Annotated in this window: 69 protein-coding genes, 1 riboswitch and 1 other annotated feature (2 of these 71 only partly in view); of the genes, 12 read left to right on the top strand and 57 right to left on the bottom strand. The window is 36.4% G+C overall.

What is annotated here, in order from left to right; all coding sequences use genetic code 11:
- On the bottom strand, positions 1–140 hold the start of the coding sequence (locus tag RT445_RS00685) for a helix-turn-helix domain-containing protein (RefSeq protein ID WP_313469330.1). The gene continues 745 nt to the left of window position 1, outside the view; 140 of the gene's 885 nt are visible here — the first part of the coding sequence; its start codon is at positions 138–140; the stop codon falls past the left edge of the window.
- Between the two features lie 167 nt (positions 141–307).
- On the opposite strand from RT445_RS00685, the gene RT445_RS00680 reads away from it, so the two are divergent.
- The 3 genes from RT445_RS00680 (at position 308) to RT445_RS00670 (ending at position 2,526) form a co-directional block, all read left to right on the top strand.
- Entirely contained in the window at positions 308–517 is a 210-nt protein-coding gene (locus tag RT445_RS00680) for a helix-turn-helix transcriptional regulator (protein ID WP_112117178.1), read from the top strand.
- A 90-nt stretch (positions 518–607) separates the two neighbouring features.
- Positions 608–1,213 (top strand): DUF3862 domain-containing protein, encoded by a 606-nt coding sequence (locus tag RT445_RS00675; protein ID WP_112117177.1) that lies wholly within the window; start codon positions 608–610, stop codon positions 1,211–1,213.
- A gap of 149 nt (positions 1,214–1,362) precedes the next feature.
- Complete coding sequence (locus RT445_RS00670) at positions 1,363–2,526, top strand: Ger(x)C family spore germination protein (protein WP_313469327.1); 1,164 nt, start codon at positions 1,363–1,365, stop codon at positions 2,524–2,526.
- A gap of 57 nt (positions 2,527–2,583) precedes the next feature.
- On the opposite strand, the gene RT445_RS00665 is transcribed toward RT445_RS00670, so the two are convergent.
- The 31 genes from RT445_RS00665 to RT445_RS00515 form a co-directional block, all read right to left on the bottom strand.
- Positions 2,584–3,285, bottom strand: coding sequence for a peptidoglycan recognition protein family protein (locus RT445_RS00665; RefSeq protein WP_313469325.1), 702 nt, complete (start codon positions 3,283–3,285; stop codon positions 2,584–2,586).
- Entirely contained in the window at positions 3,282–3,686 is a 405-nt protein-coding gene (locus RT445_RS00660; protein ID WP_054549313.1) for a phage holin family protein, read from the bottom strand. The genes RT445_RS00665 and RT445_RS00660 overlap by 4 nt, the downstream gene beginning before the upstream one ends.
- An 88-nt stretch (positions 3,687–3,774) precedes the next feature.
- Complete coding sequence (locus RT445_RS00655) at positions 3,775–4,767, bottom strand: HEPN domain-containing protein (protein WP_313469322.1); 993 nt, start codon at positions 4,765–4,767, stop codon at positions 3,775–3,777.
- Between the two features lie 146 nt (positions 4,768–4,913).
- Positions 4,914–5,042 carry a hypothetical protein gene (locus RT445_RS00650; RefSeq protein WP_313469321.1) on the bottom strand — a complete coding sequence of 43 codons (129 nt, stop codon included), beginning with the start codon at positions 5,040–5,042 and terminating at the stop codon, positions 4,914–4,916.
- Between the two features lie 47 nt (positions 5,043–5,089).
- A complete protein-coding gene (locus tag RT445_RS00645; protein WP_313469320.1) occupies positions 5,090–5,293 on the bottom strand; it encodes a hypothetical protein in 204 nt (67 codons plus the stop codon).
- A complete protein-coding gene (locus tag RT445_RS00640; RefSeq protein ID WP_313469319.1) occupies positions 5,293–7,764 on the bottom strand; it encodes an Ig-like domain-containing protein in 2,472 nt (823 codons plus the stop codon). Before RT445_RS00640 ends, RT445_RS00645 begins: the two co-directional genes overlap by 1 nt.
- Positions 7,765–7,766: 2 nt before the next feature.
- A complete protein-coding gene (locus RT445_RS00635; RefSeq protein ID WP_313469317.1) occupies positions 7,767–8,411 on the bottom strand; it encodes an integrase in 645 nt (214 codons plus the stop codon).
- Entirely contained in the window at positions 8,408–8,710 is a 303-nt protein-coding gene (locus RT445_RS00630) for a hypothetical protein (RefSeq protein WP_313469315.1), read from the bottom strand. The genes RT445_RS00635 and RT445_RS00630 overlap by 4 nt, the downstream gene beginning before the upstream one ends.
- Positions 8,704–9,405 (bottom strand): phage tail protein, encoded by a 702-nt coding sequence (locus RT445_RS00625; protein ID WP_313469313.1) that lies wholly within the window; start codon positions 9,403–9,405, stop codon positions 8,704–8,706. Before RT445_RS00625 ends, RT445_RS00630 begins: the two co-directional genes overlap by 7 nt.
- Positions 9,398–10,522 carry a baseplate assembly protein gene (locus RT445_RS00620; protein WP_313469311.1) on the bottom strand — a complete coding sequence of 375 codons (1,125 nt, stop codon included), beginning with the start codon at positions 10,520–10,522 and terminating at the stop codon, positions 9,398–9,400. The genes RT445_RS00625 and RT445_RS00620 overlap by 8 nt, the downstream gene beginning before the upstream one ends.
- Positions 10,519–10,845, bottom strand: a complete 327-nt coding sequence (locus RT445_RS00615; protein WP_313469309.1) for a GPW/gp25 family protein — start codon at positions 10,843–10,845, stop codon at positions 10,519–10,521. The genes RT445_RS00620 and RT445_RS00615 overlap by 4 nt, the downstream gene beginning before the upstream one ends.
- Positions 10,842–11,231, bottom strand: coding sequence for a phage tail protein (locus RT445_RS00610; protein ID WP_066036970.1), 390 nt, complete (start codon positions 11,229–11,231; stop codon positions 10,842–10,844). The genes RT445_RS00615 and RT445_RS00610 overlap by 4 nt, the downstream gene beginning before the upstream one ends.
- Before the next feature lie 4 nt (positions 11,232–11,235).
- On the bottom strand, positions 11,236–11,778 hold the full coding sequence (locus tag RT445_RS00605) for a phage baseplate assembly protein V (RefSeq protein WP_083225302.1): 543 nt from the start codon (positions 11,776–11,778) through the stop codon (positions 11,236–11,238).
- Positions 11,778–12,788 (bottom strand): phage late control D family protein, encoded by a 1,011-nt coding sequence (locus tag RT445_RS00600; RefSeq protein ID WP_313469305.1) that lies wholly within the window; start codon positions 12,786–12,788, stop codon positions 11,778–11,780. Before RT445_RS00600 ends, RT445_RS00605 begins: the two co-directional genes overlap by 1 nt.
- A gap of 4 nt (positions 12,789–12,792) precedes the next feature.
- Positions 12,793–12,999 carry a tail protein X gene (locus RT445_RS00595; RefSeq protein WP_313469303.1) on the bottom strand — a complete coding sequence of 69 codons (207 nt, stop codon included), beginning with the start codon at positions 12,997–12,999 and terminating at the stop codon, positions 12,793–12,795.
- Positions 12,992–14,800 (bottom strand): phage tail protein, encoded by a 1,809-nt coding sequence (locus RT445_RS00590; RefSeq protein WP_313469300.1) that lies wholly within the window; start codon positions 14,798–14,800, stop codon positions 12,992–12,994. Before RT445_RS00590 ends, RT445_RS00595 begins: the two co-directional genes overlap by 8 nt.
- Before the next feature lie 171 nt (positions 14,801–14,971).
- Complete coding sequence (locus RT445_RS00585) at positions 14,972–16,042, bottom strand: GIY-YIG nuclease family protein (protein ID WP_313469298.1); 1,071 nt, start codon at positions 16,040–16,042, stop codon at positions 14,972–14,974.
- A gap of 135 nt (positions 16,043–16,177) precedes the next feature.
- A complete protein-coding gene (locus RT445_RS00580) occupies positions 16,178–16,816 on the bottom strand; it encodes a phage tail tape measure protein (protein WP_313469296.1) in 639 nt (212 codons plus the stop codon).
- Between the two features lie 166 nt (positions 16,817–16,982).
- Entirely contained in the window at positions 16,983–17,321 is a 339-nt protein-coding gene (locus RT445_RS00575; protein ID WP_313469294.1) for a phage tail assembly protein, read from the bottom strand.
- Positions 17,322–17,335: 14 nt separating this feature from the next.
- Positions 17,336–17,854, bottom strand: coding sequence for a phage major tail tube protein (locus RT445_RS00570; protein WP_066036973.1), 519 nt, complete (start codon positions 17,852–17,854; stop codon positions 17,336–17,338).
- A gap of 11 nt (positions 17,855–17,865) precedes the next feature.
- Positions 17,866–19,287 (bottom strand): phage tail sheath family protein, encoded by a 1,422-nt coding sequence (locus tag RT445_RS00565; protein ID WP_313469291.1) that lies wholly within the window; start codon positions 19,285–19,287, stop codon positions 17,866–17,868.
- A complete protein-coding gene (locus RT445_RS00560) occupies positions 19,287–19,691 on the bottom strand; it encodes a hypothetical protein (RefSeq protein ID WP_313469290.1) in 405 nt (134 codons plus the stop codon). Before RT445_RS00560 ends, RT445_RS00565 begins: the two co-directional genes overlap by 1 nt.
- A complete protein-coding gene (locus tag RT445_RS00555) occupies positions 19,681–20,181 on the bottom strand; it encodes a hypothetical protein (RefSeq protein WP_313469288.1) in 501 nt (166 codons plus the stop codon). The genes RT445_RS00560 and RT445_RS00555 overlap by 11 nt, the downstream gene beginning before the upstream one ends.
- Entirely contained in the window at positions 20,182–20,748 is a 567-nt protein-coding gene (locus RT445_RS00550) for a phage tail protein (RefSeq protein ID WP_083225309.1), read from the bottom strand.
- Complete coding sequence (locus RT445_RS00545) at positions 20,745–21,059, bottom strand: hypothetical protein (RefSeq protein ID WP_066036977.1); 315 nt, start codon at positions 21,057–21,059, stop codon at positions 20,745–20,747. The genes RT445_RS00550 and RT445_RS00545 overlap by 4 nt, the downstream gene beginning before the upstream one ends.
- Positions 21,052–21,252, bottom strand: a complete 201-nt coding sequence (locus RT445_RS00540; protein WP_066036978.1) for a hypothetical protein — start codon at positions 21,250–21,252, stop codon at positions 21,052–21,054. The genes RT445_RS00545 and RT445_RS00540 overlap by 8 nt, the downstream gene beginning before the upstream one ends.
- Before the next feature lie 13 nt (positions 21,253–21,265).
- Positions 21,266–21,592: a DUF2190 family protein gene (locus RT445_RS00535; RefSeq protein ID WP_066036979.1), complete on the bottom strand. Its 327-nt coding sequence runs from the start codon at positions 21,590–21,592 to the stop codon at positions 21,266–21,268.
- 18 nt (positions 21,593–21,610) lie between these two features.
- A complete protein-coding gene (locus RT445_RS00530) occupies positions 21,611–23,062 on the bottom strand; it encodes a phage major capsid protein (protein WP_313469283.1) in 1,452 nt (483 codons plus the stop codon).
- Positions 23,062–23,661, bottom strand: coding sequence for an HK97 family phage prohead protease (locus RT445_RS00525; RefSeq protein ID WP_139111226.1), 600 nt, complete (start codon positions 23,659–23,661; stop codon positions 23,062–23,064). Before RT445_RS00525 ends, RT445_RS00530 begins: the two co-directional genes overlap by 1 nt.
- Entirely contained in the window at positions 23,633–25,135 is a 1,503-nt protein-coding gene (locus RT445_RS00520; protein ID WP_066036981.1) for a phage portal protein, read from the bottom strand. Before RT445_RS00520 ends, RT445_RS00525 begins: the two co-directional genes overlap by 29 nt.
- A gap of 8 nt (positions 25,136–25,143) precedes the next feature.
- Complete coding sequence (locus RT445_RS00515) at positions 25,144–25,359, bottom strand: peptidylprolyl isomerase (RefSeq protein WP_066036982.1); 216 nt, start codon at positions 25,357–25,359, stop codon at positions 25,144–25,146.
- Between the two features lie 57 nt (positions 25,360–25,416).
- Between RT445_RS00515 and RT445_RS00510 the strand changes: the two genes are divergently transcribed.
- Entirely contained in the window at positions 25,417–25,647 is a 231-nt protein-coding gene (locus RT445_RS00510; protein ID WP_066036983.1) for a hypothetical protein, read from the top strand.
- A gap of 36 nt (positions 25,648–25,683) precedes the next feature.
- On the opposite strand, the gene RT445_RS00505 is transcribed toward RT445_RS00510, so the two are convergent.
- The 5 genes from RT445_RS00505 to RT445_RS00485 form a co-directional block, all read right to left on the bottom strand.
- Positions 25,684–27,513, bottom strand: coding sequence for a phage terminase large subunit family protein (locus RT445_RS00505; RefSeq protein WP_313469275.1), 1,830 nt, complete (start codon positions 27,511–27,513; stop codon positions 25,684–25,686).
- Positions 27,497–28,009 (bottom strand): hypothetical protein, encoded by a 513-nt coding sequence (locus RT445_RS00500; protein ID WP_313469273.1) that lies wholly within the window; start codon positions 28,007–28,009, stop codon positions 27,497–27,499. The genes RT445_RS00505 and RT445_RS00500 overlap by 17 nt, the downstream gene beginning before the upstream one ends.
- Positions 28,010–28,429: 420 nt before the next feature.
- The gene (locus tag RT445_RS00495) at positions 28,430–29,437 is read right to left on the bottom strand and encodes a hypothetical protein (protein ID WP_313469271.1); all 1,008 of its coding nucleotides are present in this window, start codon (positions 29,435–29,437) and stop codon (positions 28,430–28,432) included.
- Between the two features lie 214 nt (positions 29,438–29,651).
- Positions 29,652–30,077 (bottom strand): hypothetical protein, encoded by a 426-nt coding sequence (locus RT445_RS00490; protein WP_313469269.1) that lies wholly within the window; start codon positions 30,075–30,077, stop codon positions 29,652–29,654.
- Between the two features lie 362 nt (positions 30,078–30,439).
- Entirely contained in the window at positions 30,440–32,332 is a 1,893-nt protein-coding gene (locus RT445_RS00485; protein ID WP_313469267.1) for a phage/plasmid primase, P4 family, read from the bottom strand.
- A 90-nt stretch (positions 32,333–32,422) separates the two neighbouring features.
- Between RT445_RS00485 and RT445_RS00480 the strand changes: the two genes are divergently transcribed.
- A complete protein-coding gene (locus RT445_RS00480; protein ID WP_313469265.1) occupies positions 32,423–32,689 on the top strand; it encodes a CRISPR-associated protein Cas2 in 267 nt (88 codons plus the stop codon).
- Positions 32,690–32,703: 14 nt separating this feature from the next.
- Here RT445_RS00480 and RT445_RS00475 read toward each other — a convergent pair whose 3' ends face one another.
- From RT445_RS00475 to RT445_RS00410, 14 genes are all read right to left on the bottom strand, one after another.
- Positions 32,704–33,144, bottom strand: coding sequence for a hypothetical protein (locus RT445_RS00475; RefSeq protein ID WP_313469263.1), 441 nt, complete (start codon positions 33,142–33,144; stop codon positions 32,704–32,706).
- Between the two features lie 13 nt (positions 33,145–33,157).
- Positions 33,158–34,876 (bottom strand): DNA polymerase B, encoded by a 1,719-nt coding sequence (locus tag RT445_RS00470; RefSeq protein WP_313469261.1) that lies wholly within the window; start codon positions 34,874–34,876, stop codon positions 33,158–33,160.
- Between the two features lies 1 nt (position 34,877).
- The gene (locus RT445_RS00465) at positions 34,878–35,675 is read right to left on the bottom strand and encodes a zinc-finger-containing protein (protein ID WP_313469259.1); all 798 of its coding nucleotides are present in this window, start codon (positions 35,673–35,675) and stop codon (positions 34,878–34,880) included.
- Positions 35,672–36,736, bottom strand: a complete 1,065-nt coding sequence (locus RT445_RS00460) for an AAA family ATPase (RefSeq protein ID WP_313469257.1) — start codon at positions 36,734–36,736, stop codon at positions 35,672–35,674. The genes RT445_RS00465 and RT445_RS00460 overlap by 4 nt, the downstream gene beginning before the upstream one ends.
- Positions 36,737–36,738: 2 nt before the next feature.
- On the bottom strand, positions 36,739–37,650 hold the full coding sequence (locus tag RT445_RS00455) for a YqaJ viral recombinase family protein (RefSeq protein WP_313469255.1): 912 nt from the start codon (positions 37,648–37,650) through the stop codon (positions 36,739–36,741).
- Complete coding sequence (locus tag RT445_RS00450; protein ID WP_313469253.1) at positions 37,651–37,950, bottom strand: hypothetical protein; 300 nt, start codon at positions 37,948–37,950, stop codon at positions 37,651–37,653.
- On the bottom strand, positions 37,947–39,209 hold the full coding sequence (locus RT445_RS00445; RefSeq protein ID WP_313469251.1) for a helicase-related protein: 1,263 nt from the start codon (positions 39,207–39,209) through the stop codon (positions 37,947–37,949). Before RT445_RS00445 ends, RT445_RS00450 begins: the two co-directional genes overlap by 4 nt.
- Entirely contained in the window at positions 39,151–39,447 is a 297-nt protein-coding gene (locus RT445_RS00440) for a VRR-NUC domain-containing protein (RefSeq protein WP_313469249.1), read from the bottom strand. Before RT445_RS00440 ends, RT445_RS00445 begins: the two co-directional genes overlap by 59 nt.
- Positions 39,448–39,535: 88 nt before the next feature.
- The gene (locus RT445_RS00435; RefSeq protein WP_313469246.1) at positions 39,536–39,694 is read right to left on the bottom strand and encodes a YqaI family protein; all 159 of its coding nucleotides are present in this window, start codon (positions 39,692–39,694) and stop codon (positions 39,536–39,538) included.
- A 16-nt stretch (positions 39,695–39,710) separates the two neighbouring features.
- On the bottom strand, positions 39,711–39,917 hold the full coding sequence (locus RT445_RS00430; RefSeq protein ID WP_313469244.1) for an IDEAL domain-containing protein: 207 nt from the start codon (positions 39,915–39,917) through the stop codon (positions 39,711–39,713).
- Between the two features lie 11 nt (positions 39,918–39,928).
- Entirely contained in the window at positions 39,929–40,189 is a 261-nt protein-coding gene (locus RT445_RS00425; RefSeq protein ID WP_313469242.1) for a hypothetical protein, read from the bottom strand.
- Positions 40,186–40,422 (bottom strand): DUF6877 family protein, encoded by a 237-nt coding sequence (locus RT445_RS00420; RefSeq protein WP_313469240.1) that lies wholly within the window; start codon positions 40,420–40,422, stop codon positions 40,186–40,188. The genes RT445_RS00425 and RT445_RS00420 overlap by 4 nt, the downstream gene beginning before the upstream one ends.
- On the bottom strand, positions 40,423–40,749 hold the full coding sequence (locus tag RT445_RS00415; protein WP_305193562.1) for a DUF771 domain-containing protein: 327 nt from the start codon (positions 40,747–40,749) through the stop codon (positions 40,423–40,425). It abuts the gene before it with no gap.
- Positions 40,750–40,763: 14 nt separating this feature from the next.
- A complete protein-coding gene (locus RT445_RS00410; protein WP_066037010.1) occupies positions 40,764–40,946 on the bottom strand; it encodes a helix-turn-helix domain-containing protein in 183 nt (60 codons plus the stop codon).
- A gap of 381 nt (positions 40,947–41,327) precedes the next feature.
- Here RT445_RS00410 and RT445_RS00405 point away from each other — a divergent pair, with 381 nt between their 5' ends.
- The 5 genes from RT445_RS00405 to trpB all read left to right on the top strand — a co-directional run bounded on the left by RT445_RS00405 (position 41,328) and on the right by trpB (position 45,466).
- Positions 41,328–41,756 (top strand): helix-turn-helix domain-containing protein, encoded by a 429-nt coding sequence (locus RT445_RS00405; protein WP_066037011.1) that lies wholly within the window; start codon positions 41,328–41,330, stop codon positions 41,754–41,756.
- Between the two features lie 14 nt (positions 41,757–41,770).
- Positions 41,771–42,229 carry an ImmA/IrrE family metallo-endopeptidase gene (locus RT445_RS00400; RefSeq protein ID WP_313469237.1) on the top strand — a complete coding sequence of 153 codons (459 nt, stop codon included), beginning with the start codon at positions 41,771–41,773 and terminating at the stop codon, positions 42,227–42,229.
- Positions 42,230–42,273: 44 nt separating this feature from the next.
- Positions 42,274–43,380: a tyrosine-type recombinase/integrase gene (locus tag RT445_RS00395; RefSeq protein WP_066037013.1), complete on the top strand. Its 1,107-nt coding sequence runs from the start codon at positions 42,274–42,276 to the stop codon at positions 43,378–43,380.
- 64 nt (positions 43,381–43,444) lie between these two features.
- Positions 43,445–43,489, top strand: a riboswitch (PreQ1 riboswitch).
- Positions 43,490–43,495: 6 nt separating this feature from the next.
- Entirely contained in the window at positions 43,496–43,978 is a 483-nt protein-coding gene (locus RT445_RS00390) for a QueT transporter family protein (protein ID WP_274795485.1), read from the top strand.
- A gap of 67 nt (positions 43,979–44,045) precedes the next feature.
- Positions 44,046–44,245, top strand: a binding site (T-box leader).
- Positions 44,246–44,302: 57 nt separating this feature from the next.
- Positions 44,303–45,466 carry a tryptophan synthase subunit beta gene (trpB, locus tag RT445_RS00385; protein ID WP_274795484.1) on the top strand — a complete coding sequence of 388 codons (1,164 nt, stop codon included), beginning with the start codon at positions 44,303–44,305 and terminating at the stop codon, positions 45,464–45,466.
- A 117-nt stretch (positions 45,467–45,583) separates the two neighbouring features.
- Here trpB and RT445_RS00380 read toward each other — a convergent pair whose 3' ends face one another.
- Both RT445_RS00380 and RT445_RS00375 read right to left on the bottom strand, forming a co-directional pair.
- Entirely contained in the window at positions 45,584–46,537 is a 954-nt protein-coding gene (locus tag RT445_RS00380; protein WP_274795483.1) for an L-threonine 3-dehydrogenase, read from the bottom strand.
- Positions 46,538–46,872: 335 nt separating this feature from the next.
- Positions 46,873–48,543, bottom strand: coding sequence for a HAMP domain-containing methyl-accepting chemotaxis protein (locus RT445_RS00375; RefSeq protein WP_274795482.1), 1,671 nt, complete (start codon positions 48,541–48,543; stop codon positions 46,873–46,875).
- A gap of 241 nt (positions 48,544–48,784) precedes the next feature.
- Here RT445_RS00375 and RT445_RS00370 point away from each other — a divergent pair, with 241 nt between their 5' ends.
- Positions 48,785–49,951: an FtsW/RodA/SpoVE family cell cycle protein gene (locus RT445_RS00370; protein WP_274795481.1), complete on the top strand. Its 1,167-nt coding sequence runs from the start codon at positions 48,785–48,787 to the stop codon at positions 49,949–49,951.
- A 158-nt stretch (positions 49,952–50,109) separates the two neighbouring features.
- On the opposite strand, the gene RT445_RS00365 is transcribed toward RT445_RS00370, so the two are convergent.
- Genes RT445_RS00365 through RT445_RS00355 form a run of 3 tightly spaced genes read right to left on the bottom strand, consistent with a single transcriptional unit; the run spans position 50,110 to position 54,461 of the window.
- The gene (locus tag RT445_RS00365) at positions 50,110–51,462 is read right to left on the bottom strand and encodes an aspartate aminotransferase family protein (protein ID WP_274795480.1); all 1,353 of its coding nucleotides are present in this window, start codon (positions 51,460–51,462) and stop codon (positions 50,110–50,112) included.
- Positions 51,463–51,495: 33 nt separating this feature from the next.
- A complete protein-coding gene (locus RT445_RS00360) occupies positions 51,496–53,025 on the bottom strand; it encodes a CoA-acylating methylmalonate-semialdehyde dehydrogenase (protein WP_274795479.1) in 1,530 nt (509 codons plus the stop codon).
- 23 nt (positions 53,026–53,048) lie between these two features.
- Positions 53,049–54,461: an amino acid permease gene (locus tag RT445_RS00355; RefSeq protein ID WP_274795478.1), complete on the bottom strand. Its 1,413-nt coding sequence runs from the start codon at positions 54,459–54,461 to the stop codon at positions 53,049–53,051.
- A gap of 233 nt (positions 54,462–54,694) precedes the next feature.
- Between RT445_RS00355 and RT445_RS00350 the strand changes: the two genes are divergently transcribed.
- Positions 54,695–56,263 carry a PucR family transcriptional regulator gene (locus RT445_RS00350; RefSeq protein ID WP_274795477.1) on the top strand — a complete coding sequence of 523 codons (1,569 nt, stop codon included), beginning with the start codon at positions 54,695–54,697 and terminating at the stop codon, positions 56,261–56,263.
- A 51-nt stretch (positions 56,264–56,314) separates the two neighbouring features.
- Here RT445_RS00350 and RT445_RS00345 read toward each other — a convergent pair whose 3' ends face one another.
- Positions 56,315–56,778, bottom strand: the 3' portion of a protein-coding gene (locus RT445_RS00345) for a carbon-nitrogen family hydrolase (RefSeq protein WP_274795475.1). 331 nt of this gene lie beyond the right edge of the window; only the last 464 of its 795 coding nucleotides appear in the window; the start codon falls outside the window, past its right edge — the gene reads right to left on this strand; it ends in the stop codon at positions 56,315–56,317.

The raw sequence follows: 56,778 nt of genomic DNA, 5'->3' as shown, positions 1-56,778 counted from the left end.
TGAGAAGCAAGTTTGAAAACGATGGCACGTTCTGATTCTGTTAAATCATAGTAATGAGCCGCAATGTGTTCCTCAACTGCTGTGTCCATGTCTGCTACTGATTCAAATGTTTTATAAGTTGCTAAGTATTCAAACGCCATCGTTTCCACCTCACTTTCATTATTTTTTATAACTAATTAATGATAATATATACCGAAAAAATTATAATGTAAAGTATTTTATAATTTTTTAGTGATATTTTATTTATTTTTAATTATCATTTGGTGTATTATAGTTATAAGAAAAATAAACGAAAGAAGGTGTTCATATGGGGATGGCTAAAAAAATAAAGATGCTTATGGTAGAAAAAGACTTAACGCTTTCCGAGCTAGCTGAAAAAATGGGTACTTCTCAACCCAACATTTCCAACAAATTAAAACGAGACAATTTCAACGAGAAAGAATTAAACCTAATTGCAGAAGTATTGGGAGTTAAATACGAAGCAAATTTTGTATTAGAAGATGGTCGTAAAATATAAAGCAGATAACTAACATGGTTGTCTGTTTTTTTATATGTACATTTGTCTCCTGATTCCCTAAAATGGAAATAAAGAGGGAGGAATTTACAAATGAAAAAAATAGTATTTAGTGTAGCGTTAGTATTAAGTCTTGGACTAGCAGGTTGTGGAGAAACTACTACAAAGGATGAGTCAACAAAAGATGAAAAACCAGTTGCTGAAACTTCTACTGATTCTAAGCAAGAGACATCAGCACCAGCTACTAAAGAAGATGGCAAATTAACTGAGGAAAAGTTCAAACAAATTAAAGATGGCATGACGTATGAAGAAGTAGTAAAAATTGTTGGTGCTGAAGGTAAAATAATGTCTGAAACGGGATCAGCTGGTGAACCTCACCACACAGTCATGTATGAATTTGAAACTGATGGTGTCATGGCATCTTCTACTATGATGTTCCAAGGTGGCAAACTAATCAACAAATCTCAATTTGGTGTGGAGACATCGGATATTGAAATTACTCTTGAGCAATTTAACAAGTTAGAAAATGGCATGACTAAAGAACAAGTATTTGAGATTCTTGGTGGTGAAGGTGCGGTTGTATCTGAATCTGGAGATGTAGTTATGTATAGCTATAATGGTAAATCATTAGGTGGTAATGCATCTTTAATGTTCCAGGGCGGAAAATTGATGAACAAAACTCAATTAGGATTAGAATAAAAATAAAGCCACTCATTTGAGTGGTTTTTTCTTTCTACCACTGAAGTACCCTTGGATCTCTTCTAGATTTAGAAGAGATCCTTTATTTGTTTAGATCAAATCTATCATGCGCATACTTAACAAACAACAACAAAAAAGAAGGCGAAAAAATGAACAGAAATTACAAATCCATTTTTCCACTTATTTTAATCACTTTATTCCTCTCAGGCTGTTGGGATGTAACTGAACCTCAAAGGATGTACTATATCAATGCTGTAGGAGTTGATTTTGAAGATGATAAATATAAAGTCTACTTACAAATTATCAATTTTGCTGATGTAGCTAGATCACAGCAATCTGGTGGTGATGTTGAACCTGCTGAAGTCGGGTATGCTGAAGGTAAAACAATCGAAGAAGCGATTTATAAATTGTACCGTTCATCTGATCAAGAGATCTTTTGGGGACATATGAGATACCTAATCTTATCAGAACGTGCCATGGAAAATGAACGAAGCATTCCTGTTATTGATACTTTTATTCGTTTTCGAGAAACAAGATATCATATTTGGGTTTATTGCACAAAGGACCCTATTAATGACTTAATGCTTGTAACACCAATTTTGCGAAATTCTTTGACAGCTTCAAAATTAAGTAATCCAATTAGTACTACTAAACAATTATCATTTGTTCAACCTATAAATTTAAGGGAATTAATTATTGGTTTAAATGAACCAAACCATGAGGTTGCTATACCTTATGTGACAATGAAGAAAAATTGGGAAAATGATGAAGAATTAATGGAGGAAACTACTTTTTCTGGCATAGGTATTCTCACAAAAAATGGGGTTAAAGGTTTTATTACAGATTCCTTAGCAAGAGGTAATCAATGGATGAATGAAGATACGAATCGGGGAGAAGTCACTTTTAAATTAGTAGGTGATGAAAGAGATTATCTAACCGTTGATTTAGATAAATTAAATCTCGAAGTTAAGCCCATTGTTAATAAAAACGATCAAGTTGAATTTGAAATTGATATCAAAATACAAGGAACACTCAATGGATTCAAAGGAAAGATTACTACGGATGAAGTGAGAAAAAATATCGCTCAACAAATAGAAAAAGAAGTTAAAGAAACTTATCAAGAAGGTCTAAAATTAGATGCTGATGTATATCGTTTATCAGAATATCTATACAGAAGTAATGTAAAGGTGTGGAAAAAAATCGAGCATAATGGAAAAATACCTTTAACGGAAGATTCAATAAGTAAAATAAATGTTCATGTTAATAAAATAAATCCAGGAAGAAAAACTTTTGATGAGACAATTGAAGAATAAAAAAGCCCGTTACCTTAATTGGTAATGGGCCTTTGAATTACAAGAGAGCTGATATTATCATTTTACTTCGTATAATTTTGTTATTTTACTTTCATTGTTATAAACCAACTTCAATCCTAACAGCTCTGCTAGTTCTCTTACTTGAACATGAGTCCTACCATCTATAATCACAGCTGGAATAGTTTTTGTATCATTTAGCATAACTTTAGCTTCTGTAATTTGCGCCCCTTTTACTTCCTCCAAGCCATTCAAGATGTCTAATTTGAATTGTGCCTCGGAGATTCCCATACTCGCTAAATACGAATAAGGATCTCTATGTGTCGTGCCTTTAAGATTATCTGTAATCCATCGATGTGACTTAATACCGTTACCTGCCCCATCTAATACAACAGGTATTCTAGCCTCTTTTGCTAGCTCTCTCAACAACCAAATATAAGCAGCATAATCCTTCTTGAATTGCTCTTTATCAGAAGTACGAGCCAATTCCACCTGGGCATAGCTAAGTGGATTACCTTTTGGACCACAACCATATTGTAACCTGCCTACTGGCGCAATTTGCACGATACGCCCTCCACCACCTACCCAGTGGGAAGTGAATGCCTCTGCTTTATTTCGGTTCATGTATGCAATTTCATTTTCTAATGCATTTGGACCTGTATTATTACCATTACCTGATTCATGGGCAATGACATACTTTACGGCTGTCAAAGCCTGATTAGGAAGTCCTGACATTAAGCGTTTTTCAATTGTATAGCTCATTTAACCTCACCCTCTCCTGTTTTATCCTTCACGATTGCTAAAATATTTTTTACAAAGTCAGGCATTGGCAAACCCATTTTAGTACCGTTCTCAGTGATTGAAATAAATTCTAGTACACAAAATGCAATGGCTGCTCCATCCCCTGCATACTCGATGCCAGGTATTACAACAGACAATAAGTAAACTGAACCGACTAGCATTAAGTAATAAATCTTTCGAATAATACCGTTAAAGCCTGTACGACTATTTAAGTTTTGATTTACGACCCCACTCATAATACCTGTTAGGTAATCAATGGCCATAAAACCAATCAAAACAGTAACTGCCATTCCTAGACCATCCACCGAATATGAAACGATTGTGCCTATCGTTCCACTCACTACAGCAATCCATTTTTCCATTTGAACACTTCCCTTTTCCCAATATAAAAAGGACACGCATTTTGCGCATCCTTAAAATTCCCAACTATTCACCAATAAAATTTCTATTTTAATTATTTAGTACTATATTAATAAATTCTTTATCAACAGCTTCAAAATTTGAAAAACCTTGTTTCTTTTTATTTGAATAAATCAGATTTGTATGTTCTTTTACTATTTTTTTCAAAACGTTTCTAACTATTTCATCTAATTCAATACTAATCTCACTCACTTTTGAAACATCCTGATAATTTATATGAGATCCATGAACAAACTTTGATCTAAAATCATAAGCCTTTTTTACACTGTAGAATAGATTCATTTTCTCATCAGAATTTCCACCTAATAAAGCTGCTACTCTTTCAGAAACTTTATAAGTATTTTCACCATTCACTGCACATAATATTTCTAAAATTGTAATGTAGCTAGCTATTTTAGATGGTAAAAATGTTTCTTTTCTAGCGATATCTAAATACAATAAAGCTCTACTTAAACTAGTAGTTTCGCTGTAAGGAAATAAACTAATATTTTCAACTTTATCTGATTTAATTTCTCTCTCTCCGCTTATCTTAATAGCATGAGTTGTAAGTACTTCAACCCAATATTCAGCTTCTTTGATATCATCATAAGTAAATGATACATCTTTAATTACTCCATCGGAGCAGGTGTAGTAAGCTGTATTCCTGAGAATCTGCGGGGGAATTACCTTATCACTTGTTATTGTTGTAACATACGGCAATACTGAGTTATCTTTAATAAACCAAAGAGACATCGCAAAGTATTTAGTTTTCATATAATGAATATGCATTTCTTGAGTTCTTATTGATTGATCTGCAGGACAATCATTATATATTACTACACATGCGAAATTATCTTTAACAGTGTTTAAGTGTACTAAACCAAAATTCTCTAAATATCCATAACTTTTTAAAATTCTCTCTAGATCACCTCTACTATTATTCAATAAGGTAAAGTTACCTTTATCCATATCATTTGGAAAAAGTGTGCTCTCCTTATAATTTTCTATTTTAAAATAGCGCAATGACGTTAATAAATAATCCATCTAAAGTCTCCCCTTTCATCTACTCAATTCGACAAAAAGAAGATTTATCCTACTAATATTTACATAATAAAAGCCCTCCACAATCATCAGTGAAGGGCAAAATCCCAAACTAAAATAACGCTAGACTATTGTCTGCGCCATTTTATTTATTCAGCTAAGAAATCTAAACCTGATTCCACTAAAATTTCTTTTACTCCTGGTTGTAATGTTGAAGGTACTTCACTATATTGCGTTTTACCTAAAATTACACGTTGTGCGAAAAACATTGCCATCATGATCTCACCTCCTTTAAAGTACAAAATAACCCATTTTAAAAAGCGCATCATTCATATACCTTCATCGCAATTTCTGCAATAAGGTCCTCCATGAATTCCATACGCTCTCCAAGGGCTTTATTTTGTGCTAGTAATAATTGTTTTTCTTTTTCTAGTCTTTCTATTGTTTCTCCTGGAGTTTCACCATTACCAACCTTTACAGGTTCCCCCATTGAGCCATCTTTTTCACGCTGATTATATTCCATAGCCATTACTCAATCGCCCCCGATATTAAGTGGATTTTATGATTTACAGCAGCATCTGGCCGTGTTGTAGAAAGTTTCAGAATGATATTGTCTTTCGGCTCTGTCGCTTCATGATAATAAGTATCCTCGACAATGCCGTTAGTGTTAGGCATAGGAGCTGTGTTATCGGCTGTTAGCGTTTGATACTGCTCTTGCTCACCAGCTAATGTCATGGATAACTCAACTTTAAGGTCCATATCCTCATCACGTTCAATAAATAATAAAACGCCCTTTGCGGTTCCAGCAGGAGGTGTAATCTTGTACCTCGCTACAGCATGCAAAATAGGCGTTTTCACTTCATTCTTTTTAAGTTTTATGGTCTTACTAACCTTAGCTCCATAATTGTCTATTGCCTCAACAACAACAATATTTTCACCTACAACAAGTTCAGCGAGTGATATATCAAACTCCCAAGCACCGCCAGGTCCGTTATAGATTTCGATAGGGTTTGTAGTATTAACTTTTTTTGTTACTTTCACATTTGAATTTGCATCCTGATCCGATGCAGTACCACTGATTTTAAATTTATCAGTATTGATAATTCCACTCGGCACAATTTCATCTATAGCAAGTAATGGCGCTCGATTAGGCACGACATAGAATGATCGCTCAATAGTAGCAGACTGACCGTTTTCACTGTCTACTGCCCAAACTTTTAACGTGTGTGCTACACCTTCCGCAAGCGTTCCAGTAAGCACCGTTTCGCCATCATACAGTTTGCCACCTTTAAATGTGAGCTGCTTGGATAGTGTTATTTGCGTTTGACTGACATTTGTTGCTAAGACTTTTCTTTGCTCGCTGTCAATCTGATAGAACACTGTAACCGATTGGTCTTTATCTGCATCGTAGGCATCGCCTGAAATGTTGATTGTGTCGTTTTCATAAAGCGTTTGATTGTTAGTTGGTGATGTCAATGTAATGTTTGGTTGATTATTCATCGAATATGTTCCGATGTATCTGACATCCTTAGGTGTTTGGAAAATAGCTGGTGGTGTAATGCCAAATGTTATTGAAAAACTAGGATCGTAAAGTGTAGAAACGTTTGTTAAATTACCAATAGTTGTATTGGTTACGACCACGGTTCTCCAAACGTCTCCGTCTTTAGTATATTGATTAACGTAAGAAAATGGACTCACGGCTAATATAACCAGATTGTTATTTTTGTCCACCGTTATCGATGGATCATTGCCCTCTTTCAAAACCTTTGCCGCACTCCAAACAACTCCATCTGCTGAACTAGCATAAAAAGGATGGAAATATGAATCCGTGGATATACCACTAGACCATGTTACATGTATGACGCCATTTTTATCTACTACAGCTGACGGGCCTCTCAAGGTGTATGTTGTTACTTGCGAAGATACTGGGTTATTAATCCACGTTGATCCATTAAAAGACATACACGAAATGAAATAAGTAGAAGTATTTCTATAGAAAGTTAAAATAAACGGCTTACCGTTTGCTACAACAATGGATGGGTAAACAAAGTGCCTATATTGATCGTTTTCTCTTGTAATTTGTTCGGGCGTTGACCATGTAACCCCTCCGTCTGAACTCTTTGCGTAGCGCAAGTTAAATGTGTTTGGATAAGTTGTATTTTTACTTGACCACGCCGCGTATAAGTGACCGTTTGACGGATCAACAGTTAAAGATACTTTATCCAATGACGATTGACTCGAATCAATGTTTTTGCCATTGACAGGTTCAATACCCGTTATAACTGTACCATCGGCATTATAGGCAAAAAACTTTATGTTTGTATTCGAGTGTGTGAAAGCAATGAAAAGGCGGTTTCCGTCAGTCGTTAGCGCCATTTCTCCAACCGAAAAAGGTTTACGTAAAAATTCCGAAAAAGTAATTCCGTTATCTATTGACTTGTATATTCTCCACTCGGTTGCGCTTGATATAACTGCAACAAATAGTGTTCCGTCTTTTAATCTAACTAATTTACGCCCACCATTACCCACTGTACTATACGGTTGATTAATTACAGTACCTGGAGGCAACGGCCCAACTGCCGCACCTTTTACATACCAAAAACCGTCCGTATGGCGTCCGTTTGCGGGATATGTGCCGTCCTCTGCGGCAATGTTGGATTGCACTAATGAGCCTTTTGAATAGTCTGTGCGTACTAGGTTTTGCTTGACCTCTGCCATTTTAAACATAACAGGCAAGTTTGCGGCTTGTACATAGTTCTGTACTAATTGCTGACCAGTATTACCTCCCAATGTATAGACAGGTGACGGGCCGCCGTTAGAACTAATGGCTGTTATTTGCGCGCCTGTTAGCGTAAATTTACCTGTATTTTTATCAAAACTAAAGCTCTCATAACCTGTTTTTACGTACTCGAAAGTATTTAATTCACTACCCCACGTATACGCATATTCATAGATAGGTGTTTCTATTACTGTAAATTTTTCATAATAATACTGTGCCATTCTTAAACCACCTCCACTAATTCAACTTTGAATGTCTGCCAATCACCGACACCCATTTCAGCATTGACCGTATCAATTGAGACATTACTACGAGCCACTTTAGCACCTTTTTTATATGCATTTTTAAGAGCTTGCACCGTTATTGTATCCTTACCAACTGCTGTAATCACAACGTCCTCTTTCGCCACATCATCAAAAATAGTGACTTGCGTAAATGGTGTAAAACCATCAACACTAGCCACTTTTAAAGTAGTTGTACCAGCTGTAACAGCTTCGATAATATCTGTTAAGGCGGTATCTAATTTAATTTTATTAGAGCTGCCATCAAGTGTATCTGCAAATGTTCCAGAATCGCCTGGCACTCGACCATCAAGTTCCATTTGGATCTGCATACGTCTGATGGTTGCTTTGAGCTCTACAATATAATCATGAGCTGAATAGATGCCTTCATCCATATGATTTAGGCGCTTCGCATTTACACGTGTTCCAGATTCTAAATACTCATATTCTGGTTGTCCAGTGAGTGGATTGTAGATGATCTGATTATTTTCGTCCAGTTGAGGTATTAATTTGCCATCAGGACCTATTTTCCAGATACGATCACGCCAATATATTAATTCATATTTATTAGAGACTACTAAACTCATGTCTGCAGATCCCCTTTCAACGTGCCAGTGAGTGTAAAAATGATCATTACACCATCATCACTCTGTTCAATTGATGTTTCATATCGATCTAATTCAATTCCTTGAGCATCAACTAATTTTGCATTGGTTACATGACCATGGCCATCATCCAAATACACATAAGTTTTTACTGTGTCTCCTACAATCTCCTGCGAATGGAATGATTTGATCACATCTTGGCCGTCTATTGTCACAACAGCCTTCTTCATCATGTCTCTCCAAAATTCATATGTTCGGTCTAATAAAATACGTGTTACCATGTGTCTATCACCTCGCTAGCAAATATTTCACCACATATCGGCATGTAAACTGGATACGTGTAGTTTTTCGATTCAATTTCAATTGATTTTTTAGTGCCTGCACCTGGTACGCCTTCGCAATAAATCTCACCACAAACAGGCAAGTAAACTGGATAATGCGACTTGCTAGATTCAATTTCGATATACTCATTTTTGGGCAACTTTACAGCCACAAAGTCGAGCCATGATCTTGTGTTTTTATATTCGTTTACTAGTTGCCTAAGTAAGAATAAAGTTTTACTTGTAATGTTTGTGGTAGTTACTTCAACTTTAAAGTGAAATGGTTCTCCTTCGTATTGAAACCATTCAATCACATCACCAGGCAAATTTAACGCTTCAAGGGCCTGTTCGATTGCTGCAGGTGTTCCTTTGCGTCGGTGGGTATTGATAGCTGTTTGAATAAGATTGATTTTTTGTTGGCGTGTAGTAGCCAACGACAATCCTTCATTCCAGCCAATGTGTTTCTCCCACAACAAATGGTCTAACACTGCATCATCTAATTTATCTAAATGTAACGTGTAGTTAATTTTATAAGCCCAATCTCGCATTTGATCCAATGATGTCTGCAATGTTTTCGCTAAATTTTTAACCTTTTCATCTTGTAGTAGGTTATTGGGGATCTCACGTAAAAGAGTATTTTGTTTTAAGTCAATCATCCTCTAAGCCCCCAAATGTTACATTTTTGTTTTCCATAACAGCAACTTGGCCTTTATTAATAGCCATAAAAAAAGGTTTCCTTACCTCGACTCGCTTTGCTCCAGCCTTATAGCAATCGCTAATCAATTTTGATGGATTAATATCACGGCCAATCTTTGACGATTGCCATTTAGCATACTCATCAATAGCTTTTTCAACATTTTGATGGATAAGTGTTTTATCTACTGCATTTGTTTCGATGTAATAAACAACATCTAAATCATAAGTGACTATTTCTGGAGCACTTACAGTAATAAAATCTGTCAGTGGCCGTACGTCCCTGGCATTCACTTTTTCATAAATTAATTGAATAATTTCTTCTGAAGGTAATTCTCCATTTTTTAATAAAACGCTAATATTTACATAACCAGGTTGTGGAGAATCTACAAAAATGTCGCTAATCAGTGGTGATGCCGATTTTGCATAATACTCATATGCCCCAGTGGGTCCTGCATTAGAAAGTTTTTCAGGTGCTAAATAAATACGATTTCGGTATGATTCCTCATCTTCTTCTAGTGATCCACCTGCTGAAACTGTAATATTTTCAACTTTGCTTACATATGGCAATGGCTTCACTAAGCTGTTGATTTCTCCAATAGCAAAATCATTACCTTCTGGCCCTTTTGTTGTACATTCTAACTGAACATCAATAAACCAATCGCCTCGTTCAATAACTACGTCATGTGTTGAAGCAAAAAAAATAGCTCCTTCATTTGAAGTAGCTAATAAATCACCTTTTTTTATAAGTATTGATGATCTAAGTGATTCTGTAACGGTACGATGTATTCTTAGTGTTGTTTTAGCTGCAGTTGCTTCCATTTTTGGCGTATCAAACTCAGCTCCTTTGTGAATTAAGACATCGCCACGTGCATAATAAAGCAGGTTTTGTTTGGCTGCGTCATTTATCGCCACATTTTGTTTAGTGATCACAGATGCACAAGTTAAAAAAATAAGTCTTAATGGATCTGCTTGTGCAAGTTTCCTTCCTTCTGTTTGTTCATACATTTGAATGAATTCATTGGCCAGTTCTTCAGGGTTAGTTGTTAAAAAATTTATTTCAGGCAAAATAACCGTCACAATACCACCCCATTTCTAAGACTAAAAATTATTGTTGGATAGGCTTGGCCATCCACGTTTACATCTAGCTTTACTTCCTCTACAATCACACGTGGTTCATATGTTTCAACTGCTTCGAAAATTTCTGCAACAAGCAACGGATGAAGGTTCGTTACTGGCTTATCTACAAATGATTCAATTAGCCCAAAACTGCGAAAAAGAGGTACAGAAAATTTGGACGTACCAAGGATTGTATTTATATTTTGAAAGATTTCTTCCAATACACTATTAGGACGAAAGTTTATAACTGAAGGATTGTAAGTTAATGTATATTGTTGTGTCATACATATTCCTCCATCGTTATTGTAATACCAGCACTCAATATGTTGCCTTTGTTGTCGAAATAGTCCCATGATTGATCAACGCTTGGCAGATACCATTTATTAACGCCAACACGTTTATTTCCAATGATTAAAGTGTGTGCTTCTCCACTACGCACACACTTGATGAATTTATCTAATTCTTTGATAGGATTCACGCCATGAAAGGCAGAAAAGTGCATAGTGAAAGATACTTTTCCATTATCTACGCCTGTAAATTCAGACTTTGATTTTTGGCCATGTATATCATGCTTTGACCATCTTGCTGATTCACTACGCTTAAAACCATCAAATGTATTGACTTTCTTATCTGATACAGAAAAAATTACATTGCCCCATGTCCCAATCATCTAATCATCCTTTCGTTGGTGTACCAGTAGTACCTCCAGGAGATGGATGGACGTGATTCACTAGACTGACCCCACCAGCGATAATATCTTTAGTAACGTGTAGGTTTCCATCTAGAAACATATCACTCTCTGCCTTAATATTTATAGGTTGTTTTGCCACAATATTAATTTCACCAGTACAATCCATAACAAGTGTTTTAGTATCCAAATCGTATTTGAGTATGGTACCATCTTCAAACCAAATACCTATACAATCTTGTTCTCCGATTTCTTCAGGAGGCGTATCGACATCAGAATATACAGCACCAATAATAAATCCCGTGTCAGGCGCATTGGCTGCAAATAAAACTATAACCTGCTCCCCTACACTCGGCATCCAATAGTGTTTCGTTTTCATTGTTCTGAAAGGTATTACACTTAATTCATCTGATACAGCATCATCACAATCCTCAAAATGTACTCTTGCTGTTGCCTTTGCACGATTGATTGATGAAACAATGCCGTATTTAACAGCTTCAAATGAAGTTGATTGCATTGACTTTGACATTAATAACTTAGCACCCCCCTTAAATTAATATCTGTTGTATAACCGCCTGTTACATTGTGTCCAGCAGACTCTATAATATATTTACCACTAAAAGCACCAAACTTTTTTAGTTCGATAGTTAGCCCTTGTACTAATCTCTCGTCACCTAACAATGTAATTTTCCCCGTTTTAGAACGCTTATTTTTATTGCGTGCTTCTGCTTGTGCCCATCGTTTAGCCTCATCTAAATTTTTAGCCTTTTTATTAACCTTGAGGGTAGGTCCACTTTTCACACCTGGTACATTATAGGTGTATTTTATGGTTTTCTTTTTTGTAGCATCAGAATAAGAAATCTCCACTTTGGCATACTGTTCTTCAGCTGCAGTTTCTTTAAAATCGTATGATTTAATATCATCCTCACCTCGTGTAATTGTTCGGACGGTTGATTTCTTTTCATACTCCAACTCGTCATAAACAATAAGCTGATCATTTGTTACCTTGATGGATAAACCCTCTTTTTTGGTGATCTCTTTAGCAAAGGCCAAGTCAGTTTTTTTAGATTGTTCAACACGTTTATATTTGTGGTTAGGAGCATCAAAAAATAATTTTAGTCCTGCTGATTTTGCTACATCTGTTAAAATCGTCTTTAAATCTGTATTTTCCCATGCTTTCGTTTTCTCAGTGTCTTTACCACCTTCATTGAAAGGTGTTGAAACAGCTTTAATTGAGACTTTATCTGGTGGTCCCTTAAAACTTACATCGTCAATATAAAAAGTGCCGCATTTTAACTGCGACACTTCTTTTTCTTTACGCCAATTTTCAAGACGGATTGTAGCATGTATCTTATCACCTTTACCTGGTAACCATGGATCCTGCCATTTCTTTTCACGATCTTGCAAATCTAATTGGATTTCATCACTTTTCCCTTCATTATCATTGTACTGAAATGAAGTTAAATCAGGCGCTAAGTCTGCTGTTATGTTTTTCCCATTGTAAGAAATAACGACAATTGCTCGTCTTGTATTAGTCACTATATCACCTCATCCATGGCGGTTTATTAGCGCTTTCTTTAATCGTGTCAATTTCAGGCAATATTAACTCAATACCAGCTGAAAATACAACTGTTTGAATGTGTTTTGGGTTGGCATTCATTACTTGGTCCATCACCATTTCTGTGCCGTAATGTTTATAACAAATTACATCCCACTCATCACCTGAAATTGTCTTATACAGCTTACCCAAACGACAATCTCCTTTCATTTCGTTGTATTTCCGCAATACGAGCTTCTAAATCGTCTTTATCAGCATCCGCATGTTGTTTAACACTATCTAAATCCTCTGGTCTTTGTACACTGTACTGTGGCGAATAATGAATAACAATACTTCCACCATTACCACTAGAGTCAGCTACTTGTTGAGGATTAATAATTGATGCATCGGGTGCCACTTGTTTTTGTAAATCTGCAAGCATTCCATCATTGTTTAACATGCCAAGTGCTTGGCCAGTTTGTAGCCATAAGTCTCTGCTTCGTTGACTATTATTCCAAGGGATTACAGACTCTGTGTCACCGCCCTCACCAATCCATGCTAACGTTGGATTACCAACGATGCCACCTTCAGCAAAGCCAGGGAGCGCCCCTAAAAACTTACTAGCTGCGCTTTTCAAAGGTTTAGGTACTAAATCACCTATCGCGCCTAAAACAGCCCCACCCATGGATTTAATACCGTTGATCAATCCATTGATAATTGCTATCCCAACATCATACAGATTAATTCCTTGGAAGAATGAAATGATATTATTCATGATTGTTGAAGCTGTTGAAAGAATGGCATTCCAGGCTCCATCCCAATCGCCACGCAAAAGGGCCATCCCTGCTTGAATAATTCCATTTACGATTGCTATAGCATTTTGAATTATCATTTGAACATATGGAAAGACAAATTGTACAATTTGTAAAAAACCGGATACAGCAGGGACTACAAAATTTGTGAAAATCAGTGCGATTCCTTGAATGAGCATCGCTATTAATGGGACTGCTGATTGAATTACAGAAACAATAATCGGAAAAACAGCTTGAATAATAGTTGATAATATGGGAATTGCTGCAGTTGCGATTGACATTATAGCTCCGCCTAAAGAAGAAAATGCCTCCATAATTACTGGAAGGTAGCTCATGACAGTTGAACCTATTGCAGATACACCATTTATGAACGTCTCTTTTAACAGGGCTAGCAATGGCGATATGGCGTTTCTAAATGTTTCCGACTTCTGATAAGCAAAATATAATCCAGCGCCTAATGCGGCTAAGCCTGCAACGATAAGCACAACAGGATTGGCCAGCATGGCTGCATTAAACGCACGCATTCCACTGGATACAGCTGCAAGCATTCCTTTAAATCCTCCACCTGCAAAAGTAGAGGCCAACATAGCTGTACGATGTGCCGCCATTAATGCTGTGCTTGCTTTTTGAATGGTGTTATATACCTTTTGGTAGGTAACGATAGCAGATAACCCAACCTTGTAAGCAGCAAATGCGCCCACTAAACCCAATACAACAGGTCCAATAACTGAGAGCACCATTTTGAGCCTTGATACAGCATTAGGTAACCTATCCTTTAAATATTGAGCGAATATATTGAGATATGGAAGAACTGCATCTCCTATTGGATAAACCAAATCCATAAATAAAATACGGCCTATCCCTCGGATGGCCGCATTAAATGAACTAAACTGTATTTGGTTTACTGTCTCCATTGCTCCTTCAAAGCCCTCCATGGCATCGGTTGATCCTAACATCGCATACATAGCTGTAGACTCTAAATCTTCCCACTTCGTTCCGAATAACGCCACAGCTAATTGGTTGGCTGTAACTTGATCATCCATGCCTTGGAGCTCTTTTGTCACAGCACTTGCAACATCTGCTACAGATGCCTCACCACGGTTAAAACTTTCCCACAAATCAAATGTTGATTTACTCATAGCAGAAAACGTTTCGTCGGTTGATTTTGAGCCGTCTTTAACTCTGATTTGAAATTCTTTCATGACATCCATTATATTCGCATGAATTCGCTAGATTCATGCCGCTCAATTATTTAGAGCTGCTATACGTTACCGTATAGATTAGACTATATCTTCGTATAGGCATAAAAAAGAGAGCCTATACGCCCTCCGTTTCGAACACCAATCGCTTGTGCCCTACTCTACTCACTTCCATCATTTGATGTGTTTTCGATAGTCGTTGAAGCTTCTGTACTCATTTTCCAAATCTTTAAAAATACTAACATCCGTAGCATCTTCACGATAAAAAATATAACCTCTAACGTACTTTCTTTTACCTTCTAAACATTTTTTCATTTCACTGTAATTAAATTTAGAATTAATGTTATCGGTCATATACTGTTTGCATTCATACCAAGAATCAAATCTTAATAATTCACCAGTTGTAATATTTCTTGCAAAACTTGTATAGTTTTTAGCGTTAGGATGTGTTTCTTTTTGATTCAAAGATTCGAAAATGATAGGTTTTTTGATATTATTTTCATATTGATAACTAATCTCTTTAAATATGTCCTCTGGAGTTTCGTCCTCACGATAAAAAATAAAACCGTTATGACTTCTAGCTTCTCTTCTCATTACCTTTAATGAGGATGAGCGATTTATTTTAATTTTGTATTTTCCTTCTAAAAAAGTTCGTAACTCGTAAAAAGAGTCTCTTTTAATAATTTCTTCAGTATCTAAATTCTTAGCATACGTTGCCTTTTTGACAGCGTTGGGGTGTTTTATACCTGCAAATCTACCTGAATTCGCTTCGCTAATCCTTCTTTTACCTTCTGCAGATATTTTTATTCCACAACGAGCATGGTCACTGTTCTTGAAAAGTTTATTTTGATAATTGGGGTTATTATCACCTTTCCAACGTCCCTCTTCTTCCCTCAATCGTTTCAACTTTACACGTAATTTTAAGGGTACAATATGCCCGATACTACCTTCGCCACCTCTTGTAGTATTATATCCCCAACTACCTTCATCACCAGCAAATGTATTGTGAAATGATATTAACTCTTTTTCTCTTTTTATAGCTTTTTCGTGCAAGTCGACAACTTCTAAAAGAGTAATTTGAAAATTCTTTTTACCGTATTTTCGTATTGCTTTACAAAGAAGTCTATTACCACCCAAACGAGTCTCTTTTATATGATTATTGAACCTTTTTAAATAACCCTCAGACGTAAAACCAACATATTTTTTTCCGTTAACTAGATTAGTAATCATATATAATTCAAACATCAAAACCCCTCCAGTACAGCTTGCCTGCTGATTATCCTTAACTATATTTTACACAAAGATTCTTTTATTGCGACCTATATGAAATTAAGGATGTCCCAGCAATTAAAAGGGTTTAGCGTGAACCATGTATTATACTTAATTCACGTAATCTAAATTATATACACCAGCTTTTGCTCCACGTTCCATAATGCCGAAATATTCGTCAGCACTATAGCCCATTTCACCAAACAACGGTGCATATTCTGCAACGTTATCTAACATTTCATCGGAAAAATTAAGACCCCTTTGCGCACCTGCAGCAAAGAGGTCCATTGCGGTTGCTGAATTAACACCAAAGCTACTCATCATATTGTTAGCAGCCCTGGTTACTTCATTTATATCCTCGTCAAAAGTTTTGGCAAATGACAAAGCCTCACCAGTAAATTGCTCTAAATCCGCATCACTTAATTCATGCATGTTCTGCTTAACCTTAGCGAGTGCATCCGTAACTTCTTCAAAGGAATCTCCATAGTTATTGCGAAATAAATTCTCTGCAGTCCCTTTTAAATCCTCGAAATCATCACCAATTAAGCCTGTTTGAGCTGATAAAGTGGCCAATTCTTGACTCATATCAGCTACTTGTGAAATGGCATTAGTAAGAGCAGCTGCACCACCAAGAGCAGCCGCTGCACCACCTAACGCTTTCATCATTCCACCAGCATCATTAAAAGTGTTGGTAAAGCTACTCGTTAGTTCTGCTCCAAGTCTAAAAGCAATGTCAAATACCTTAGACACTAACTTTCACCTCGCTTCTTTGGCTTTTGTGCATCGATTCGTTTAAATGTGTTGTACCAACCAAATAACCTACGTATAGATAACTTTAAATAAAAATCGACTGGTGTTCTGCTTTGTAATGCACAATAAGTACACATCAAACGAATGCTTTCAGCTGGTTCCTTGGCTATTTGCCACCTAATAAAAAAAGCGATGTTCGTGTTGTAATCTTTGCGTAATCAGGTGCTGATAGTTTACGAATTAGATCAACATGAACTCTCGCTGCTTTTGAAGCCACAATAGCTAGAAAAGGCTTAGACATTTCTTTTACCATAACCATTGAATTTTGTGGTGCTTCAGCATTAAATTGAGCCTCGGCTTTTTCAATATCCTCTCCAGTTAGACTTTCAAAATCTAAATTAATTTGATTTACTGTTTGATCTTCAAATACAATTGGTCGTTTTAAAGTAATATGCGTCTCTAAGGCTTGGTTGTCCACCACTTCAACATTTGTTTTATCATTCATTGTTCATTTTCCTCCTATAATCCAATGTTTTTTCGTACTTGTTCTAAAACGTCTTTTCCGTTTATTACACAAATGAAATTAAATTTGTCAATTTCAATCACTGTTTTTCCATCAATCATAATTTTGATGTAATGTACCTCAAACTCATTGGCTGTTTCTGTAGAAGCACCGATAGCAAGTTTCCCAGGATTAAGATTTATAGGTACACAACGTGTCTTAATAACAACTGATTGATTTACATATTCACCTTTACCTGCATCAAATAACTGTTGGTTTGCACGTAAATCTATCGAATGGGCTTTAGGTTCTGCAAGTGCAATGGCATCCTTTGTAATTGTTCGCCAGTTAATTTTTAAAGTTTGAGATCCGTAATGTCCCACAACAGGCGCATTCACTTCACCTGCAATGCCAGCACCTTTCATTGTTTCAGTAAGTGCCTCAAAAGACGGTAGCTCAACCTCGCCTGCACCCAGGTAATCCGTTACATTCTTCCAAACTGAGTATTGAGTTACTAATTGATCTTGTATATTCATTTAGTTTCCTCCTAACTAAAAAGCGCACTGAAATAACCAGGATCAAATTCAAATAATCCTTTTATTTCGCGCGCTGGTGTTCCTGGTGTGAGATACAAGTGGAAAGCATAAGAGCCATCCATTAGATCGGTTGTAGCGTTTTCTTCTTCTGCAAATTCAATTCGACCACCTAAGATTAACTGGCGTGCCTTTTTGCTGTTTAAATCTATATTTTTACTATCAACAATGTTTTCAATTAACTTTGGATTTCCTGGCTTGTCTACGTTATTCCAAAACGAAAGAATAAATTGATTTTGCTCATAAATAAACACACGACGTACTGAAATAAAGGCATCCTTTGGATCAGTATTTGTTGGATAAGCAGATGTCCGATGACCCCAAGCACGCCAACCTCCAGTCCAGTTAAGCGCTGTGACGATACCTTGGCCATTTAGATAGTTTGCTTGTTCCAAGCTAAGTAAAATTTCTGTACCATCTTCTAGTACAGCTGCATCCATTTGTAAGTTTTTATTTGAAAACTCTTCACATGGATAACCTTCGTTGCTTGCATCAACTAGGTTTGCTAAACTAGCTGCTTGTGTTGACATATGATACTGTTTTCCACCAAGAGATACTTTTGGCCAAAACACTAATAAATCTTCGTTATCTAAATTATTTTGATTTTTTACCATTGGGGCTTGTGTGTAATCTTTTACTTCAGTTGTTGAGAGGTCTGCAAATGCAGTAGCACCAAACAAACCGTTAATATTACTTACTTTGGCTTTCATAACAGCAGCTACAGCAGGATCTGTTGAATATTTAGGAGCAATAAGTATTCCTGGTACTTCGCGGAATCTTGGAAATACTTCGTTTGTTAATTCAAGTCCTTTTAGATTTCCTTCTTGTGATACACCGCCAATAATATCTGCGTTAGTGACCAGTGAAGGATCTAACTTTTTGTATTCCACTTTGATTTCGTTAGCTGCTGAAGTAAAAATATGCAAATGGCCACTATCATCAAATTCCACCTCATAATCTTCATACGTAGTGGCATCATCAACACTTTTAACGACAATAGTAGATTTAAGTACCCCATCTTCTTTAAGTACAGCTTCATTTTTAATTACAGGTAATTGTTTAGTTCCTGGAACAGAATGCTTTTCCGGATCTAAAACATTAATCATTACCAATGGAGCTACAGCAAAAAGTGCGAAATGAGAACTAATTGACTCACAAATTGTATATTTATCAAAATCATCAAGATAACCCATTTTCTTTACACATTCTGAATACGTATAGCCAAACATTGGTTTATTCACCAAAGATGCAGGATCTTCTGTCAAATGGATTGGAGCAGTACCTACAATAACAGTTAATCCAGCAGTTGATTTTACAGGTGGTTTAATAGATGTTGGTAACTCATGTGTGTAGACCCCGTGTTGATAGCCTGTCATTAGTTAGCCTCCTTTCTTGGTACTGAATAGAATTCACGTATTGTATTAAAATAGCGATTTTCTAGAGTACCTTTTACTTTAGTCCGACTTTCTACTTCTGCCATTTCTAAAATTGGCACAAATAACTTTTCTATTTCAGGGCATTTCTCAATAAAACTATTAATATGTGGTGTAAAATTTGTTTCAATCACCGTGTATGTTGGCAAGCCCAATACATTAGGGCCAACATAGATTTTTTGAGTAATACTTGTTGCTGGAATAACATTTTCGTCAGAAATAATTGCTGATTTATCTTGCTCTACAACGCCTCCATCTAAATGCGTTGGAAGGGCACTTTCTATCGTTTCTCTTACTACTTCAGGAGAAACAGGCTCTACTTGGTTTTTAATACGTTCATTGGCCATTTATAAACCCTCCTTGTGTTAATGACCTACTTTCAAAGGTCAGTTGTACGCCTCCATAATAAAAGGGATGGCGTTCTTCTTCACTTCCATCTAGTGCCCAACTTAATGGATACTTGAATAGATATTTGTTCTCTAAAATAGGATTGCGATTGAAGTCATTCCAAATGGCTTGAATACAAGCCATTACATCATCATATCCCTCTCCCTCCAAACCCTCATTTTTCACACCAATTAAAACATTCAACACATTATCCTCTAAACTTTCATTACTCTCTTTTTGTCCTTGATCGATTTTAACCAAACAAAAAGGATACACTTCATCATGTGTATCCTCATCTGAGTAATTAAATTTGTCACTTGTTCTTTCGGGAATCTTATGACGGAAAATCTTAAATGGTGTTTGATTGTTATAGGAAGTTTTCAAAGGGAAATCTTTTAATATTTCAGCTAGTCTATCAACTAAAGCATTTTGTATGTTAGCAACTGTCATTTAACTCGCTCCTAATTGCCCTAAAATTCGATTGATTTCATGATTCAAACGTGTTTCATACGTAATCCATGATTGTTCATTAATTTTTCGTACCGTTTCCTCATTTCCAATCATTTGAGGTATTGAAGGACCAAAAAGTCTTGCAATCGGTAACCTTTTATTCGTTTCACGTTTAAATAGTTTAATACCATGTAAATTAGCTACAAATGCTCCTAAAACTTGTTTCATCCCATTCTTTTTAACAGCAATTTTTAACTGGCTTTTTCGTTTGGGATTGACTGTTTTAGGTGATACTTTAAATCGGTCTAACGGTACAGCCTTACCACTAGATCTTACTTCTGCTGATAAAACAGATTTACTTGCCTTTGTAATTTTTAATGTTGCTTTAATATCTGCAGGTTTAAGATGATATTTTGATCGTGTTTCTTTTGTAATATTGCTGGCGGTATTGGTGGATGCTCGATTTAATGAATTGGCTATCGCATTGGGAGCTCGATTAGCAAATTGACCAAGTCTCTGTTCAACATCCCTTAAAGCAGCTGCATCGACTTGAATCAACATACTCATTCTGTGTACCTCATTAGTCCAATTGTTAGCATTCCTAAATTATTACGGACAACTTTTATTCGATATTCTTTCCCCTCAAACTCCATTATCCTTTCAGGCTGCGGAATACCTCTAAAATAAGAGGACTCCACATGAAAAACTACATCACATGAAGCCAACTTCTTATCAGTATTAAATTGGACCATTTCATCACTATCACGAACAATTTTCATTGCATTTTTATTGATGATGACCGTTTCTGCAAACTCATTTTCATTTAAAAAAACATTATTTACATCTTGTAATAAGAAATCTTTAAAAGTCTTATTCATGATCATCATCTGCTTTTCTCACGCGGCGACCTTTTGGTTGTTCATCCTTACTATCTACTGCATTTGCTACTTTTGCAGAACCACCCTCGATTAATTTAGTAGCAAAGGCATCATCTGCTGAAAAAACTTCACCTGGCGGAATCATTCGTCCAGCGAACCATACATGAGTGATTGACTCTAAAATAATGGCCATATCATTACCTCCACTAATCGATTTTTACTCGGGCAATAGTTCCAGCTTGTGATTTTGGCTCAATAATCCAACCTGCAGGTGTAGCATCTGTTTCGGTAGCCTGTACCTTGCCATCTTTAAAATAAACAGTTTGGCCAATCGTAAATGCTTCTGTAGTAAGGGCAGGTAAATCATACACACCCATTACATTGATAGCTCCTTTTGTACCCACAGGAATTGCAGTAGCTGCAACACCAATGCGGTTGGATAAGGAGATAACTTCGCCTGCTACAATGTCCGCACTAGTGTTATTAATAAAATCAATTGTTTCGCCACGTTGTACATATTTTGCTTGCGCCATTTTGTCTTAACCCCTTCCTTATTTACCGTTGTTTTTAACTACTGTTTGATAATCTACAACTGTTACACCATAATCCATATAAATGTCCCATAGGAAACCTAATTGGCCAGCTGGTGCTTGTTTCATTACAATCGTCGGCATATCTTTCCCATTTAGGAAATCAACTTGAATTGGTGAACGTAAAATATCTGATGTTACATACCATTCTAATTCGCCATTTACACTTGCATCATCAAGCTCTGCATCTGAAACGATTGTAAATTGATTATAGAATGGGTTTGGAATATTAGGATTCGCTTGTGATGGATCCACAGTTGAACCAATTAATTGACCTGCCTTTGTTTCAAGTGAAGTTGGTACTAACATGAATCGTGCAGGAATATTTAACTTCACATCGCCACCTGCAGCCGTTTGTTTTCTTAATAACTGACGTGCTTGTGACAATGTATCAACCGATGGTGCTCCGCCTGTGGCCATAACATTCTTATGATCTGCATGGAAAAGTGTCTTACCATCCCAAATTGCTGGGTTTTTAGCTAATGTTTGATAAACCAAACGGTTAATACCAAGTCGTGCTGATTGAGCATAAAGTGCTGGAATAGTTTCAATAAAACTTACATCATCATTGATAAACGCCTGGCGTGACATAGAGAATTGACGACCATAAGTTAATAATTGACGAGTTGGTCCTTCAACGCCATTAGGATCATCATGTTTTAATTCGCCATTCTCTGATACTAGTAAAAGTTCACCTGCAGTGCCAACTTGATATGTTTTAGTTGGACGGAAGTCAGTTAATGTACCACGGCGTGTCCAATGTTGATATGTTGTAGCTGCGTCTGTATATGCTTGTTGGAATACATTACGAGCAGTTTGATCAATGATGTTTGTAAATAGAGATGTTGGCGTTAAATGTTGGCGTAAAAGTTCATCATCACTTAATCGATAAGCGTTATTTACACCTTCGATAATGAGTGATTCCTTTGCTAATTCACGTAATGATAAATTACGTAATTCTCTAGCGCCATCATTCGGCTTTTCAACGTTCATTCCAACACGTAAAGCTAGTCCATCTGCAGCTGCATCACGGAATTTATCACGCTCATCTTTTCCCATTTGAATACCTGAAGGTTGTGGCGCACGATCTTTAATTTGTTTTTCCAATATGAATTGACGAACTTGGTCAATTGAATGGCCATCTTTAATATATTCCTCAGCGTTTAAGCCAAAATCTCGGCAAAGTGATGTGATTTCAAGTGCACGTTGACGTTCGGCAGCAAGTGCACGCTCCGAGTTATCTACTGGTGCTGGTGTTGGCTCATTTGGATCACCTTGTGCACGGAGAGCATCAATTTTACTTTGTAATTCATCAAATTCTCGCGTTTCTTCAACTGATAATGCACGATTTCCCTCTGCTTTTGCAGCATCAACAATCGCCTTTTGACGTGCTAACATTTGTAATAAATTCATTATTTTATCCCTCCAAATAGGTTTTCATTAAGTAAAATTTGGCGTTCATAATACGAATAGTCGCCTTTTTCTTGTATTTCTTGCTCAAATTCATCTTCCATATCTCGGCCTACTCCTACTGATGCATCAGCTGGCACAGAAACGATACTAATTTCATATGGCTGCCATTTCAAAGCAACGCTACACGGTCCCACGTGGCGACCATTTGCAGAAGTTTTACCAGGTGCCACTTCTTCCCATGATTCAACTTGATAACCGACTGATACAGCTTTAAGAGTTTGAGATTTTACTTTTTGATAAATCACATCTGATTCATCATCTTCATCAAAGGTAACTTGCGCATAAGCTCGATTATCCTTTGTCCACGCTTTATCGATACGGCCAATTACTTTGTCACGATTATGGTTATATAAAAGAACACCAATTTCATTTAATCGACTTAAATCAATTGCGCCTGGTTCATGTGAGAGAATTTCAGGACCAAACCAACGTTGATATGGTTCTTCTGATGAAAAAGACAGCTCAAATGTCCGTTTATCGTCATCTAATGAGCGAATATCAAAGGATAAATCACGATTCATCTTCTGGTTTTTCGTCATCTGTTTCCTCAATGAGTTTGTCGATTTCTTCGGATTTTGTTGCGGATTCACTATTTATCACCCCCTTTTCTTTCATATATTCGATTTCACGTGCACGCTGATCAATGATTTCACGCCAATCGTTCCCCGTATTCCCTGCAATCTCTGCAAGAGTAGTTTGATTTGTTTCCAGCGCTATTTTATTTGCATTTGCTTCTTTAAGAGGATCAATCCATTTCATACCTGGTGCAATCCATTCATGCTGTAGGTAGTTCTCTTTTTTAGTATGAAAGTCTTTAATACTGATCTTCCCAGCCAAAACAGCTGATTCAATGAAAGCCTCATAGACAGGGATAAAAAAATGATCGATTAAATATTGTTGCTGCATTAAATACGTTTTTTGGTCCTCTAATAGCCCTTGGCGAGCTGATGAATAGTTGACTTGTGACATATCACGTGCTGCAACTTCATAGGAAATGCCTTGAGCCGAACCTGAAAGGCGCTGTTGTAAACGAATAAATTCGGCTGAGTTAGCGGCCTGTGCTGGAGGCTGAACAACATGAACATCGTCCCCTGGATTCAATTCCATCATCATACCTGGACTAAGCATTTTTCCTGCATATCCAGTCCGTTTATCAGGTTGGCCAGTTCCTCGTCCAAGACCTCCACCATTATTAGGCGTTATTCGCTTTATTAAAACCGCTAACAATGCTGCAACACGTTCTTTTACAGATACAGCTTCCATAAATTGATTCATGTCGCGTACACGTGGGAGCGTAGACGATAATTCGCTCATTTCCCTTAACTGACTAGGACGTTTTTTCTTGAATAAAAAAAGCACATCTTTAGCGTCAATTCGCTCAGATGTACCGATATAGTTTCCATATGCATCATATTTTTTTAGATAATAGGCAACTGGCCGATTATAGGCATTGTATTCAATACCGTTCACAATCTTTTTTGTCGTAGTTGTAGGAATCATTGTATCTAAATCATCTACCTCATAGATTTGTAATGATAAAGGTACAACACCATCATCAATATATCTCAAAACTACAATAATCCCACCGTCTACCTTTTGGCGTCGCACAAGCATTTGACATATTTCTGAAAAACTCTGTTGTTGTGTGACATCACAATTTTTAGGACGGCACCACAATTTGAATAATGATTCTATAGCTGTATTCAAATCTTCATTTTCAGTTTTCGCTTGCAACTTAAAGCCTCCACCAACGACATTTCGTTCAAATGCCAAGACAACACTTTCTAAAATGTCACTATTTCGTTCTAAATCACGGCTTCTCGCACGAATTGTATCGCGATACATTCCATCAGTAGATTCAGCTTTTGCATTTACAGCTCGCCACCCTGCGTTTAAATGATCATCCCCAGCTGCGTCATATGAACGCATGTCATTAACGGCTTTTCGATAACCCAAACGTTTATATGCAGATTCAGGAGATAACCAAGCAATTGTTCTATCTAACCAATTCATTAACACACCTACCTTCGATCAAATATAGCGACAGATGTGTTGACCAGGCCAAAACCATCAGATTTTTCAGCCTCTAACTGCCCTTGTAATTCCTTTTGTCGCTGATAAAGCAAGGATAAATCAGCACGCTTCAACCGTCTTGAACCGATTTGATATTCCTGACCACCTATTTCAATGGCTGCAATAGCATTGTTTACTTGTTGCAATTGTTCTAAAATACTCATAGCCTCTCAACTCCTTCCCAAAATTTGTTATAATCACTTTGAAAGTGAGGTGATTATATGAATTTAATCAATATCTTAAAAAATATCCCTGCCAAACCTTTTGCTAAATACGGTTCTATTATTTCGTTTGGTGATATTATTGAAACTTGCAAAATATATGGCCAGGATAATCATCAACTTATTGAGGCATACCTTAAAAATCTTGAAAATGAGAATTATTTAAAAGTTATATATTCAGATGACTTTGGCTATGAAGATTTAATTGTTGGTGTTAAAATTACTAGTTAAAATATAGACTTTGCCTCTGTTACCTCAGGGGCATTTTTAAAACTCATCTAACCATTTTTTATTACCACCCAGCCAATCATTATTAAATTCCTCAGCAACCTCATTAACATTCGCTTCAGGTGGTGTTTCTTCTTGCAATAAATGCAACGTCCTAACGCCTAAAACATCCGCCATTGCAAAATCATAGACCTCACAATCAAGGTAGTGGTTATCTGCATGGGAAGTTTTCTTTACCCATATAGAAACGGTTCGGCCACTACGTTTTTCATTAACTTTATGTTCTGCAGTAACTTGTTCCGCATAGTCATCATCAATGCCTTTATAAACCATCCATGATCCAGTACCGTTTTTCTTTTTCATTCGTGAAGCGATCATGTCTTTATACTTTCCGCCATCAATAAGAATTAACTGCATACCATGCGCTGATGATGTTGTTCGATTTACCATACTAATGCGGAAGTGATGAAGTCCATCACCAACACCTTTGATTGGGATAGCCCATCCACTATTTCGTGCACAGAAATCATACACCTCATCGGTTTGGTCCCCTGAATCAATTCCAGCTGCATTTACTATCATTCTTTCGCCATTCTCTTTATAGAATTCTGCATTCATGATGTTTTCAATATCAGTGAAACTTGATACTTGACCCTTCGCTACTAATTGAGAAGTCATATATTTTCCCCAAGCTCGAATTGTATAGTATAAACTTGTTTCCTGGACATCGACACCTGCAGTTAATAATTCTGCCCATTCAGGCACTGTAAATTCAGGAATATCAGTTTGTCTTTCTTTAACCATATCTGCATTAGTTTTCAATTTGGTATCTTCCCATACTTCAGCTAGCCAAGAATTCGTGAAGTTTTGAAAGGATTCTGGATCGTTCTTAGTTGTTAAAAATTCTTTAGCTATTTCACCAAATGTAACAAAGGGAGAATATAAAGTATTCATCCAGTAACAAACTTTTCGCGGATATTGTGTACGCTGCTGAACAACTTGCCATTTACCTTGCTTAATCATTTGCATTTTATGCTGGTCTGTAATCACACAGCCGCATTCCTGGCATACATAATTAGCAAACTCAGCGCGATCCACTTCACTCATGCTTTCTTCTTTTGGCCATCTTATTTGTTGGAATTTCAACTCAATAAATTCGCTACAATGGACACATGGAACAAAGTAATGTTTAATCACGTCTGATGTTTCTTTTGCTTTATTTATATGGCCAGTTCTAACAGTTGGTGTTGAAGTAATGAATAGTTTACTATTCGGAAAGGTTTTTGTACGTTCACGCGCTAATTTAATTGGGTCCGCTTCTTTTTTAGATGCCCCTGGATATTTATCGACTTCATCTAGTAACAAGTAACGTATGGCTTTTGAAGATAAAGATGATGGTGAATTTGCACCAGTTAAAGAAAGATACATCCCATCAAACTGTAATTCAGAACGGTTTGATTCATTTTTCTTGAATCGTTTGTTCAATTCTTGTGACAACTGAAACATTGGCTGTATACGGTTTTCTGAAATAGACTCAGCTAAATCATCTGTTGGATAAACAACCATTGCAGGGTTTGGATCCTGCATCACTACATATCCAATGACATTCAACAAGACTTCCGTTCCACCCACTTGCGTAGGCTTTACGAAAACAATTTCTTCTGTATCTGGGTTGTTAAATTCATCCATGATTTCAACTAAATAAGGCGTCATTTCGTTTCGCCATGGACCTGGTATCGCACTTGTTTTCACATCAAGCTTGCGATACTTTTCAGCCCATTCACTTACTGTTAAATTTTCTGGAGCCTTTAAAAACTGTAGCGCTTTTTTTATGAACTCAGGCAGTTTGTGTTTATTTCTTTTTGGCATTGTACACACCATCCACACTCATCTGATTCAACGCATCTTTCACAAGCTCTGTCATTTGATGCTCCACTCGTCTAACTTCCATTGGTTCTAAATATCCAGTAACGAATCCCATCAATTTACGTGGCAACATTAAAGCTGATTTTTTGAAAATTAAAAAGAAGCGAGTCAATTCCGCTTCCACAATTTCTTTCTCGATATACTTCCCTTCAGCAATTTCATTTTTCATTTTAGTTAATTCAGCTTGTGCCTGCTTGAAGGCAATTTCAGCTTCTAATTTCATTTGCTGAAGGTTTGCAGATTTACTTACTTCGGAATCGGCATTGTATATTTCACCGCGCCATTTCAGGACGTGTTGCAAATTCCACCAACCCCTAGCATGCTGCGTCAACCCTTGTCTTTTCCAATCTGTTAGCGTTCTATCACTTACTTCAAGTAGTTCACAAAGACGTTTTGTTGATACTAAAACCTGATTGTTCTCTTCCTTAAATCCATCCATTTTGCACACCTCCAATTCCGAAGTTCCGAAGTAAAATTTTTAAAATAAAAACAGGCAAGCCGCGGGCGTCGCTAGCCCCGCATAACCCCACCCTACTGGGAAGGACCCAAAGCCTTGGTATTACTGACTTCTCTGTCCATACTTAATGTTGTATCACTGGCTGAATACTATTTATACAAATGGATATAATATACTCGATAGGTGGTGAAAATATGCCAATATACATTAAAGTAAAGCTCACGTATATTGAACTTCTATTATTACTATTTATTGTGAAGTTCCTTTTCTTCTAAGAAATCTAATGACAGGACCATCCATATTCGGTACTGTCAGCAGAAGCGTTATCTAAATAAATACATAAAAACGCATAATAAAAAGCCACACCTTGTTAGATGTGACTTCTTTTTAAAGTTTATCAATTTATTTTATGCTTTCAATATACTGATCTATAATATCGATATACATTTCATTATCAATGTGGCTTTTACACATATCAAGAAACTTTTGTTGCGTATTTTCAGCTAAATTCATAAAAGAATTTGTTATACCTAAATGATGTAAAAATGAACCCGTTGCACCTTCGGAACCCATATTGGCACCTTTTACATATTCAATTCTAGTATTATCGTCTTTATTAATAACATCAATCTCAGCAAATTTTTCTCGGAGTTGTTTATTAACTCTATCATTTAGTGAAACTCCACTTTTACTTGAAAGCAAAAAATAATAAGTAAATAATTGAGGATATAAAGGAAGTAAAGGATATACTTCCTTGAAAAAATCATTAATTTTTATCAATTCACGAGATGCTGATCCCGCAATTCCCAAGTCAACTTTCGAATGAGCACCATCCTTAAATAAGTTATCAATTTTTGAGTTTGAACTTTCTTGTTGAGACCTTATCGTAACAAGATTGCTCTTAATATCTACTAGTTCTTTTTTTAAAAATTCAGCAGCCTCTTTCATTATTTCGCTTGATTCAACTAATGATTGAGTATCCAATTTATTTGTAACAATCGAAATCTTTTTAGCCGATTTAGCAATTTTTTCACTTGAAAGCTCACTTGTTAACGTTTGAAAAAGTGTAAATCCAATTGCAATTACTGCTAAAATAATAGAAACAATCGTTCCAGCAAAGCCCCAATGACTAATTACCTCAGTTGCATCTTTGTATCTAAATGTGAAAAGACTAATTGTGCCTAAACAGATTATTAAAAGCCAATATATCAAGTCTTTCTTTTTTATCCAACTTGTTAAAGTTTTGTCTTCGTTATTTTCCGCATCTTTTCCTTTACTATCTGTTTTTTTCTGCTTTGGTTTTACTAAATGGATTACTAATAGAACAATAAGACCGATTAAAATTATCAATAAAACTGGCATTATTATTAACGACCAAGCAGGTACATTTATTGGAATTTGAGTTCTCAACAATTAATCCCCCTCTTATGTAAATATCTACTAAATTATACATAAAGGGTTACAAAAAGACTACAATCATTTTAAGAATGTAGTCTCAATTGCTTGTTTCCGACATACACGTACAAGCGAACGTGTTTATTTTGTAATGTAATATTATATGCGCATTTCCGTGCGCTTTTTGATACTACTATCATATAACGGTTTTTCAATACTTAACATTGGTTTAACTTAAGGTAATATTATGTGAAGAATTTACTGTATAGTTTTCAGCGAATGATACCATACGTCTTATTTGTGCATGTTTATTATAGATATATTGAGCACTGTACCCTAATTCCTCTGCTACTTGTTCTAATGTTTTATGTTCAATGTATTTACCTATTAATATCTTGTGTTCAAGACCTTCAAACGTTTTGACTAATCTTTTTATATCAAATAGATTATTCATTTTATGGGCAAGTTCCCATTCAATCTGCTCAATAACTTCCTCAACCTTACTTCCTTGGCTGTCTGCAGTTAGTTTCACTTTAGCTAGATCACCTTGTACCCAGCGTTTTAATTCTGTTTTCGTTCGCATTAAATTAAGTTCTAAATAAGCAATTTCATACTCTAGCTCGCGATAATCTTTGAGCCATGCGAATTTACTCAAATTAAACACCTACTTTCAATAAAGGTTACAAATTGTGTTACTCATAGTTACAAGCTGTATGTAACCTTGATAATGTTGATATATCAACGTTTTGAACAGATTAGTTACAGATATACAGATATTTTGGTGTATTTTCTTTATATATTTTTTTATTTCTTTTCTTTTTTTCTTTTTATTATTTTTTATATACTTATATCTATTATTTATCTGTAACTAAAGAAATAATATTAATATAAATATATATATAATAAGGGTTTGTAGAGGTTACAGATGTATTTTTTCATTTGTAACCCTCTATGATTTAAAATGATAGATAAACCCTTGATAAATATAGGCTTAATGAAGGTTACTGATATTCACCATCATCCTGTTACCTCATCCGTAACCTTTTTATAAACTCGGACAGAATTCCCCATTACTTTTACTACCCTTGATTCCCAGCCTTCCTTCTTCATCCTACGACCGAATTCGGTACTTCCAGCCGGTTTATGCCCTTCATCCTCACAATAAGCTACATACATTGCATAGACATCCCTGGTCCTCTTTCCATCAATCTCATCACTATATTGATGTAAAAATGAAAGAGCACTATCAGATTGAATGAAATATTCAATTGTTTGCTGTTCGATTGTAGCCGATTCAGATAGCTTATTACCGTTTTTACGTATTCGCTTAATTCCTTCGAGTGCTAATTTTAGTATGTAAGACTTGGCTGTATCACTCGAAAGTTTTTCATCTAAATTTTCATCGATTACTTTAACTTCTGCATCACAAGGGATGACAACTAAGCGCCGACCAATACCACCGGATTTATCCTTAAATTGTGGCATCTTGTTACAAGTAAAAATAAGCGTTGCCTTTGAACGTATGGTAATAGGAATTGAATAGATCGGACGCAACATAACCGGATCCCCAGAAGCTAGCGTTTTAAAGTTGGCCGACTTGTCCAGGTATGACGCGTCAATATCATCAGCAATATTCATTAATTTACCTGACATTCCATATACGGCTGTGTCGTCATCAAATTTATCTAATGGTACATTTGTTTCTAAGCCATTCGTGAATGCAGTAAGCATTTTTAATAATGTTGATTTACCGTTGTTCCCTTTTTCAGACCTATAAAAGAAAACTTTATGTGGAAAGCCTTTCGTCATTAAAATATGGCCAAACATTTCTTCAATCACGGTCCGTAAATCTTTTCGATTACAGGTAAAGAAATCTAAGAATTGATCCACGTGCTCATCATAGGCATCCTCATCGTATTGAACATCTAAAAAGTACGGTGTGAAGCCAGCATCAATTATTATTGGCTCACCATCATCAATAATCACACCATTAGGCAGCTGGATCACAAAATCATTGTCCTCTACCACATTCGATTTAATTTTAAATAGTTCCATCAATTGCTTATGCTGAGCAGGCTTTAATTTTATGTGTTTGTCTATCTCTCGTAGCAGCTTATTGGAATCGGTAATGTAACGGTCCAGCTGCTTAAAATAAATTTGATTGTTGTAATAATGAAGATCCAGACGTTTGGCCAAAACTTCGCTCGTCATGACCATATCCTTTGGATTAAGCCATTGTTGAGAACTAGGTGCAGGCTTTTTTTCTAAAACTGACTTAATAGTGTTATTAAGCTCGTCATCATCCATTGGCTCAGCAAATACTTTTGTATTGATAAAGGTTGCTAGGATCTGCAGCGTTTCATTATCGATCATATCGGTGCCATATTGCTCTAATGTTGTGAGCAAATGACTGTATATTGCACTATTGCGCCCTTGCCCTTCTTTAATGCCTAGTAAATTATGTTTTAATTTAGAAGGATACAAGAGCAAAGGAAGCTCTGGTAAACTACTCACATCTTCAAGATAATGAGCGTTTTCCATCGGCCGAAGTTTGCCATTTTGCTTAATCGTAGCCTGTGAGCGAGTACCCGTTTTATAATCGACCTTTAATCCAGCCACCGTTGTTTTATCCGTGTAGTTTTTAATGGGTGTGGTCATACCCTCTGCCTTTGGGCGCTTATACCAAAGGTGAAAGCCCCGACTTGTTTCAACACGCAAGGATGGGTAAACAGAATAGATATATTCAGCTGCATCTGAACGTGTATCGAAATCCACGACCACTATATCTTTTGTTAAAATAACACCGGCATCTCTATAGTTTTTATGGTCAGTAGAAAAAATGTCGAATGAATGTTTAGGCTTCTTTTCTTCTAGCTCAATATAGCGCAATGGTTTTATAGTATACTTCAAACCGTAGCACCTCCTTTCTATATAATTACTAAAATCTTGAAGGTATTTACATATTTTTGTCGAATAACCATTTATATTGGAGGTGATATCATGAATTACTTAGTGTCATATGATTTAATTGGACCTAATCGAGATTATGATAAAATAATCAGTAAAATTAAAACATATTCAAGTTGGGCATGTGTTCTAGAATCTGTATGGGTAATAGGTACAGAAAAAAATGCTACACAACTTAGAGATGACCTTTTCACAGCTATGGATGGCAATGATAAATTATTTGTTGCTCAGTTATCAGGATCCGCAGCTTGGAACAATCTATCGGATGAAGTTTCATCTTGGTTAAAAAATAACCTATAATTCTAAAGTGAGCTTTATAGCTCACTTTTTTTAGTTTCTACAGTACCATCTGAACCAACCTCATAAGAAATCCCCTCATGCTCAGCTTCAAGATCATCAATACTCATTTGTTGAGGTTGTATTAGTAATGAAATATTTGTACCTGCAGCTGGATAAATAGCGTTCACTCGGTCTACATCCTCTGTTGCTACATTAAATTTGAGCACTGTCTTTTTATTGTCACGCTGTAAGTTCACAAATTCAGCTTGAATCGGCTCATATGGTCCCTCATCATCTGAAATTGTTAAAATGGTCATTTTTCCTGTTAATCTTAATAGGTCAGCAGCATGCTTCGTTTCATCTGATAAAATATGAAACATTAAAACTTCCTTCTTATCGTCCTTTTGCATTTTTTTAAAGAGAACATTTATTTGAATGTCCTTTGTTTGTACTGTTTCCGCTGTTTCTGTTGTCATTTGTAACACTCTCCTATACAAATAATTGTTTTTGAATCATTTTCACATACCAATTCAAATCGATTTTTCGTTTCTCAAATTGATCTAGTGGACCATTCCACACAATAGCTTGCTCTGGACTATTAGAAACTTTTTGATATTTTTCATCACGTACCTTATAAACACCGCCACGCTTTGGATCGGTTGTTGCAAAAATACGATTTACCTTTTGGAGTTCTATCATTTGCATTTTGCCACCCTCAAACGCTTCACATGCCATACCCTCAAATTTCCCTTGTTTGGCCACTAACTGAAATGCTGTTAGATCCTTTTTAAATGTATTAATGACTGTTTTTTGAATAGGTATATCATGCATGTAGTAATTGACCAGGGCTGTATCGATAATGGATAAACTATTACGCTCCCAGGTCCCACCCTCGAAATTTTTCATAATTCCTTTTGCAACGATTTTTCCATCAGAATATCGAACACAATAATTATTGGCATCACGTTGAGCAATTTTATTAATCTCGTTTACTTTGAAATGTATTTCATAGTGTTTACTGAATCGCTCAATGACTTCATCGATAAAAGGCAGAAATGACTTATCCTCATATTTAACAATTAACCCATCTGTATTTGATTGAATAAGCTCTATAAATGGCTCCAATAACACAATTAGATGTGTAAGAATAAGTTGGCCATTTACTACAATGTTGTTAAATTGTTGGGGATCAAATAGCGCATTAAATTCTGACTTACAAGCACCTACTGCAGCATTGAGCAAAATTTTATAAATTTCCTCTTTTGACTCACCTGCAGCTTGATACCTTAATCGATCCTGGTATATTTTTTCGTATCGTTCGGGCATCTTAGCTGCTCTACTTATAAATCCATTGTTAATCTTTAAGGTTGGAAAGTAAGATTTTGCATCAATGTGTAAGAAGTACCCTTCACCTAAATAATTTTCTTTTGCTGCATGCAATCCACCAAAACCATACGTGTGTGTTAATCCAGCAAGTTTATATTCAAATTGTCGTTTTTCTAAATCAGTAACGGATCCGCCTTCTAAATAAGAAACGTGGATATTGTTATAAAAATCGACAACCGATTTTGGCAATTCATTAATTTTGAGTCGCTTGTCATAGCTAAGTTTCAATCGATCACGTTTGTGGTCCTTCATTTTAAAAGCCTTTAATACTGTAGAAGCTAGATTTGCACGTGTCTTTTTTACATCACTTGGATGTAATTTGAATGTCTCAATAATTTCAAACTTTGAAGCAAAATAATCTTCACGTTTTTGAAAGGCTACACCAGTTGCTTTTACATCGTTTTCACAGTAATCAAGGATTGTTTTTATTTCATCTGGTGACAATTCCTTTTGGTCAAAATCAACAGGTGTTTCAATAATGTCCATACCTAGATTGGCCATAGCTTCTTTTAAAGAAAGTGATTTATTTATCAACTCTTGCTTAACGTCCAAAGTAAGAAAGCCGCAATTTACTTTTCGCTTAAATGTGCCACCTATAATTTGTTTACTTATTTCATACGGATCCTGGTCGGTTACAATGGCCCATAAAATGATGTCATCATAATGATAATTATTGAAGCCAACAAGAATATCTTTTGAAGAAAGAGCGCTTTGTAGGCGCTCTTTATCATTGTGTATGCGTATGATTCTATTGTTGGCCAGATTTAAGATGACACACATCCAATCGTTAGGGAAAACCTCGAAATCATACACTTTGAACATATTAGAATGGCTCCGGTTGACTCAATGAGAAGTTAACGAATGTACCCTTATTAGATTTTGAGTGCTTAATGTCCATTTCACATTGAGTACCTAGTGCTTCTTTAAAGGCGTTTACTAAATCTGTTTCTGGAGAGCCAAATACAGATGGATCTAATTCAATGTTGAGTGCTGCAGCACATTTCATTGTTTGTTTTAATGCACGCTCCATCATTTTTTCAGTGAAAAAGATCATTCCAAAATGTTTACGGTTTTCAAAGCCTTCATTCAAGAGTTCAAGGTCCAGTTGTAACCACTCTGTACCTTTATCATTTACTCGCCAGTGTACCTCTGAAAGTACAACATCATAACCACCCTCTGGTAAAGCCTCATAATCATCCACTGGTGATGTTTTAGGATCGAATCCCTCTGCTAATAATTTTTGAGCCATAGCTGCTAAGTTACTCATATTCTTCGTCTCCTTTGGTAATAGTGATAATAATTTTTTACATTGTTCTTTATCAAACATACCGATATGTGCAGTTTCTCTTGTTAATTCCATCATATCGGCTAATTGTTCATAAGCTTTTGAACGACTAACTTTTCCATATTTCCAACGCACATCAAAACGTGCATGGCACAATTTACGTAGTTCTCTCAATTCAGCATTTGCCATTGTGCCAAGAGGCGTTTTACCTCGACCATGTGTACCTACCCTGGCATCACATGGCCTACATAAATATAAATTGGTACGATAATCTGTGCCATAAAAATCTTTCGAACTGATAAATTCAGCTGGTACCTGGCAATATGGACAAATCATTTTGTACGTGGAGCTCTCGGTGCTCTTGGTGCACCTGGTTTAGCTGTACGTGGTGCTTTTACAGTTGTGTTCGGTGCATTGGCAGGCGGTGGGTTGTCATTCACATATTGTTCGATGTCAGGATCAGCACTTTTTGATTCTTCTTTTATCCCTTTTTCATATTCTTCTTTCGAAATAGGGTTACAATGTTCGAAATCTGGATCATCTGGAACAACATCACCTTTTTTATACATCACATAAGAATCACTTTCTGGATGGAAGTAGTAAGAATCTTCATCAAAAACTTTTACATCTTCTTTTACTTCCTCAGCGATTTGAGTTAGTGTTTTCTTTTCTTCAACTGGCTTTGATGGTTGTTGAGGTTCACTAGCTGAGCCTTTATCAAAAGCACCAATTACAGAATCTAAGATTTTTAAAATACGCTCGTCCTCAATCCAATCACGTTGATAATTTTTACGGCGGTCCACAACGCGGCGAAGATATTTTTTACCGATTTTTTGACACATGATGTTCAGGTCACAGTTACCATTTACAACGTTTAGATCTTTATCTCCTAATGAGGGAATTGGCTTTTCTAAAGTGCCCTCTAATTTTGTCGCATAACGGCTAATGTAAATAACATTCATCGGCAAGGCTTTAAGACGGACCACAATTGAGGTAATGAATGTTTTACGCAACCCCCAGCCTTTGCCGTATGGCACATCACCTACATAATCAACACCATTTTCCTCACAAATTGCTTGCTCAATAAGTGTGACTAAATCATCTATTACATCGATAACCACCGTTTCAAAGCCGTGTCCTCCTTTCTCCAAGTCTTTAATAAGCTCTAACATCTGCTCAACAACAGTGACTTTAATTGTACCGGTCTTTGGATCACGTTCATTTTTTAAGTCAACCGATGGTGTTTCGATTTGTGCTGCGTTTCCATCAGTATTAAAAATAACTGGATTAGGGAACTCACTCGCTAAAAAGGATTTACCGTTCATTGTTGGTCCCCAGATAAAGTAATTACGTGGTGTTTCAATTGTTTTCTTTGGTTTATTTGGTGGTAGTGCCATGATTATTTAGCCTCCTTAGCTTTTTTCATAGAAACTTTTGTATATCCCTTTTTAGGTGTTACCTTTTCAAATTTTTTAGCAATGCGTGGGTGTGATTCACGCAAAGCTTTTGTATCTATTGATGTGGATTCAGTAGGAAGCACCAAAGTTATAGTGCATCGATCCGTTTCAAATGATTTCACTTTATGGTCCATCATTAATTGGTATAGCTTGTCTTTCATAGCCTTATATTGTGATTCAATTTCTTTGTATGATTGAATTTGTAGCTCGAATTTTTCTACTTCACCAGCTACAATGGCAATCTCATTTTTTTCTTCTAAAGTAATAGAATAATATTCAACCTCAGTCATTTCGGGTTGTCGTTTTAATGCTTCACAACGCTTCCAGAACAATTCAATAGCTTGTAAGATTTCATTGATTTGTACATCGTCTCGATGGACCACTTCAATTTTCAATCGTTCAGGATCAAACTCAGCATCGAAATTATCAGGACGTTCATACAAAGCTAACCATCCTGCAGCAAGGTTAAATTCATTCATATACAGTTGCATTTGAACTTTGTATACATCCATTGTTGGATTTTTACCATGTGATTTAATTTCAAGTAATAATGATTCTTCGAAATCAGCGCCATCACAGTTACCACGTATATTTCTTTCTTTATTAATAACTGTTTCTGGTTTAAAATTCGTTTCGTTTATTACGTTAATGTAGTCACGAATTTGTGGCTCCATTGTTTGGCCATATACTGTGTATTCATTTCCTTCAAATACGGTCGGTACTAAGCCAGTTTTTTCTTTTGCAAGTTCAAATTGTGACTTGTACTTGCTAAGACCTAAAATAATTGGAACATCCGAACCACCAACAAATACGCTACGGTTTTCGATGACGTTTTTATCATCTGTTTGGAACATCTATTTTTCCCCCTCCAAAGCAATCATTATTTTGTTATGAATTTCCTGAACTTGTTTTAAGTAATTTTCCAAGCCGTTTACGGTAATTCTATCAATCAACAACTCTTTGTTTACGATTAGTTTTAAAGCGTTCAAAATGGTATCTGAATAGCCCTTAAATCGCCATTTATTTGATGATTCCTTTGATATTGGATTAAGAACTTCTTCAAGCCGTTCAATTTGGACATTAAGACTGTCATACTCTTTAATTCGGACAATGCCCAGATCGATGAGGATTGCCTTTTCTTTTGTTTCACTCATTTTGGCCCCTCCATATACTTCACAAATAGTTCGTCTGTGAAGTCTTTCTTTGTTTTCAAGGCACCGTAGATCAATTCCTCAATCGTATCTTTGGTGATAAAATGATAGACTGTTACTTTTTTATCCTGGCCATTTCGATAAGCTCGTCCAAGTGATTGATCATAATCCTGTAAACTATACGTAGGAGTATAGAAGATAACTAGATTGGCATATTGTAATTCAATACCTGCAGCACCAGCCTGGTATTGAACAAGCGTTACACTACCTTTTAACTTTGGCCATGTATTACGAGCTGGCAATTCAGACCGTTGGCCACTTACCTCAAACACTTTTTTCTTCGATTTGCCCAACAATAAAAGCAATGCTTCTTTTTCAGCTTTAAAGTTATAGAAAATAATGATGTTTTCATTGGTACTTTCAGCAAGCATTTCAATATATTCAAGTTTGTTCTTTTGATTGGCATAGAATCGTAAACCCTGTGCCAATTTTGGATAAGTGTCATAGACAACTTTTTCACCATTAACCTCTAAAATGCGATCTTTCTTTAGCTTCAAATACTCAGTGGATCGTTTGAAAAATACATCTTCAATTAACATTGGTGGCAAATCCAAACAATCATCTTTCGATAGCTTTACACTAAAAGATTGATACATTTGCTTGAGTATATTTTCACGTGTCCACCCCACTACCCTATTTACTCGGCGTTGGCCTAGATACAGCGTGTCAAAGATGCCAAATTCACGCTCAAACTGCGTTTTACTTTGTGCCAAATTAAACATGATGAAATAGTTTATTGTGTCCCCCCACCCATTGCTGGATGGTGTGGCAGATAAAAGTACAAAGTACGTACTTGCCTTAACTAAATTTTTGGCTGCCTTACCACGTTGTGAAGTAGATGTTTTCACGTAATGGCATTCATCGAATATGACAAACCAACCTTTGTATTTCTTCCAGTCACTAGCAATCTTTCCGTAGCTTAATAGATCATAATTAATCTCTATACCGTAATGATTAACGACCGTTTGAATATCCCTATCCCATCCCCCTTCTTTAATTTTTTGTGGTGGAGCCACAATCAATAGTGGTTCTCCATTGTAATGAAGTAGATAATGATGGATAGATAAAATTGTTTTGCCAGTACCTGTATCAAGTGCATATAACCAATTTGGACGGGCTGCCTTTAATACATCTTTTTGGTATTCATATAACATGGAATCGGTCGAGATTAACTCGGACATCTTCGACACTGTATGCGACAAATGCTACACCCCCTGCAGCTTGAATTTTTTCGATATTGTATTTTTGGAGCTCGCTCACAACGCCACCTGGTCGCTTCACTTCAATGCCAACAAACTTTCCATTGATACAAGCAAGAATGTCAGGTACACCCGACTTCTGAAACATGTCACCATGTACCTTCATCCACCAATAGCCATTTGATTCGAGCCATTTCTTTATTTGATTTTCTATTGTTTTTTCGAGTGGTTTTCTCGTCATACTAGGAAACAACCTCCCGATTTGATATAATGACTTTTGAAAAGACTTGTATGTGGGCCTATAACTGTTCCAGCGGTATAGGCTCATTTTATTTTGCAAGGAGCATTTCACCCTTTAGATGCTCTGTAAGGTAATCATCTAAATTACTTTCTAAGACAACTGATTCACCGAAAATATAATAAATATCCCCTTTTTGAATCTCAGTCCCATACATATCTTCGTTTGGATAATCTTCAACTGTTTTCATTAAAGGCACCACCCTTTCAATTTGTTAATTGCATGAACAGCTCACGATCATTGTTAGCTAAAGCCATATCAATCAAATGCTGGCGGTTCATTTCTTCGATTTCATTTACAAGGCTGATTGTTGCTGGCTTTAAGATAATGCCATCTTCCTTAATCAAATGTCCTTCATTTACAGCCATTTCAATAGCTTTAGCTGCGGCTGCTCTAAGTAAGTCCTCAAACAACTAAATCACCCCTACCATTTAATAGTTAGACCTAAACCTGATAAATGCTGGTTAGCTATATAGCCATTCTCTTTTAATGTCTGTTGGAAAATGGCAACGATCTGCTTATTGGTTTTGTGGTAATACGTATACTCACAAAGACCTTTCTCAGCTTGATTTTCAATGCCTTTAACGAGATTTTTGAAATCATCACTTTGCAATGCGTCAGCCCTTAATTTGTCAAAGTTGCTGACACTTACTTTTTTCATCTCAGCTGCAGGTTGTAACTTCATCCCTTTTCACCTCCTTTCATTGCCTCATAAACTTTCTGAGCATAGGCTACTTGCTGCCAAATGTATGGATCTGTTTCTTTGCCACCGCTGGCAAGCCAGTCACCTATGCGACCTTTAACATCTAATAGGACAGCTATAGGTAACTTGCTAGCAACCGTACTCAATAAATACAGTGGCGAAATATTCATCAATGTTTCACCTACTAACTCCACTGGAACAGGTTTAATGTTCATTTAGTCACCCTTTCTAAAAATTAAATAAAAATTATCATCTAGAAACTTTGCCATTTTACTAGCATGGAAAGACCAATTTTTGCCCCTTCCTTCGGGATAGTAGACAAATCCACCATTATTAACATCTAAGATTTTTTTAAATCTAGTTGGATAAAGAATGTTGTCTTTTATCCAACGCCACTCTTTTCCTACTCGTTTTTCTAAATCTTTCATAGTCCAATACTGTCCACTTAATTTTTCTTGCTGTAATTGCTCGTATTCAACTTTCTCAACAAGTACAAGATGATCAGGTACGTTTACAGTTAAATTAACTTGTAATTGTTGCAATTCAATCACCTGCCCTAAATGTCTAATATTTTACGGATGTGTTTAATGTGTTCCTGCGCTTTCGGCCCAGATTTATTACCACGAATAATGTCTGATAGATAAGCATTTGAAATCCCTACCATTTTAGCTAATTCCTTTTGCCTCATTTTTCGTTTAAATAATTCTGATCTTACTAATGCTCCTAAATCTTCTTTCATCCTTTAACCTCCTAAAATCCAACTGACGTTGCTACCGTCATATAAGCTATAAGTTACGACTATACCGTCATTGGCTCGGTATCACAGCTCTTTACTTTTTTGGAAATTTCTAAGCTAAATTATTAGCCGATTGTATTGACACAAAGTATCCAGTAGTATACTATTTAGACATAGCTAAATAAGACTTCTAAAAAGCCTGTAAACATTACATTTGTTCCGTTCCCCAACGTCAAAATGTGTTTAAATAGGTCGTATTTTTTGTGCTTTTTTTAGCTAATAACTTAGCTTATGTGAACATAATAATACAGTTGGATACTAATTTCAACTATTAATTATCCAATTGTATAATTTATTTTTCTCTAAGCAGTCGGAAAGGTTGATATTATGCTATTCGAAAGGGTAAAAGAATTATCTGACCAACGTGGAGAGAATCTAAAAGTAGTTGCTCAAAAGCTTGGATTTAGCGAAAATGCTTTTTATAAATGGAAAACTCAAAGTCCAAAATCTGAAACGTTAGAGAAAGTTGCAGATTACTTTGATGTTAGTACAGATTATTTACTTGGGCGTACTGATAAAAAACATTACTATGATCTAACTGAAAAAGATGAACAAGATATACAAAAAGAACTTCAAAAAATGATTGACGGATTTTCTCAAAGTGGTCATGCAGCATTTGATGGTAGAACACTGGATGAATTAAGCGAGGAAGAATTAGAAGATAGAGAATTGTTAATATCCAGCTTAGAAAACTCATTGCGACTAGCTAAAAGGGTAGCAAAACAGAAATTCACCCCTAAAAAGTATCGTTAATAGGAGTGTTGCTTGTGTCGTCAATTAAGTCATTAGTAAATCAGTTAGTAAAAAATTATGGCACAAATGATCCATTTGAAATTGCCAAATATATGAACATTCTTATTGTATTTGAACCGTTAGGCAACGCACTAGGGTATTACAGTAAACATTTTAGAGTACCCATAATTCATATAAACCAGGATGCAGATAGAAAATCTCAAATCTTTATCGCTGCACACGAATTAGGTCATGCTGTCCAACATTCCGACACAAATACTTCTTTTTTGAAACTACATACCCTCTTTTCTACTGATAAGTTGGAGATAGAGGCAAATACATTTGCTGTCGAGTTATTGTTGCCTGACGAACTATTTTTGGATCAAGACAATTATTCATGTTTTACCATCCATGATGCAATTAAAGACAAAGGTATTCCAGAAGGACTACTTACTTTAAAAAACATAGATGGTAAAAAAATTACCCTAAAATAGAACGTACATTCCCAATTTGTAGTATTTATGAAAGGAGGATCACCATGGCTAGCTTTCAGAAGCGAGGCAAGACTTGGCAGTATACTGTTAGTAGAATGGTCAACGGTGAATCCAGGCCAATTCGAAAAGGCGGATTCGCCACAAAAAAAGAAGCCCAAGTAGCAGCTGCAGAGATAGAAGCAAAGTTGAACAAAGGGCTTAACCCTATTATTAAAATAGAACCGATAGACTCCTATTTTAAAAGATGGGTAGATTTATACAAGTCTGATAATGCTAAGGCTACACAAGTTCATTATGAAAACACATTTAAGGTTATCCAAAAGTACTTTGGTTCAACACCTATTCAACATATTAAAAAGAGTGATTATCAAGCCTTTTTAAACAAGTATGGCAAAACTAAAGCTAAAGAAACAGTTAAAAAAATAAATGCTCATATAAGGGCTTGCGTACGTGAAGCTGTAGATGAAGGAATCATTCAAACTGATTTTACTAGAAGGGCAACTCTCACTGGAAAAGATTCAAAGAAACAAATTGATAAGCATATTAATTACTTAGAAAGTAAACGCCTTTCTAAAGCTCTATGCGATGTTTTAGAAGCTGAACATAGACAAGTTTACTATATTATTCTTTTAGCCCTTAAATCGGGAATGCGGTTTGCTGAAATTATAGCATTGCAAAGAAAAGACTTTGATTTTAAAAACAATACTATCAGCATAAACAAGACTTGGGGCTATACTTCATCGTTTGAAGATGGTGAAAAAAAGACCAAAACGGAAACGTCTAATCGTGTTATTAAAATGGATAAAGTGATTATGGATATGTTCCAAAAGTATTTCAATGATACCCCCGAAAATATTCACAAACTAGTATTCTATAATCCTGAATCAAAATATAAAGTTTTTAGCAACACGGGCGTAAACAAAGCATTAAAAAAGCTATTAAACGAATTAGGTATTGATGAAATTTCAATTCATGGTTTACGCCATACACATGCAAGCATTTTATTTTACAAAGGTATTTCTGTTCAATATATTTCAGAACGGCTTGGACACGCGGATGTCGATACAACTATTCGTATTTACACACATTTGATTAAAGAGCTACGAGAAGAAGACGAAAAAAATACAATGAATGTATTAGCTGCTTTATAGTTTTACACATATTTTACACACAGGTATTTACAAACGCCTATAAATATTGATATGATTGCACTTGCTCTACGTGGTTCGAGACCATCCCACGAAAAAAAACTAAGGAGAAATGAATATGAAGATAAAATTTTTAGCAGCAAGTGGTATTATTGCAGCTTTATATATTGCTGTGACAATGCTTGTTGCACCATTTGGTTTTACAGAAGTACAGTTCCGCGTATCCGAGATTTTTAACCATCTAGTGGCCTTTAATCCACGCTTTGCCGTAGGGATCATTATTGGAGTATTGATCTCCAATCTTTTTTCACCACTTGGCATTTACGATTTAGTGTTTGGTGTTGGTCATTCTATGATCACACTTGGACTGTTCATTTTAATCTGTAAATTTGTCAAAAATATTTGGGCACGTTTAATTATTAATACATTTTTATTTACATGCACTATGTTTATCATTGCCTTTGAACTAAACTTAGCCTTAGAGCTTCCATTCTTCTGGACTTGGCTAACAGTGGCTGCTGGTGAGTTTGTTGTGTTAGCAGTTGGTGCACCTATTATGTATGGACTAAATAAACGTCTTCACTTTAAAAATTTGATTTAACAGACGAGTCTTAGGATTCGTCTTTTTTTCTTGACACTATTCTGAAAATATTCTACAATTCTTTCTAATAAATGCAAGGAAGAAGAGTAGTAGCAAGCACTGTAACTTCAAGAGAGCTGGTGGTAGGTGCAAACCAGTAGTATGTACTTGTGAATGGACTTCAGAGCAGCCTTATCCAAATGTAAGGCCGACCCACTCCCCGTTATCGGAGTAGAAGAGCGCGCAAAAATGCGAATCAAGGTGGCACCACGGTTACTCGTCCTTTTTATGAGGATTGGAGTGGCTTTTTTTTATGGAAAAATAGTATAGAGGAGTCGAGTAAAGATGAGTACAGTAGTAGAGAAAAAAGGTTATTTTGGTGAATTTGGAGGAAGCTTTGTTCCAGAGGAGCTTCAAAATGTCTTAACTATTTTAGACGAGAATTTCCAAAAGTATAAAGATGATGAAGACTTTAAGAAAGAATTGGATTACTATTTCCGTGAATACGTTGGACGTAAATCCCCTCTTTACTTTGCAGAAAATTTAACAAAGCAATTAGGTGGCGCAAAAATTTATTTAAAACGTGAAGATCTTAACCATACAGGCTCACATAAAATCAATAATGTATTAGGCCAGATTTTACTAGCTAAACGTATGGGAGCAAATCGCGTTATTGCCGAAACAGGCGCTGGACAACATGGTGTAGCAACGGCAACTGCTTGTGCCATGTTCGGGATTGATTGCACCATTTATATGGGCTTGGAGGATACAAAACGTCAGGCATTAAATGTATTTCGTATGGAGCTTCTTGGTGCGAAAGTAGTAGCTGTTGATAAAGGGCAAGGTCGCTTAAAAGATGCTGTTGATGAAGCGTTCGCTGATTTAGTAGAAAACTATGAAACAACATTCTATTTATTAGGCTCAGCAGTTGGACCACATCCTTTCCCTTCAATGGTTAAACATTTTCAATCTGTCATTAGCCGTGAAAGTCGTGAGCAAATTTTAGCAAAGGAAGGAAAGCTTCCAACAGCCGTCCTTGCCTGTGTCGGCGGTGGTAGTAATGCCATTGGAGCATTTGCTGATTATATTGCAGATGAAAGCGTTCGTCTTATTGGAATCGAACCCGATCAAGCTGCTACATTAAACGAAGGGACGCCTGGGGAGCTACATGGCTTCAAATGTTTAGTGTTACAAGATGATGAAGGAAATCCCCTACCAACATATTCAATTGCAGCTGGTCTAGATTACCCTGGAGCAGGTCCAGAACATAGTCATTTGAAAACAATTGGCCGTGCGGAGTATGTAACTGTTACAAACGAAGAAGTTCTAGAGGCGTTTCAAGTACTTTCAAAGGTCGAAGGTATTATTCCTGCCCTTGAAAGTTCACATGCAGTTGCATATGCTCTAAAATTAGCACCAACTTTACCATCTGAGGAAAGCATTATTATTAATATCTCAGGTCGTGGTGATAAAGACGTTGAACAAGTTTTCCATATGTTAACAAAATAGTATTGTAAAAGAGCGATCTCCCTTTTTGGGACATCGCTCTTTTTACTTTATTTTAGTAAATTTCTGTAATATTATTTGCCATTAGGATTTACCTCTAAAACACTGTAGCTTACACTATTATGAAATTGCCTTTTTATGCAGCTTAATTTTCAGTTTTTCTAACATATCAACTGTCATTTTAGCTAAATCATACTCTGCTTTAAAGCCCCATTCTTTTTGGGCTGCTTCTATATTTAAAGAGTTTGGCCAGCTATCTGCTATAGCCTGACGCACTGGGTCCACCTGATAGTCCATTGTGAAATTCGGTAAGTGTTTCTTGATTTCAGCTGCAATTTGCGACGGTTCAAAGCTCATTGCTGTAATATTAAAAGCATTACGATGAACTAGCTTATTACCATCTGCCTCCATCAAATCTACAATAGCTTGTAAAGCATCTGGCATGTACATCATATCCATAAACGTACCCTCTTGGATATAAGATGTATACTTGCCCTGTTCGATCGCTTCATAGAAAATCTCTACCGCATAATCAGTCGTACCACCACCTGGAGGTGTTACATAGGAAATTAATCCAGGGAAGCGTACACCACGTGTATCAACGCCAAAACGATTAAAATAATAATCACATAGTAACTCACCCGCTACTTTATTAACGCCATACATTGTCGTTGGTCGTTGCAAAGTATCCTGCGGTGTATCTTCCTTCGGTGTAGATGGGCCAAATGCTCCAATAGAGCTTGGCGTGAAAAATTGCATATTTAACTCTCGTGAAACTTCCAATGCATTCATTAATCCACCCATATTTAAATTCCAAGCTAACAATGGATTTCTTTCAGCAGTAGCAGATAATAATGCCGCTAAATGCATCATCGTATCTGCACCGAAATCCTTTGCTAGATCATGCATTCTTTGTCCATCTGTCACGTCCAATATTTCAAATGGGCCCTTAGTATGTTCAAGCTTTCTAATATCTGTAGCAAGTATATTGTCCTCTCCATAAATACCACGAAGTTTTTCTACAAGCTCAGAACCTATTTGACCAAGTGCCCCAGTAACAATTATCTTTTTCATTTCTCAAAACCTCCACATGTGAACAATTGTACTTATGGAAAGTACAAAAATATATTGATAAACATTGATTTAATAACACTTTCAATGAAATTCATTATAATGTGTTCGTTTTGAAAATACAACAATTATATTAACGATATTCCTTAAAAGGAACAAACAATCCCTTACTTTCAGTATATGAACTCATAAAAAATATTGTGCTACAAAAATATATAAAACACATTTGTACATCTGAAGGATACACATTTTGTTGTTAACTCTATTTTATAAACAAACAAAAAAGAATCCCCTTTCTCATAGGAGATTCCCTTTCAACATTTTTCTTTGAGAATAAATTATATCGAAAAACGTTTTACAGCTATTTGCAAAACTTTTGATACTTTGCGCAATTCTTTAATATAATTATTGAATTGTTCCTGTGCTGCCAATTGGTCTGCTGTTAGTGTAGCAACATGCTTAGTAGACATGGTATTCGTATCCGATAAAGCTGTTAACATAACAGCATCCTCACTTACTGTCTTTGTGTGATTGGCAATCTCTTGAACAGTGGCAGTTACTTCCATCATATAAGGCTTAATAGTATGTACTTTTTCTAAAATTTGATCGAAGCTTGACGCAGTTTGCCCTGTTACAGCAACACCTTTTTCAGTTGCCACCAACACGCCCTCCATCATTTGTACGGCATAGCTCGAATCTAAATGGATATTCTGGACAATGGATGTAATCGTTTGTGTTGATTGGACCGTTTGTTCTGCTAACTTGCGTACCTCATTAGCAACAACCGCGAATCCCTTTCCATGTTCTCCTGCTCTAGCAGCTTCGATAGATGCATTTAACGCTAATAAGTTGGTTTGTGCTGTTATTTTTTCAATGACCTCAATCATTTGATCAATCGATGATGCACGCTCAACCAAATTAAAGATCGCTGTATTGGATTTTTCAACAGCCTCCTTAATAGCCTTCATTTGTGCTAAATTAGCCTGTACAATTTCTGTTCCGCTTTCTGCATCTCGTGCTGTATGATGTGCGAAGCTTTCCACGACCTGCACTTTCTCTAAGATGACCTGTACATCATGTAAAACTTCCTCTAAGGAAGCCGTATTGGAAGCTAATTTGCTTGTAGAAGCTGCCGTTGAATCAGCAATAGATTGTACATCCTTTGCAATTTTTAACGTTGTTGTTGATGATTGCTCTGAGGATTCTTGTAATTTACCTGTCATTTCCTCTACTTCATAAGCACTATCCGTTACAGTATGGAGTAAACGCTTCACCTCAGTAGTCATTTGATTGTACGACAATACTACCTCACCAAGCTCATCATGGGCCACATAACTAGCATTTGCAGTGAAATCTCCTTGCTCTGCTCGTTTTAATAATGACTTTAATTGGCGCGTTGGCACATTGACTGATTGGGTTGCAATAAATCCGATCAGAATGACAAGCATCACAACCGTTAAACATACACCCCCTAGTAACCAATATCCAAATTGCACATCTTTCTGATAAGATTTTTGTCGATCTTTAGCTCTTTCAACTAAATAATTTTGTGTTTCTTCTAATAATGTATGACTTTCTTGACTTATGGGTAGAAAAGTCTGCGAATAAAACTGCTCTAGCTCTCCTTGGTTCAATTGCTTATAGTCCTCAATCAAATTTTCCTGCTCCTTGAACAAAGCTTTATATTTTTTGATCTGATGACTCATTTTTTTATCGATTTCCTGGCTATCTAGTTGCTCAATAGGCATAGTCATGTCTTTTAAAACGACAGTCATTTCTTGATAATCACCCTTAGCATCTACTATAAAGTCTAGTTGACGCTGTGATTCTTCAAGCTCATTTAGCAAACTAATTGGGACAAGTCCCTGTGTGTAACTCTCACTTGCATGCCACGACATCTTCCTCAAATAATCTACACTAAACACACCTAGCAATACATTCGATAATACACAAACAATCATGAGTACAAGTAACTTGTCCTTCACCTTTATGAAACGAAAAAAATGCATGATCCTTGGCTCCTTCTCCAACTCTTACCAATAATAATAGTATGAGGATATAAAGCCAGTGTTATGTTTTTGTAAAGATTACGCGAAGAATTAAGAGTTTTTGCCCACTCGATAGTTCTATATAAGTAATTTAATATACTTTTTATTTCATACTATTGATCCTAATTAACACCAATTCACTTCCTGAAACCTTCCATGCATTCCCAACGTTTATAGTATATAGAGAATGGAGGTATTACATTTGTCGCAACTCAAGAGATTGGACGTTAGTTTAATAGTAAGTCTTCTTCTGCTAGGTGGTATTAGCTGCCTTTTTGTCCATTCTAGTAGTGTCAACTTCGCTCAATATTCTAGTTCCTTCATTATTAAGCAATTTATATTTTACTTTATTGGTTTTTTTATCATGTTTGGAATTTCCCTACTTGATATTGAACAATTAAAAAGGATTGGCTGGCCATTTTATGGATTGATAGTACTATTAACGGCTGGACTAATCATTGCACCAGAGAGTATAGCTAGGACCATCAATCAAGCTAAATCTTGGTATCAAATACCGTTTTTAGGCTCTCTCCAGCCATCAGAATTTTTAAAGTTCGCCTTTTTAATTGTTGTGAGTAAGGTCATTATTGCACATCAAGAGAAAAATGTACGCCCCTCTTATCTAGCCGATCTATGGCTACTCATAAAAATCGGGCTTATTGTCCTTCCTCCTACCCTTCTTGTTTATAAACAACCCGATACAGGAATGGTAATGTTGTATATGGCAATGATCTTACCAATGATCTTCTTTTCAGGTATTCAAAAAAAGCTTCTTGTCATTTTTACTGCCATCCCATTAGTGATAATTAGTACTATCTTAGTGCTCTATGTCAGATTTAACGAATTTTTTACAGAGAAAATTTTAGGTTCCTTGTCAGGACACCAAGTTTCTAGGATTTATGGATGGCTTCAGCCCTATGAATATACAGATTCATCTTTTCAAGTTCGCCAAGGCTTTTTAGCCATCGGATCTGGGGAATTAGCAGGCAAGGGTTATCTCAACAACAATGTCTATGTACCTGAAAAGCACACCGATTTTATATTTTCTGCCATAGCGGAGGAGTTGGGTTTTATGGGTGGAGCCTTTGTGATTGCCCTACTATTTTTCGTTATTTACCGTATTGTTCTTATTACAGTAGAAGCGAAGGACCCCTTTATGACTTTAATGGGCGCAGGGATTTCCAGCTTACTAGCCTTCCAAATTACTCAAAATATTGGTATGACGATTGGTCTCCTGCCTGTCACAGGTGTAACCTTACCATTTTTAAGTTATGGTGGTAGTTCATTGTTATCGAATTTCATGCTTATGGGAATTGTCATGATTATTCATAAATCTTATAAGGGTTATATGTTTAAGGTAGAGGATTAGGAGATGGAAACTTATGAATATTACATTAAAAAAGCGAATTCTTTTATTATTGCTAATAACAGGCGTAATTCTATCTGTATTGATTATCCGTCTCGCCTTTGTCATGCTTTAAAATACAAAAGCTGTCTCTTAAACTTAACTTAAGAGACAGCAATTATTTACAGCTGATTTATACTATCCACAACAACCTCAAGTATGCGTTCCAGATCTTCTTTTGAAATATTAAGTGGTGGAGATAATGTTAAAACATTATTAAACCCTGCAACGGTTGCCCCATTTTTCCCAATGATGACCCCTTGCTCTTTACATTTCGCAATGACAGTATTCACCTTTTCCACCGGTAAAGGATCTTTCGAGACTTTATCTACAACTAATTCAATCCCAATCAATAAGCCTTTTCCTCGCACATCTCCAACATTTGAATGATGCTGCAATTCTTGTTGTAAAGATTGTAATGTGGCAGCGCCCACTTCTTTGGATCGCTCGAACAATGCTTCTTGTTCAAGAATTTCAATATTCTTCAATGCTACTGCACATGCCACTGGGGAGCCGCCAAATGTATTCACATGGCGGAAATAGCCGTATGCATCAGAACCTGTAAACGCCTCATAAATTTCGCGTTTTACCGCAGTAGCAGATAGTGGTAAGTAGGCACTTGTAATTCCTTTAGCCATCGTAATAATATCTGGCTTTACTCCATAATTCATAAATCCAAAAGGCTTCCCTGTACGACCGAAGCCACAAATAACTTCATCGACAATCATTAAAGCACCGTGTTTTTTACATACTGCCTCAATGCCTTTTAAATAGTTTTCCGGTGGCATAATAACACCGCCACCTGTAATAATGGGCTCTAAGATCATGGCGGCAATGGTATCGCCTAGCTCCCATGTCATCGTTTTGTCTACAGCCTTTACACTCGCTAAATCTAACGGGGCAATAGTATCACTTTCATACTCGCGATATTGATCAGGTGGTGCAACATGGATAAACCCAGGTGATAGTGGCTCATATTTATATTTGCGCTCCGCCTGCCCTGTTGCCGCTAATGCACCGAATGAGTTCCCATGATAAGCACGGTAGCGAGAGACAATTTTATAGCGAGAGCTTTGTCCCTTTTGCTGGTGGTATTGTCGAGCTATTTTAAAAGCTGTTTCATTCGCCTCTGAACCGCTATTAGAGAAGAAAATTACGTAATCTCCACCAAGCATGTCATTTAGCTTTTCGGCTAGTTCGACTGCTGGCAAATGCCCCTGGGATAAGGGAGCATACGCATTTTTCATCATTTGCTCATGTGCAGCATCGGCTAATTCTTTACGTCCATAGCCAACATTGACACACCATAGCCCAGCCATCGCATCAATATATTCCACACCATCTGTATCAATAATTCTGGCACCATCAGATTTCTCCACTACATATGTGGCTTGTGGATTGTACGGTTTCATTGAATGCCATACATATTGCTCATCCTTTGTTAATACATCACTTTTAAGATTTGTCTGCGTCATAGCCAAACACCCCTCCTTATTATTTTCACTGCATTAGCTTTTCGCGTCGTTATTGCTTGGGAATGCAAAGGAACTTGTTGTATCCTCAGTTTCATCTGGCCAGCGTTCAGAAATGGTTTTTGCTTTTGTAAAGAATCTCGCTTGATCTGGTCCAAACATATGCCCCTCACCAAATTTAGAGCGTTTCCATCCCCCAAAGTTGTGATAGCCAACAGGAATTGGTATTGGTACATTAACCCCTACCATGCCAACTTCTATTTCTTCTTGGAATCTACGTGCTGCTGCTCCACTGCTTGTAAACATGGTTACACCATTACCAAGTTCATGGTCATTTATGAGATCAATCGCTTCTTGTAATGTATCTACACCTACTACAATACGCGCTGGTCCAAAAACCTCTTCTTTAAAGATCGTCATTTCTGGTGTCACATTGTTCAGTAGTGTTGGACCAAGATAAAAACCATTAGACGTTTCGCATACTTTTGGATGTCTACCGTCGATGACAAGATTTGCTCCTTCAGTGACTGCCCCATCGATATAACGTATAATTGTTTCCTTCGATTGTTTAGTAATGACTGGGCCAAAGTCGACATCTTGCTCTGTATATGGCCCTACCTTAAGTTGAGATATTTTATGTTTCAATATTTCTGTAAAACGTTGTTCCGTATCCTTACCTACAACAAGTGCACCTGAAATAGCCATACAGCGCTGAGAGGCTGCACCATATGCGGCTCCTAAAAAGGCATTGGCTGTTTGTTCTAAGTTGGCATCTGGCATAACAATCATGAAATTCTTTCCACCGCCAAATGCTGCAACTCGTTTATTGTGTTTTGTTCCAGTTTGATAGATATATTCAGCAACAGGCGTTGACCCAACAAATGAAATTGCTTGAATCTCTTTGTTTTCTAATAGTTCATCGACTGCCTCTTTATCTCCATTAACCACTGTCCAAATACCATCTGGAAGTCCTGCCTCTTTCCATAATTGGCTTAAATATAAGGCAGAAATAGGAACGCGCTCAGACGGCTTTAATATAACGGCATTCCCTACAGCAACTGCCATACTTGTAATAGCAAGTGGTACCATAACAGGGAAATTAAATGGTGCAATGGTTGCTACTACGCCGAGTGGCGATTTGGCAGAAAAAGCATTAATATTTCCACCTACATTGACGGAATACTCCCCTTTTAGCATTTGGGGTGCACTGATTGCCATATCAACTGATTCAATACCACGAACAATCTCACCTTTTGCATCTTCCCTTGTTTTACCACTTTCCTGACAAATCATATTGATTAGCTTATCCTGTCTTTCTACTAACAATTGACGGAAACGATGTAGCACTTCTACTCGTTTACCTATTGATGTCTTTTTCCATGCTGGGAAGGCCTCTTTTGCAAGCTGAATAGCATGCTTTACTTCATCTTTTGAAGCAAGAGGTACTCTTGCAATGACCTCACCTGTGGATGGGTTATACACTTCTGTGAATCGACCACTTGTACCGGCTACCTCTTCACCTTTAATAAAATGTGTTAGCGTTTTCATTTCTTGCTGAACTGTCATAATGAGACCACTCCTTCATCGTATTATTGTTCAAAATCAAACTCTTCCTTGCTGAAAATAGAGCTTGATTCATCGGCTTGTTTAACTGTCTTTTTCTTTTGCGTAAGCATATAGAAAATCATCACAACTGCAACGACAACACATGTGAATAAAATTTGCGAGCGCATAGACTCTATAAAGAACATCGCAATTAATAAAGCTGTTGTTGCTAGTATTGTGAAATACGTTAAATAAGGGAATAACCACATTTTCACCTTTAATAGCTCCGGGTTTTCCTGTTCAATCTTCCGTCGCATTTTTAATTGTGAAAAGGCAATGATTAAATAAAGAATGAGCGTTATAGCACTACAAGAACTTAGTAAAAACATAAAAACTTTATCTGGAGAAACATAATTCATAATAACTGCAATATAAGAGAAAAATGTTGCTGCTAAAATGGCATTTACAGGAGCACCTTTTTTATTTAATTTTAAAAATGCTTTTGGGGCCTCCCCTTTCTCCGCTAGAGAAAATACCATTCGTGAAGTTGCATAAAGCGCTGAATTTAAGCATGATAACACAGCTGTTAAAACAACAAAATTCATGATTTGTGCGGCAGCAGGAATCCCAATATAATCGAGAACCGCTACATAAGGACTTGTTAAAATATCTGAAGAATGCCAAGGTAAAAGTGTCACAACAACCGCTATAGAGCCGACATAGAAAATTAAAATACGCCAAGTAATGGAATTGGTTGCTTTCGTTACGGCCGCTAAAGGTTCATCTGATTCCCCAGCAGCGATAGCCACGATCTCTGTTCCCATGAAAGAAAAAATGACGATAACAACACCCATTAACACAGCACCAAAACCATTTGGTAAAAAACCACCTTGCCCTACTAAATTGGTCATGCCTACTGCATTAAAGTTTGGTGCAATGCCAAAAATAATAAATGCTCCAAGACCGAGGAACACTACTATACTTGCAACCTTAATAAGAGAGAACCAATACTCAAATTCACCAAAGGCTTTGACAGAAACAACATTTGTTAAAGTAAGTGCTACGGTTAACAACAGACTTAATAGCCATAAAGGAATCCCATCATACCAATACTGAATAATTGCTGCCGCTGCTGTTGCCTCTAATGCAATGGCAATAACCCAGAAAAACCAGTACAGCCAACCAATCATAAAGCCTGCCCATGGACCAATGGCTTCATGTGCATAGTGTGCAAACGACCCACTCGTTGGATTGACAGCCGCCATCTCACCCAGCATACGCATAACTAACACAACGATAATTCCTGCGAATATATACGATAAAATTGCCCCAGGACCAGCTAAATTAATAACCGAGCCACTTCCCATAAATAGTCCTGCACCGATTACTCCGGCAATAGCAATCATCGTCATATGCCGCTTTTTTAACCCTCTTTGTAAATGCGTTTGTTGCTCCATATCTGTCACCTCTTTTATTAGATTACTTGATCGCTTACAAAAATCTTACATGTTTCATAACGTTGAAGTAATAGACAAACTGTAAAATTCTATACATATGTTTTAAACATAATGTAAAATAGACTAAATATTCTTAAAATAAAATAATTGCTATTTTATAAGAAAATACACAACATTAAACAGAATTTATAGAAAATCATTTTAATTTAATCATGTCAAAAGGAGGAGCTAAATTGAGTCCATTTCAACTAAAAGTACTAGATGTTTTGGAAAATAAATATTTTCAAAAGGCAGAGGTTGTAGCAGGTTACGAGGGATTATCAAGGATTGTCAAATGGGTACATGTTCTTGAAATCGTGCAAGTTGATGATTTTTTGGTCGGTGAAGAACTAGTATTAACAACAGGAATTAGTCTACAGCATAGCATTGAGGATTTTGCGGCATTTGTAGAAGCCCTTATTCAAAAAAAATGTGCCGCTCTCTGTATTGAGTATGGCTCCTATATTCAAACAGTTCCTGAAGCAATCATAGCACTTGCTAACTATCATCAGTTTCCCATTATTGTTTTTCATGAGGCAGTTCCTTTTGTTCGCATTACACAGGATTTACATAGCCAAATTATCAATAAGCAATATTTACTCATTTCTTCGCTAGAATCTTACTCACAGGCATTGAACAAAAATGCAGTCTTAGGACAGAACACAGACGATATTTTGCAAAATATGTATAACGAATTAAAGACACAAATCATGTTTGCTATTAAAGAGCGAGAGCCTATCTTTTATCCTAATATGGGACACAAAAAACGGCAGCAATTAGAAACATTGCACAAATCTGCACCACAATTTAAACATGAGCCTATTTTCATCTTTGATGAACATTATGCAGACCTAACACTCTATCGAGAAGATGGGCTATTCTCAGAATTTGAATTATTAATATTAGATCGTACAGCAACGGCATTAGCGCAACTATTAATGCGGGAATTCTATATCGAGGAAAAGAAGAATATAGAGGATGCAACCATTTTAGCAGATTGGATTGATCAAAAACTTTCTAAGGAGGAAATCTTTAAATTTATTGATACACATTACTCAAGCTATCAACAATCTAGTGGAACTGTTTTTATTTTAGCCTCTCCCCATACATTGCCGAAAGCACAGGAAGATATCGTCTATAGTAAACTCTATTATCGAAATCTCTTTGAACAGCATGGCTTCATCCCATTTTTATTTGAAAGAAAGAGCTATGTTATTTTTATTTTACTTCATACAAAAGACAGCAAAGCAACTCGTGACATATTAAATAACATCTTTTCTACACTTCCTAAAACTGATTTTTATAAGAAGCAACAGACACAAGGCTTTCAAGTAGCCGTTGGGAGAGTCATTTGTAACGTAGAGGAAATTCCGAAAAGCTATCAAACAGCCATAGAAACCTTATATATTTGCCGTAAAGTACAAACTTCCTCCTTTTTTTATGATGATCTGCATTTATATCATTTAATTTATAAGCTACAAATGCAGGTGAATTTACAGGAAGTAATTTACGACTATCTTCAGCCAGTGATTGAGTACGATAAAAAATATAATAGTAAGCTACTCGAAACATTACAGGTGTATTTACAAACAAATGGCTCCAAACAACAAACAGCCAATCAGTTGTTTATTGTTCGTCAAACCCTCTATCACCGATTAAAAAAGCTTGAAGGTTTATTAGGTAAAAATTTTATGAAAGGACATAACCGCATCACACTTGAGTTTATGCTATTGGCAAATTCATTAATTGAGGATAAGGTCTAAAAAAGTAGGCACGCTCAGCAGGTTGTCTTCCCTTTTGAGCGTGCCTCTTCACTACCCTTTCACAACAACATCCTGATATAGTCCAGGTCTACGATCGTCATAAACTGGGATTCTTCCGCGTACTTCATCGACAATAGAAAAGTCTACATCAATGACCGCTACTTCTTCATCTTCAGCACCAATCCAAAGTACTTCACCCCAAGGCTGAATAATCATAGATTGCCCATTAAAGTTTTCTACCTTTTTTGAAATACGATTAACTGCGATGACAAAACATTGGTTCTCAATCGCACGAGCCTGTAGTAGCGTTTTCCAATGATCAATCCTTGGTGTCGGCCACTGTGCTGGTACAAATAATACCTTTGCTCCTTGTAAGGCGTGGGCACGTAACCATTCAGGGAAACGAATATCATAGCAAATGACACCAGCAGCCTCAATATCTCCTAAAGCAAAACGATTCATTTCATCCCCTGCTTCTAAATAAAGATGCTCGTCCATTAAACGGAAAAGATGGG

The organism is Lysinibacillus sp. (assembly GCF_032093475.1).
Lineage (GTDB): Bacteria > Bacillota > Bacilli > Bacillales_A > Planococcaceae > Lysinibacillus > Lysinibacillus irui.
This window is presented reverse-complemented; position numbering and strand designations above follow the sequence as displayed.

What these genes read in the sequence shown, in the direction of transcription:
- RT445_RS00465 (WP_313469259.1), bottom strand. Translation starts at nt 35,675, where the DNA reads ATGATTTGTCCATATTGCCAGGTACCAGCTGAATTTATCAGTTCGAAA.
- RT445_RS00555 (WP_313469288.1), bottom strand. Translation starts at nt 20,181, where the DNA reads ATGACAGTTGCTAACATACAAAATGCTTTAGTTGATAGACTAGCTGAA.
- RT445_RS00515 (WP_066036982.1), bottom strand. Translation starts at nt 25,359, where the DNA reads ATGAGTATTTTAGAACAATTGCAACAAGTAAACAATGCTATTGCAGCC.
- RT445_RS00380 (WP_274795483.1), bottom strand. Translation starts at nt 46,537, where the DNA reads ATGAAAAAGATAATTGTTACTGGGGCACTTGGTCAAATAGGTTCTGAG.
- RT445_RS00540 (WP_066036978.1), bottom strand. Translation starts at nt 21,252, where the DNA reads ATGGCCATTATTTTAGAGTCAATCACTCATGTATGGTTCGCTGGACGA.
- RT445_RS00660 (WP_054549313.1), bottom strand. Translation starts at nt 3,686, where the DNA reads ATGGAAAAATGGATTGCTGTAGTGAGTGGAACGATAGGCACAATCGTT.
- RT445_RS00395 (WP_066037013.1), top strand. Translation starts at nt 42,274, where the DNA reads ATGGCTAGCTTTCAGAAGCGAGGCAAGACTTGGCAGTATACTGTTAGT.
- RT445_RS00535 (WP_066036979.1), bottom strand. Translation starts at nt 21,592, where the DNA reads ATGGCGCAAGCAAAATATGTACAACGTGGCGAAACAATTGATTTTATT.
- RT445_RS00450 (WP_313469253.1), bottom strand. Translation starts at nt 37,950, where the DNA reads ATGAGTGAAACAAAAGAAAAGGCAATCCTCATCGATCTGGGCATTGTC.
- RT445_RS00500 (WP_313469273.1), bottom strand. Translation starts at nt 28,009, where the DNA reads ATGGATGGATTTAAGGAAGAGAACAATCAGGTTTTAGTATCAACAAAA.
- RT445_RS00550 (WP_083225309.1), bottom strand. Translation starts at nt 20,748, where the DNA reads ATGAGTATGTTGATTCAAGTCGATGCAGCTGCTTTAAGGGATGTTGAA.
- RT445_RS00480 (WP_313469265.1), top strand. Translation starts at nt 32,423, where the DNA reads ATGAATTACTTAGTGTCATATGATTTAATTGGACCTAATCGAGATTAT.
- RT445_RS00475 (WP_313469263.1), bottom strand. Translation starts at nt 33,144, where the DNA reads ATGACAACAGAAACAGCGGAAACAGTACAAACAAAGGACATTCAAATA.
- RT445_RS00410 (WP_066037010.1), bottom strand. Translation starts at nt 40,946, where the DNA reads ATGAAAGAAGATTTAGGAGCATTAGTAAGATCAGAATTATTTAAACGA.
- RT445_RS00655 (WP_313469322.1), bottom strand. Translation starts at nt 4,767, where the DNA reads ATGGATTATTTATTAACGTCATTGCGCTATTTTAAAATAGAAAATTAT.
- RT445_RS00625 (WP_313469313.1), bottom strand. Translation starts at nt 9,405, where the DNA reads ATGATTGACTTAAAACAAAATACTCTTTTACGTGAGATCCCCAATAAC.
- RT445_RS00640 (WP_313469319.1), bottom strand. Translation starts at nt 7,764, where the DNA reads ATGGCACAGTATTATTATGAAAAATTTACAGTAATAGAAACACCTATC.
- RT445_RS00610 (WP_066036970.1), bottom strand. Translation starts at nt 11,231, where the DNA reads ATGATTGGGACATGGGGCAATGTAATTTTTTCTGTATCAGATAAGAAA.
- RT445_RS00510 (WP_066036983.1), top strand. Translation starts at nt 25,417, where the DNA reads ATGAATTTAATCAATATCTTAAAAAATATCCCTGCCAAACCTTTTGCT.
- RT445_RS00565 (WP_313469291.1), bottom strand. Translation starts at nt 19,287, where the DNA reads ATGACAGGCTATCAACACGGGGTCTACACACATGAGTTACCAACATCT.
- RT445_RS00435 (WP_313469246.1), bottom strand. Translation starts at nt 39,694, where the DNA reads ATGAAAACAGTTGAAGATTATCCAAACGAAGATATGTATGGGACTGAG.
- RT445_RS00520 (WP_066036981.1), bottom strand. Translation starts at nt 25,135, where the DNA reads ATGAATTGGTTAGATAGAACAATTGCTTGGTTATCTCCTGAATCTGCA.
- RT445_RS00680 (WP_112117178.1), top strand. Translation starts at nt 308, where the DNA reads ATGGGGATGGCTAAAAAAATAAAGATGCTTATGGTAGAAAAAGACTTA.
- RT445_RS00585 (WP_313469298.1), bottom strand. Translation starts at nt 16,042, where the DNA reads ATGTTTGAATTATATATGATTACTAATCTAGTTAACGGAAAAAAATAT.
- RT445_RS00560 (WP_313469290.1), bottom strand. Translation starts at nt 19,691, where the DNA reads ATGGCCAATGAACGTATTAAAAACCAAGTAGAGCCTGTTTCTCCTGAA.
- RT445_RS00605 (WP_083225302.1), bottom strand. Translation starts at nt 11,778, where the DNA reads ATGTCAAAGTCAATGCAATCAACTTCATTTGAAGCTGTTAAATACGGC.
- RT445_RS00570 (WP_066036973.1), bottom strand. Translation starts at nt 17,854, where the DNA reads ATGAATATACAAGATCAATTAGTAACTCAATACTCAGTTTGGAAGAAT.
- RT445_RS00615 (WP_313469309.1), bottom strand. Translation starts at nt 10,845, where the DNA reads ATGACACAACAATATACATTAACTTACAATCCTTCAGTTATAAACTTT.
- RT445_RS00425 (WP_313469242.1), bottom strand. Translation starts at nt 40,189, where the DNA reads ATGAAGTTACAACCTGCAGCTGAGATGAAAAAAGTAAGTGTCAGCAAC.
- RT445_RS00590 (WP_313469300.1), bottom strand. Translation starts at nt 14,800, where the DNA reads ATGAAAGAATTTCAAATCAGAGTTAAAGACGGCTCAAAATCAACCGAC.
- RT445_RS00670 (WP_313469327.1), top strand. Translation starts at nt 1,363, where the DNA reads ATGAACAGAAATTACAAATCCATTTTTCCACTTATTTTAATCACTTTA.
- RT445_RS00355 (WP_274795478.1), bottom strand. Translation starts at nt 54,461, where the DNA reads ATGGAGCAACAAACGCATTTACAAAGAGGGTTAAAAAAGCGGCATATG.
- RT445_RS00365 (WP_274795480.1), bottom strand. Translation starts at nt 51,462, where the DNA reads ATGACGCAGACAAATCTTAAAAGTGATGTATTAACAAAGGATGAGCAA.
- RT445_RS00575 (WP_313469294.1), bottom strand. Translation starts at nt 17,321, where the DNA reads ATGAATGATAAAACAAATGTTGAAGTGGTGGACAACCAAGCCTTAGAG.
- RT445_RS00455 (WP_313469255.1), bottom strand. Translation starts at nt 37,650, where the DNA reads ATGTTCCAAACAGATGATAAAAACGTCATCGAAAACCGTAGCGTATTT.
- RT445_RS00645 (WP_313469320.1), bottom strand. Translation starts at nt 5,293, where the DNA reads ATGGCTATGGAATATAATCAGCGTGAAAAAGATGGCTCAATGGGGGAA.
- RT445_RS00470 (WP_313469261.1), bottom strand. Translation starts at nt 34,876, where the DNA reads ATGTTCAAAGTGTATGATTTCGAGGTTTTCCCTAACGATTGGATGTGT.
- trpB (WP_274795484.1), top strand. Translation starts at nt 44,303, where the DNA reads ATGAGTACAGTAGTAGAGAAAAAAGGTTATTTTGGTGAATTTGGAGGA.
- RT445_RS00530 (WP_313469283.1), bottom strand. Translation starts at nt 23,062, where the DNA reads ATGAATTTATTACAAATGTTAGCACGTCAAAAGGCGATTGTTGATGCT.
- RT445_RS00525 (WP_139111226.1), bottom strand. Translation starts at nt 23,661, where the DNA reads ATGACGAAAAACCAGAAGATGAATCGTGATTTATCCTTTGATATTCGC.
- RT445_RS00545 (WP_066036977.1), bottom strand. Translation starts at nt 21,059, where the DNA reads ATGAATAAGACTTTTAAAGATTTCTTATTACAAGATGTAAATAATGTT.
- RT445_RS00360 (WP_274795479.1), bottom strand. Translation starts at nt 53,025, where the DNA reads ATGACAGTTCAGCAAGAAATGAAAACGCTAACACATTTTATTAAAGGT.
- RT445_RS00420 (WP_313469240.1), bottom strand. Translation starts at nt 40,422, where the DNA reads ATGAACATTAAACCTGTTCCAGTGGAGTTAGTAGGTGAAACATTGATG.
- RT445_RS00635 (WP_313469317.1), bottom strand. Translation starts at nt 8,411, where the DNA reads ATGAGTTTAGTAGTCTCTAATAAATATGAATTAATATATTGGCGTGAT.
- RT445_RS00650 (WP_313469321.1), bottom strand. Translation starts at nt 5,042, where the DNA reads ATGATGGCAATGTTTTTCGCACAACGTGTAATTTTAGGTAAAACGCAA.
- RT445_RS00675 (WP_112117177.1), top strand. Translation starts at nt 608, where the DNA reads ATGAAAAAAATAGTATTTAGTGTAGCGTTAGTATTAAGTCTTGGACTA.
- RT445_RS00460 (WP_313469257.1), bottom strand. Translation starts at nt 36,736, where the DNA reads ATGGCACTACCACCAAATAAACCAAAGAAAACAATTGAAACACCACGT.
- RT445_RS00505 (WP_313469275.1), bottom strand. Translation starts at nt 27,513, where the DNA reads ATGCCAAAAAGAAATAAACACAAACTGCCTGAGTTCATAAAAAAAGCG.
- RT445_RS00440 (WP_313469249.1), bottom strand. Translation starts at nt 39,447, where the DNA reads ATGACGAGAAAACCACTCGAAAAAACAATAGAAAATCAAATAAAGAAA.
- RT445_RS00665 (WP_313469325.1), bottom strand. Translation starts at nt 3,285, where the DNA reads ATGAGCTATACAATTGAAAAACGCTTAATGTCAGGACTTCCTAATCAG.
- RT445_RS00375 (WP_274795482.1), bottom strand. Translation starts at nt 48,543, where the DNA reads ATGCATTTTTTTCGTTTCATAAAGGTGAAGGACAAGTTACTTGTACTC.
- RT445_RS00390 (WP_274795485.1), top strand. Translation starts at nt 43,496, where the DNA reads ATGAAGATAAAATTTTTAGCAGCAAGTGGTATTATTGCAGCTTTATAT.
- RT445_RS00630 (WP_313469315.1), bottom strand. Translation starts at nt 8,710, where the DNA reads ATGGTAACACGTATTTTATTAGACCGAACATATGAATTTTGGAGAGAC.